The organism is Salegentibacter sp. UBA1130 (assembly GCF_002311535.1).
Taxonomy (GTDB): Bacteria; Bacteroidota; Bacteroidia; order Flavobacteriales; family Flavobacteriaceae; genus Salegentibacter; species Salegentibacter agarivorans.
Map to the genome: position 1 here is coordinate 1 of NZ_DCAP01000025.1, position 48,001 is coordinate 48,001.

General features: G+C 36.7%; 47 protein-coding genes. 19 read left to right on the forward strand and 28 right to left on the reverse strand.

The window, feature by feature from the left end; translation table 11 throughout:
* The 17 genes from B4F31_RS09695 to B4F31_RS09775 form a co-directional block, all read right to left on the reverse strand.
* The coding region (locus B4F31_RS09695) for an Ig-like domain-containing protein (RefSeq protein WP_286761221.1) at window positions 1-2,099 on the reverse strand (2,099 nt) is incomplete at its 3' end.
* Between the two features lie 381 nt (window positions 2,100-2,480).
* Entirely contained in the window at window positions 2,481-3,203 is a 723-nt protein-coding gene (locus tag B4F31_RS09700) for a response regulator transcription factor (protein ID WP_075327539.1), read from the reverse strand.
* Between the two features lie 4 nt (window positions 3,204-3,207).
* Window positions 3,208-4,779, reverse strand: coding sequence for a sensor histidine kinase (locus B4F31_RS09705; RefSeq protein WP_286761222.1), 1,572 nt, complete (start codon window positions 4,777-4,779; stop codon window positions 3,208-3,210).
* Between the two features lie 67 nt (window positions 4,780-4,846).
* Window positions 4,847-5,437, reverse strand: a complete 591-nt coding sequence (gene coaE, locus B4F31_RS09710) for a dephospho-CoA kinase (protein ID WP_286761223.1) — start codon at window positions 5,435-5,437, stop codon at window positions 4,847-4,849.
* On the reverse strand, window positions 5,434-6,390 hold the full coding sequence (locus tag B4F31_RS09715) for a CdaR family protein (protein WP_093303687.1): 957 nt from the start codon (window positions 6,388-6,390) through the stop codon (window positions 5,434-5,436). Before B4F31_RS09715 ends, coaE begins: the two co-directional genes overlap by 4 nt.
* Window positions 6,383-7,390: a glycosyltransferase gene (locus tag B4F31_RS09720; protein WP_286761224.1), complete on the reverse strand. Its 1,008-nt coding sequence runs from the start codon at window positions 7,388-7,390 to the stop codon at window positions 6,383-6,385. The genes B4F31_RS09715 and B4F31_RS09720 overlap by 8 nt, the downstream gene beginning before the upstream one ends.
* Before the next feature lie 344 nt (window positions 7,391-7,734).
* A complete protein-coding gene (locus tag B4F31_RS09725; protein WP_286761225.1) occupies window positions 7,735-7,956 on the reverse strand; it encodes a hypothetical protein in 222 nt (73 codons plus the stop codon).
* A 110-nt stretch (window positions 7,957-8,066) separates the two neighbouring features.
* The gene (locus B4F31_RS09730) at window positions 8,067-8,198 is read right to left on the reverse strand and encodes a hypothetical protein (protein ID WP_286761226.1); all 132 of its coding nucleotides are present in this window, start codon (window positions 8,196-8,198) and stop codon (window positions 8,067-8,069) included.
* Between the two features lie 20 nt (window positions 8,199-8,218).
* Entirely contained in the window at window positions 8,219-8,488 is a 270-nt protein-coding gene (locus B4F31_RS09735; protein ID WP_286761227.1) for a nucleotidyltransferase domain-containing protein, read from the reverse strand.
* Between the two features lie 166 nt (window positions 8,489-8,654).
* Window positions 8,655-9,482 (reverse strand): enoyl-ACP reductase FabI, encoded by an 828-nt coding sequence (locus B4F31_RS09740; protein ID WP_286761228.1) that lies wholly within the window; start codon window positions 9,480-9,482, stop codon window positions 8,655-8,657.
* A gap of 153 nt (window positions 9,483-9,635) precedes the next feature.
* Window positions 9,636-11,288 (reverse strand): DNA repair protein RecN, encoded by a 1,653-nt coding sequence (recN, locus tag B4F31_RS09745; protein ID WP_286761229.1) that lies wholly within the window; start codon window positions 11,286-11,288, stop codon window positions 9,636-9,638.
* 350 nt (window positions 11,289-11,638) lie between these two features.
* A complete protein-coding gene (locus B4F31_RS09750; protein WP_286761230.1) occupies window positions 11,639-12,526 on the reverse strand; it encodes a DUF4835 family protein in 888 nt (295 codons plus the stop codon).
* On the reverse strand, window positions 12,519-13,724 hold the full coding sequence (gene coaBC / locus B4F31_RS09755; protein WP_093303704.1) for a bifunctional phosphopantothenoylcysteine decarboxylase/phosphopantothenate--cysteine ligase CoaBC: 1,206 nt from the start codon (window positions 13,722-13,724) through the stop codon (window positions 12,519-12,521). The genes B4F31_RS09750 and coaBC overlap by 8 nt, the downstream gene beginning before the upstream one ends.
* Before the next feature lie 5 nt (window positions 13,725-13,729).
* Window positions 13,730-14,065, reverse strand: a complete 336-nt coding sequence (locus tag B4F31_RS09760) for a DNA-directed RNA polymerase subunit omega (RefSeq protein ID WP_075327552.1) — start codon at window positions 14,063-14,065, stop codon at window positions 13,730-13,732.
* Window positions 14,066-14,078: 13 nt separating this feature from the next.
* A complete protein-coding gene (locus B4F31_RS09765; protein ID WP_286761231.1) occupies window positions 14,079-14,906 on the reverse strand; it encodes an outer membrane protein assembly factor BamD in 828 nt (275 codons plus the stop codon).
* A 285-nt stretch (window positions 14,907-15,191) separates the two neighbouring features.
* Window positions 15,192-16,070, reverse strand: coding sequence for a 4-hydroxy-tetrahydrodipicolinate synthase (gene dapA / locus B4F31_RS09770; protein WP_286761232.1), 879 nt, complete (start codon window positions 16,068-16,070; stop codon window positions 15,192-15,194).
* A 201-nt stretch (window positions 16,071-16,271) separates the two neighbouring features.
* Entirely contained in the window at window positions 16,272-16,970 is a 699-nt protein-coding gene (locus B4F31_RS09775; RefSeq protein ID WP_143083626.1) for a hypothetical protein, read from the reverse strand.
* 341 nt (window positions 16,971-17,311) lie between these two features.
* On the opposite strand from B4F31_RS09775, the gene B4F31_RS09780 reads away from it, so the two are divergent.
* Both B4F31_RS09780 and B4F31_RS09785 read left to right on the forward strand, forming a co-directional pair.
* Window positions 17,312-18,070: a 5'-nucleotidase C-terminal domain-containing protein gene (locus tag B4F31_RS09780; protein ID WP_286761233.1), complete on the forward strand. Its 759-nt coding sequence runs from the start codon at window positions 17,312-17,314 to the stop codon at window positions 18,068-18,070.
* Between the two features lie 3 nt (window positions 18,071-18,073).
* A complete protein-coding gene (locus B4F31_RS09785; RefSeq protein ID WP_286761234.1) occupies window positions 18,074-18,982 on the forward strand; it encodes a bifunctional metallophosphatase/5'-nucleotidase in 909 nt (302 codons plus the stop codon).
* Between the two features lie 71 nt (window positions 18,983-19,053).
* On the opposite strand, the gene B4F31_RS09790 is transcribed toward B4F31_RS09785, so the two are convergent.
* The 6 genes from B4F31_RS09790 to B4F31_RS09815 all read right to left on the reverse strand — a co-directional run bounded on the left by B4F31_RS09790 (window position 19,054) and on the right by B4F31_RS09815 (window position 24,663).
* Window positions 19,054-19,338: an addiction module antidote protein gene (locus tag B4F31_RS09790; RefSeq protein ID WP_093303711.1), complete on the reverse strand. Its 285-nt coding sequence runs from the start codon at window positions 19,336-19,338 to the stop codon at window positions 19,054-19,056.
* Window positions 19,339-19,730: 392 nt separating this feature from the next.
* Window positions 19,731-21,725, reverse strand: a complete 1,995-nt coding sequence (gene ligA / locus B4F31_RS09795; protein ID WP_286761235.1) for an NAD-dependent DNA ligase LigA — start codon at window positions 21,723-21,725, stop codon at window positions 19,731-19,733.
* Between the two features lie 14 nt (window positions 21,726-21,739).
* Window positions 21,740-22,408, reverse strand: a complete 669-nt coding sequence (locus tag B4F31_RS09800) for a VOC family protein (RefSeq protein ID WP_093303714.1) — start codon at window positions 22,406-22,408, stop codon at window positions 21,740-21,742.
* An 11-nt stretch (window positions 22,409-22,419) separates the two neighbouring features.
* The gene (locus tag B4F31_RS09805) at window positions 22,420-23,025 is read right to left on the reverse strand and encodes a TIGR00730 family Rossman fold protein (protein ID WP_083634205.1); all 606 of its coding nucleotides are present in this window, start codon (window positions 23,023-23,025) and stop codon (window positions 22,420-22,422) included.
* A 50-nt stretch (window positions 23,026-23,075) separates the two neighbouring features.
* Window positions 23,076-23,921, reverse strand: a complete 846-nt coding sequence (gene prmC, locus B4F31_RS09810; protein ID WP_286761236.1) for a peptide chain release factor N(5)-glutamine methyltransferase — start codon at window positions 23,919-23,921, stop codon at window positions 23,076-23,078.
* Window positions 23,922-24,177: 256 nt separating this feature from the next.
* Complete coding sequence (locus B4F31_RS09815; protein ID WP_286761237.1) at window positions 24,178-24,663, reverse strand: GNAT family N-acetyltransferase; 486 nt, start codon at window positions 24,661-24,663, stop codon at window positions 24,178-24,180.
* Window positions 24,664-24,691: 28 nt separating this feature from the next.
* Between B4F31_RS09815 and ribD the strand changes: the two genes are divergently transcribed.
* The 4 genes from ribD (at window position 24,692) to B4F31_RS09835 (ending at window position 27,870) form a co-directional block, all read left to right on the forward strand.
* Window positions 24,692-25,729, forward strand: coding sequence for a bifunctional diaminohydroxyphosphoribosylaminopyrimidine deaminase/5-amino-6-(5-phosphoribosylamino)uracil reductase RibD (gene ribD / locus B4F31_RS09820; RefSeq protein ID WP_075327564.1), 1,038 nt, complete (start codon window positions 24,692-24,694; stop codon window positions 25,727-25,729).
* A complete protein-coding gene (locus tag B4F31_RS09825; protein WP_093303724.1) occupies window positions 25,722-26,330 on the forward strand; it encodes an HAD family hydrolase in 609 nt (202 codons plus the stop codon). The genes ribD and B4F31_RS09825 overlap by 8 nt, the downstream gene beginning before the upstream one ends.
* Window positions 26,327-27,199, forward strand: a complete 873-nt coding sequence (locus B4F31_RS09830) for a hypothetical protein (RefSeq protein WP_075327566.1) — start codon at window positions 26,327-26,329, stop codon at window positions 27,197-27,199. Before B4F31_RS09825 ends, B4F31_RS09830 begins: the two co-directional genes overlap by 4 nt.
* A 62-nt stretch (window positions 27,200-27,261) precedes the next feature.
* A complete protein-coding gene (locus B4F31_RS09835) occupies window positions 27,262-27,870 on the forward strand; it encodes an IMPACT family protein (RefSeq protein ID WP_075327567.1) in 609 nt (202 codons plus the stop codon).
* Between the two features lie 110 nt (window positions 27,871-27,980).
* Here the strand turns inward: B4F31_RS09835 and B4F31_RS09840 are convergent, their stop codons facing one another.
* Window positions 27,981-28,376 carry an acyl-CoA thioesterase gene (locus tag B4F31_RS09840; RefSeq protein WP_286761238.1) on the reverse strand — a complete coding sequence of 132 codons (396 nt, stop codon included), beginning with the start codon at window positions 28,374-28,376 and terminating at the stop codon, window positions 27,981-27,983.
* 205 nt (window positions 28,377-28,581) lie between these two features.
* Between B4F31_RS09840 and dnaA the strand changes: the two genes are divergently transcribed.
* The 3 genes from dnaA to B4F31_RS09855 are packed head-to-tail and all read left to right on the forward strand — an operon-like array spanning window position 28,582 to window position 31,215.
* The gene (dnaA, locus tag B4F31_RS09845) at window positions 28,582-30,009 is read left to right on the forward strand and encodes a chromosomal replication initiator protein DnaA (RefSeq protein ID WP_079714042.1); all 1,428 of its coding nucleotides are present in this window, start codon (window positions 28,582-28,584) and stop codon (window positions 30,007-30,009) included.
* A gap of 10 nt (window positions 30,010-30,019) precedes the next feature.
* On the forward strand, window positions 30,020-30,490 hold the full coding sequence (locus B4F31_RS09850) for a low molecular weight protein-tyrosine-phosphatase (RefSeq protein WP_075327570.1): 471 nt from the start codon (window positions 30,020-30,022) through the stop codon (window positions 30,488-30,490).
* Window positions 30,490-31,215, forward strand: a complete 726-nt coding sequence (locus tag B4F31_RS09855) for an SAM-dependent methyltransferase (RefSeq protein ID WP_286761239.1) — start codon at window positions 30,490-30,492, stop codon at window positions 31,213-31,215. The genes B4F31_RS09850 and B4F31_RS09855 overlap by 1 nt, the downstream gene beginning before the upstream one ends.
* Here B4F31_RS09855 and B4F31_RS09860 read toward each other — a convergent pair.
* The 4 genes from B4F31_RS09860 to dapF all read right to left on the reverse strand — a co-directional run bounded on the left by B4F31_RS09860 (window position 31,212) and on the right by dapF (window position 34,446).
* Window positions 31,212-31,883, reverse strand: coding sequence for a peptidoglycan-binding protein LysM (locus tag B4F31_RS09860; RefSeq protein ID WP_075327572.1), 672 nt, complete (start codon window positions 31,881-31,883; stop codon window positions 31,212-31,214). The genes B4F31_RS09855 and B4F31_RS09860 overlap by 4 nt on opposite strands.
* 213 nt (window positions 31,884-32,096) lie before the next feature.
* Window positions 32,097-33,140 carry an endolytic transglycosylase MltG gene (mltG, locus tag B4F31_RS09865; protein ID WP_075327573.1) on the reverse strand — a complete coding sequence of 348 codons (1,044 nt, stop codon included), beginning with the start codon at window positions 33,138-33,140 and terminating at the stop codon, window positions 32,097-32,099.
* Window positions 33,140-33,664: a GNAT family N-acetyltransferase gene (locus B4F31_RS09870; RefSeq protein WP_286761240.1), complete on the reverse strand. Its 525-nt coding sequence runs from the start codon at window positions 33,662-33,664 to the stop codon at window positions 33,140-33,142. Before B4F31_RS09870 ends, mltG begins: the two co-directional genes overlap by 1 nt.
* Window positions 33,652-34,446 carry a diaminopimelate epimerase gene (gene dapF / locus B4F31_RS09875; protein ID WP_286761241.1) on the reverse strand — a complete coding sequence of 265 codons (795 nt, stop codon included), beginning with the start codon at window positions 34,444-34,446 and terminating at the stop codon, window positions 33,652-33,654. The genes B4F31_RS09870 and dapF overlap by 13 nt, the downstream gene beginning before the upstream one ends.
* A 135-nt stretch (window positions 34,447-34,581) precedes the next feature.
* Here dapF and B4F31_RS09880 point away from each other — a divergent pair, with 135 nt between their 5' ends.
* The 10 genes from B4F31_RS09880 (at window position 34,582) to B4F31_RS09925 (ending at window position 47,694) form a co-directional block, all read left to right on the forward strand.
* Window positions 34,582-35,979: a trypsin-like peptidase domain-containing protein gene (locus B4F31_RS09880; protein WP_286761242.1), complete on the forward strand. Its 1,398-nt coding sequence runs from the start codon at window positions 34,582-34,584 to the stop codon at window positions 35,977-35,979.
* Window positions 35,980-36,193: 214 nt separating this feature from the next.
* Window positions 36,194-37,642 carry a glyceraldehyde-3-phosphate dehydrogenase gene (locus tag B4F31_RS09885; RefSeq protein ID WP_286761243.1) on the forward strand — a complete coding sequence of 483 codons (1,449 nt, stop codon included), beginning with the start codon at window positions 36,194-36,196 and terminating at the stop codon, window positions 37,640-37,642.
* Between the two features lie 197 nt (window positions 37,643-37,839).
* Complete coding sequence (locus B4F31_RS09890; protein ID WP_232228859.1) at window positions 37,840-38,424, forward strand: hypothetical protein; 585 nt, start codon at window positions 37,840-37,842, stop codon at window positions 38,422-38,424.
* A gap of 50 nt (window positions 38,425-38,474) precedes the next feature.
* The gene (gene trmD / locus B4F31_RS09895) at window positions 38,475-39,161 is read left to right on the forward strand and encodes a tRNA (guanosine(37)-N1)-methyltransferase TrmD (protein WP_075327577.1); all 687 of its coding nucleotides are present in this window, start codon (window positions 38,475-38,477) and stop codon (window positions 39,159-39,161) included.
* Window positions 39,162-39,275: 114 nt separating this feature from the next.
* Window positions 39,276-39,626, forward strand: coding sequence for a 50S ribosomal protein L19 (gene rplS, locus B4F31_RS09900; protein ID WP_037319936.1), 351 nt, complete (start codon window positions 39,276-39,278; stop codon window positions 39,624-39,626).
* A gap of 262 nt (window positions 39,627-39,888) precedes the next feature.
* Window positions 39,889-41,277 (forward strand): S8 family peptidase, encoded by a 1,389-nt coding sequence (locus B4F31_RS09905; RefSeq protein WP_286761244.1) that lies wholly within the window; start codon window positions 39,889-39,891, stop codon window positions 41,275-41,277.
* Between the two features lie 619 nt (window positions 41,278-41,896).
* Entirely contained in the window at window positions 41,897-44,116 is a 2,220-nt protein-coding gene (locus B4F31_RS09910) for an NADP-dependent isocitrate dehydrogenase (RefSeq protein ID WP_286761245.1), read from the forward strand.
* Window positions 44,117-44,315: 199 nt separating this feature from the next.
* The gene (locus tag B4F31_RS09915) at window positions 44,316-46,643 is read left to right on the forward strand and encodes a TonB-dependent receptor (protein WP_093303739.1); all 2,328 of its coding nucleotides are present in this window, start codon (window positions 44,316-44,318) and stop codon (window positions 46,641-46,643) included.
* 1 nt (window position 46,644) lies between these two features.
* Window positions 46,645-47,463 (forward strand): DUF4249 domain-containing protein, encoded by an 819-nt coding sequence (locus tag B4F31_RS09920; protein WP_286761246.1) that lies wholly within the window; start codon window positions 46,645-46,647, stop codon window positions 47,461-47,463.
* Window positions 47,464-47,472: 9 nt separating this feature from the next.
* The gene (locus B4F31_RS09925) at window positions 47,473-47,694 is read left to right on the forward strand and encodes a DUF6095 family protein (protein WP_075327581.1); all 222 of its coding nucleotides are present in this window, start codon (window positions 47,473-47,475) and stop codon (window positions 47,692-47,694) included.
* Window positions 47,695-48,001 lie beyond the last annotated feature (307 nt).

The window sequence follows — 48,001 nt, forward strand, 5'->3', positions numbered from 1 at the left end:
ACCACCAAAGTTTCGTTTTCCTGGGTGGAATAATTATCAGCAACTGCTACGGGAGCTTGGTTTGGTGCAGATGTAACCGTAATTACTACAGTTACTTCATTGGAATTATCCTCACCATCTGTAGCGTAATAGGTAAAAGTATCTTCATCTGAAAAATCGGTGTTTGGTGTATAAGTGAAAGAACCATCTTTTTCAAAATCTAAAGTGCCATTCTGAACATCATCAACTAAAACTGCGGTTAATGCATCATCTTCAGGATCGGAATCATTTTCGAGAACTCCATTTGTTGCATTAACTACCAAAATTTCGTTTTCCTGGATGGAATAGTTATCAGGAACTGCCACAGGAGCTTCGTTTGGCGCAGAAGTAACTCTAATTACAACAGTTACCTCATTGGAGTTATCCTCACCATCTGTAGCATAATATGTAAAAGTATCATCGTCATCTGTAAAACCAGGATTTGGGGTATAAGTGAACGAACCATCGCTTTCAAAATCTAAAGTACCATTCTGAACATCATCAACTAAAACTGCGGTTAATGCATCATCTTCAGGATCGGAATCATTTTCGAGAACTCCATCTGCTGCATTAACCACCAAAGTTTCGTTTTCCTGGATGGAATAATTATCAGCTACTGCTACGGGAGATTCGTTTGGTGCTGCCTCAGTTTCATAATCAATAGAAAAAGTACATTCAGGTTGGGGATCACACGGAAAAAAATCATTGTCAGAATTTAAAGTTACCACGACTTCCCCTTCCTCTTCCGGTGTTACTTCGGCTGTAAAATTATCGTGGCGAGTAAAGGTTTTAAGTTGGAAATCGAAGTCAACATCAATTCCAGAAAAACCGGGTTGATCTCCGGTCATTTTCAAATTATTTACCAGAATATTACCACAATAATCAACTTCTAAATCTATAGGCAAATTTAATCCCTGGTTAAATTCCGTAACATATGCAAAATTAGCATTGGAATCATAAACATTTATAGAATAACTTGTGGAGGTTATTTTATCATATTCTGCAATTAAATCTTCGGGATTTTGAAAAATTCCATTGAATGTAATGTCGTTTTGATAATCAATAATATAGATATAACCATAATCATCTGCTACAATACTACCAGGAGCCCCTATATTGTCTAGGGATCCTTCTATGGTGTGAATATGATTATAGTTTTCATCAAAAACCAAAACTCTGCCATTAGGAGTTGAACCTCCACTGTCAGCGACATAAACTCTCCCTATTTTATCTACTGCTATTCTGTATGGTCTGTCTAATTCTATTCCCGAATTATCTGGCGGGAAAACAATGGGATTATTATAATTACCTGCTTCATATACGGCAACTTTATCATACTCAACATCATAATTTCCATCTGGAGTAAATGCAACAGCGACATAAATATTCCCGGCAGCGTCGGTTACAATTCCAGTTGGTCCGACATCATTGCTAGAATCATAATTAGGTACCTTAAAGTCATCCAGTTTAGCAGTAGCACTATTATTATATATATTTACCTGCTGTTCATTTTTATCTGCTAAATACAATCTTTGAATACTCCCAGGTAAACTTGCTTCAATATCTAAAGGTGAACCTAAATCGTCTCCATTTATCGATGTTTCCTGAGAATTTTCGGATATTAAATTTAAAGATTTTACACCGTTGCCATAAGTAAGATAGAAAATATCATCTTCAGTATATTGAGTGATTGAAATAACTGCATCTTCAAACTCTCTCCTTAAAAAATTTTCTAAATCGAAGTAATCTAATAATCCTCCTTCAACATTAAATCTTTCAATTACAATATCATTGGCTCCTTTTATGAACTCAGGAATTAGTCTCTCAAAATTTCCAATTTCTCCATTTGGCACTATAAAATCATCTTCAACTAAATCACGATTTATAGGACCTTCAAAGTTTAGATCTAAAGGAATGGGACTTTCATCTGTAGGATCAGGTGCTGAGCTGTTAATTGTACAGTCCTGCCCAAACCCAGAAGAAAAATTCAGTAAAAAAAAGAGTAAAAAAAGCGCAGTAGTTGTACCAAACGGCTGTAGCCGAAAAGTAAAACCGGGTGATGTAAAGTAACTTTGCTTCATGGCCGGATTTTAGCGCTTCCGGCAGTAAAGATAAAACTTGTGGCGTGAAAGATTTAAAAATTACGTTAATTATACGGTTTTCCGTAATTTAAACCCGGGTATAAAAATGCCTGGCCAGGTAGCGGCCGGGGAAGTGTTGTTAAAATTTTCCGGGTAAGAAAACAATGAGAGTGGCTTTTTGCTAAAGCCGCTTCGCCACATTATCCTGAACCTGGTTCAGCATCTAACTTCTTAACAACCTAGATCCTGAAATAAATTCAGGATGACGTTCTCTTTATTGAAACGAGTCCGCCTGAACGGTCAGGTTCAACATAAGCTAAATGGACTAAAATAGAATATTAGCCACTCTCATTATTCCCGGAAACTGAAAATTACCTCGCGTTATGCTTCGGCATTTTCGTTGTTTTTTACCACCAATCTAAATCCTTCGCCGTGAATGTTTAAAATCTCTACATTCTCGTCTTTCTTAAGGTATTTACGCAGTTTGGCGATATATACATCCATACTTCTGGAGGTAAAATAGTTATCGTCTCTCCAAATTTTGGTAAGTGCCAGTTCTCTTGGCATTAAATCGTTCTCGTGCAAGGCAAGTAAACGCAATAACTCGTTCTCTTTTGGAGAAAGTTTTTGAGCTTCTTCGTCTTTATAGGTTAAAAACCTTAGTTTAGAGTTAAGGTGAAAACCACCAATCTCGAACTCAAATTGCTTAGAGTCTGCCACGCTATCTGTAGCTTTACGCTGCATAATGGCTTTTATCTTCATAAGCAATACTTCGCTATCAAAAGGTTTGTTTAGGTAATCGTCTGCTCCTACTTTATAACCTTTAAGCACGTCTTCTTTCATCGCTTTGGCGGTAAGGAAGATAATTGGGATTTCTTCGTTCTTTTCCCTTATCTCTTTAGCTAGCGTAAAGCCGTCTTTGTAAGGCATCATGACATCAAGAATACAAAGATCAAAATCGTCTTTTTTAAACTTTTCAAAACCTTCCATTCCGTTTTTGGCGTGCGTTACTTCGTAATCGTTCATCGCCAAATAATCTTTTAAGACGGTTCCAAAGTTTGGATCGTCTTCTACTAACAAAATTTTCTTGTCTTCAGTTTCCATATATTTAAGATATTAGAGGTAATTTAATTATAAATATGCTTCCTTTTCCTTTTTCGCTTTCTACCGATACCTGCCCGTGGTGATCTTCTATAATTCTTTTGGCATAGGCTAAACCTAAACCGTGACCTTTCACGTTATGGATATCCCCGGTATGTTCACGATAAAACTTTTCAAATATTTTCTTTTGCACCAACTTAGACATTCCCGCTCCCTGGTCGCGAATTTTAAGGATGATGTAGTTCTTTACATTTTCAGTATAAATATCAATCTTAGGCGTCTCTGGTGAGTATTTTACGGCATTGTCCAGTATGTTTATTATCACATTGGTAAAATGATCCTGATTGGCCAAAATTGAAGAGCGCAGTGCCCCAAAATGCGTTTGTATATAACCGCCACGATCTTCTACAATTAATTCTATATGGGTAATGGCATCTTCTACAATCTCATTAAGCTGAAGCCTTTCTTTTTTAAGGTCCAATTCATTTTTATCCAGTTTAGAAATTCGTAAAACGTTTTCTACCTGGGCGTGCATTCTCCTGTTTTCGTCACGAATCATCTTAAGATAGCGCTTTTTCTTTTCTTCGTCGCTGCTAATCTTAGGATTCTTAATGGCGTCTAAAGCCAGGTTAATAGTGGCAATAGGCGTTTTAAATTCGTGCGTCATATTATTTATAAAGTCGGTTTTTATCTGTGAAATTTGCCGTTGCTTTATCAATTGCGATAATGCGCTGGAATAAGCAATCACGATAATAAGCGTAAAAATTATAGAAAGTGCGGCCATTAATGTTATAGATGAAAGCACTACTTTTTTCTTTTCGGTAAAATTTACCAGCAGCTGGTAATTGCTATTTCCCATATCGTCTGCAAAAAGCGGAACCCCGTAGGTAGCGGGATGGCTTAGCGAAAAATTCTCGCTGTGCAGATTGGTAGAAATACTATTGCTGTAAACGCCATATTCAAACTCTGAATTGATATCGCGGTTACTCAATTCCTGGGCTAAAAGCCTTTCTATTGTAGCCTCGTTCACTCTTTGGTGCAGTGGAAGCCTGCTGGTATGCTCGGCAATATATTCTTTAAGCAAATTCTTCTCATATTCGTCCATACGAATAATACGCTCAATTTGCTGTTGAGTGCTTAGACCGCTACCGTCTATATTATTACGGTTATTCACAATACTGGTCACCTTTTTATTGATGAGCTTGGTAAAGGGAATACTATCGCGGGCCGATTCTATAAAGCCTGAAGAAACCTTATAATCTTCTTCCAGAATAGCATCTGAATGAAAGAGGGTTTGGTTTCTTAATTTGTTTTCGTTTATATAAGAATACTCGGTAATCGTGGCGGCCTGCAGCCGACTATTTGTGCTGTCGGCATCTTTAAATTTCATCCAGTAATCTTCAATTTCCTGGTTTTCAATTTCATTAACCACTCTTAAGAGTACCTGTTTCACATCGTAGGTAAACTGCGCTTCTTTGTCGTCTACGGTACTCTTAATCCAGTATCCCTGCACAAAAATAATACCGATAAGGGAAAGGCTCATTAAGATAACGAGAAGTAAAAAAAGCTTTTTATTCATGCTGCCAAAAGTAAGATTTTAACATTTAGTGCTTCAAGCGTTTAACCAAATGTTAACAAAACTTCTGCTAATTTTTACCTCGTTTTAAGATAATCTGATGTAATTCGTCAACCCGCGATTTGGTAAGGGATAAATCGTGATTCTCTATTTCAAAATCGGCCAATTTTTTCTTTTGGTCGTCACTCCATTGTTTGGCCATCCTGGCTTCAATTTCTTCCAGGGAACTATTATCGCGTTGTTGTAATCTTTTTATTTTTTCTGCTTTATCAGCAGTAACTAAAATATTTATATCGCATTTTTTATAACCGCCGGCTTCAAACAAAATTGCTGCTTCATAAATTACATAAACCGAATTCTGCTCGTTTTTCCAGCTTTCAAAATCTTTGGCTACGGCTGGGTGAATTATTGCGTTAAGTGCCTCCAGTTTATCAGATTCATTAAATACTACGGAAGCGATATGTTTACGATTGGGCGTTTGGCCAGAATAAGCTTCTTTACCAATAAGCGCGGTAACTTTTTCCCTTATCTCTGCTGAAGTTTCCAGGAGGCGTTTCCCGGCATCATCGGCAATATAAACCGGGACGCCTTTTTCTTTAAAAAAGCCGGCCACGGTAGTTTTCCCGCTGCCAATACCGCCGGTGAGTCCCACTACCATCATCGTTTTATAACAAATTGAATTTTACGCTCGTTAAGCCGAAGATTTCTCACCATTAAAGGCGCTTCTGTAATCCTGGCGATAATAAAATCGTCGCCATCATCTATATCATTAAAATCGCAAACCACCCTAAAGTTTTCGGCTTTCACCATTTCGTATTGCTTTAAATTCACCTGATAATACACCAAAACTTCTTTCGGAAAAATAGCAATATTGGTATCTTCGGGCTTATTTAGAATTTCTACCGGCACTTTTACACTGCCTTCGGTAAACTTCTCTACTTCCTGGCTATAGGTAACCTCGGTATTATAAAAACTCAACATTCCCAGGTTGGTAGTATCAATTTTAACCCTGCCGGAAACATTAGTATTAATGTTGTTGATCTTTAAATAAACCGTATTTAAATTTTGAAGGGTATCAATAATATTTTCGGGGCCGCTTACCTGTACCGAATCGGGTTGCAGGCTTACCGGCTCCCCTGCCGAATAACCTACCGCGTAATTAAGATCTATACGTGGCCTAACATTTACCCATTTATTCTTTTTAGGCTGAAATTCTACCGAAAGGCTTTCCTGGATAAAACGGGCTTTTTCAAAATTGATATTCACCTGCTCTTCCAAAACTTCGCGGTTGGCTTCAAAATTATAAACCAGCTCGCCATCTTCTTCTGTGGCTTTGCCAAGATCTAATTCCACCCTGGGTTTAAAGATCTGGTAGTACCAAATGGCAAAACCTTTATCCTGAATTCTTAATTGTAAATTATCTGGCCGTTCTTTAGATAGGGTTTTATCTAAAGGTACATTTTCATAAGAAACCGGAATATCTATTACTTGCGTATATTCTTTAGAAATTTGAACAAAAAACCAAATAAGTGAAGAAAACAGCAAGAAAAACCCGAAGCTTTTTAAGCTGGATTTTTTTATAGAAATTCTTTTAAATCTTATGTTTTTAAACATTTTTAAAGAATAAATTCGGGAATTCGTGTTCCGGGTCCTGTTTTAAAATATGAATATGCCAGAGGGATTTTATAAAGCCATAACCATATCCAAAAAATTGTACCAAAGTGGCATAAACCGCCAGGAAACCAATTCCTAAACTTTTATTTTTAATAGCGGCATCTATGGCAATAATCACAAAATATAGTACATATAAAAGAAATAACCACCAAATTCCCAGTTTTAAAAGCAAAATAGCGAATAAAAAGCCTAAACTAAAAACCGCGGGAAACCAATAAGTGATTTTCCCCGAGCCTGGATGCCATTTATTGAGAATTGGCCGTACCATCCCAAATTTTTGAACCTGGGTATAGAATTTAGACCAGTCTATGCGGCGTTTATGAAAAACCACCGCACCTGGAATTAAACATAATTTATATCCCATTTTTTTAAGCCGAAGCGAAAGATCGGGATCTTCGCCGGGATGAATTTTCCCGAATCCGCCGGAAGCTTCAAAGGCGTTCTTTGAAATCCCCATATTAAAACTCCTGGGCTGAAAATCATTTACCGCCGACTTTTTACCCCGAATCCCACCAGTGGTAAGAAAAGAGGTCATGGAATAATCTATGGCTTTCTGAATCTTGCTGAAAGAAGGATGAGAAGCATCTGGCCCGCCAAAACAATCGCAATAATCCTGCTGAAGGAATTTATCTACTTCCTGCAGGTAATTTTCAGGCAATAAAACGTCAGAATCCAAAATAAGAAAGTAGTTGCCTTTGGCTTTTCGCATCCCAAAATTTCTGGAATCTCCGGGGCCTGTATTCTTTTTGTAATGGTAACTAATGTTGAGTTGCTGCTGGAACTCAGTTGCAATACTTCCGGAAGAAATACTGGAACCATCTTCTACCAGCACAATTTCAAAATCCCGATCAAACTGAAGTTTGAGCATACTCTCTAACAACTCCCTCACCTCCCCGGGGCGGTTATATACAGGAATTATAAAGGAATAGTTTAATTTCATTTAAGGAATTGATTTGAGGATTGAATGCCTTGTAAAATCATTTTTTTAAATCATCGGCTAATTTCCCGGGTTCCTGACGGGCATCAAAAAAGGTAAGAATTCTAATTTCCTCATCATTAAATTCGTAATAAATGGAGATTTGTTTAGTGAGCACACACCTTCTCAAACCTTTCACTTTTTCAGATTCCGGAAAACTTTCCGGTTCTTTTTTATGATTTGAAGGTATTCATCTAAACGCATGATGAAATTTGTCTTCACTTTAAGAGACCATTCCTCTACAAGGTATTCAAGAAGAGCTTCTAATTTTCTTTCTGCAATAGGAGAAATTATAAGCCTTCTATTCATTACTTATGTTTACTTATAAACACCTCATAATCGGTGTAATTTCCATTTTCAATTTCCTTCCTTGCGTCTTTGATCTCTTGTTTCTGTTCAGCATTTAATTCCTCCCAAAAATCAGGTGAAGTCTCTTTTTTAAGGATTTTCTTTATAGACTGAATAATCTCGGGATCGTTAGTATTTAACAGCAGTTTTGCTAACTCTATTTTCTCAGTTTGAATATCCATAATTTAATAAATGTGTAATAAAAGTACGAAACCCTGTTTAATTAGCTTCATATTTCGATGTTTAAAAAGAGTTCTAATCCAGCTACTTTTATCTTAAATTTCCGAAACCGTCACCCTGAACTCTGTTTACCTTTTAAGTCGTTGAGAAATTCATTAAAATCTCTGTTTTCCGGTAAAAAGGAATATATTTCAGAAATCGCCTGCCTAATATCTTCCAACCAGGTTTTAACTTCATTCTCCATAAATGTGGAGTTTGGTTTGATCAATCTCCTGCTTTAAAAACTTTTTTAATAGCTTTTAATTCCAGTAAATCAATTCTTCTTTTAAAGATTTTCTCCAGGTTAAATTTTAAATCGAAATATTTATCGGAATAAGAAAGTGGATCTTGATCATCTATATCAACCACAAAATCAATATCACTTTCGGGTCTAAGTTTATCTTTAACTATAGACCCGAAAACAAATAATGACTTAACTTTATTGGTATTACAAAGCTTTTTTATTTGATCGATATGTTGATTGATTTCTTTCATCTTAACCTATCAAATATACTAAAAACCTGTTTGATCACTTCACTAAGAAGGGTGACATATTAAAGCAGGATTTCCCAATCAAGTTTGGGAAGATTTCCTATTATCCTAGATGCTGAAATAAATTAAGCATGACGTGAAACCAAAACGTCATGCTAAACTCATTTTTTTATTTCTCCTCCTGTCCTTTAATAAAAGACTCCATAACTTCCTGGCTTACACCCATATTAGCAAAACCACCATCGTGGAAAAGGTTTTGAAGCGTAACTTTCTTAGTTAGATCAGAGAATAAGCTTACCGTGTAATCGGCGCATTCTAATGCGGTTGCATTACCAAGCGGCGACATTTTATCAGCGTAAGCAATAAAGCCGTCAAATCCTTTTACACCCTGTCCTGCAGTAGTTGGGGTTGGCGATTGTGAAATAGTATTTACTCTAACTTTATGATCTTTTCCAAAGAAATAACCAAAGCTACGTGCTATAGATTCTAAAAACGCTTTATTATCGGCCATATCATTATAATCTGGAAATACACGTTGTGCGGCCATATAGCTAAGCGCAACAATACTTCCCCACTCGTTCATCGCTTCTTTTTTGTAAAGAACCTGCATAGTTTTATGAAAAGAAACCGCAGAAATATCCCATCCTTTTTGGGTGAAATCGTAATTCTGCTCAGTATAATGATTCCCCTTTCTAACATTTACCGACATCCCGATAGCGTGAAGCACGAAATCTATTTTTCCGCCAAGGATCTCCATAGATTTTTCAACCAGGTTTTCCAGGTCTTCAATTTTAGTAGCATCAGCAGGAATAATTTCTGAACCGGTTTTCTCGGCCAGCTCTTTAAGAGTTCCCATTCTTAACGCAATTGGAGCATTGGTAAGCACAAACTCTCCGCCTTCTTCCTTAACACGCTCAGCGGTTTTCCAGGCGATAGAATTCTCGTCTAATGCGCCAAAAATAATTCCTTTTTTTCCTTTTAACAGGTTGTATGACATAGTGATAAATTTTTTCGTTTTGTTAGTATAAATCAGCCCGGAGCAAGCTCACAAAGCGATTTGGATATAAAATTTATATTCCGGGGCCCGCCCGAAATTTTTTAAATCCCGATTATGGGGTAAAGATAGCAAAATTACTTTCAGGCCATAGTTTTAATCCAGGAGTGCACGTGCGTGAGCCCGCGCCGAATCTCCAATATTTTTACCGCCAAGCATCATTGCCAGTTCTTCTACACGCTCGCTACCTTTTAATTCTTCTATCTTGGTAGTAGTAGCGTTAGCAGAATCTTCTTTAAAAATCTTAAAATGGCTGTTTCCTTTCCCGGCAATTTGCGGTAGGTGGGTAATAGCAATTACCTGCATGGCATTCCCCATTCGTTGTAAAATACCGGCCATTTTTTGAGCAATATCTCCTGAAACTCCCGTATCAATTTCATCAAAAATAATGGTTGGAAGTTTACTTTGTGCCGCGAGAATACTTTTAACCGCCAGCATAATCCTGGAAAGTTCCCCGCCAGAAGCTGCTTTTTTGATCTCTTTAAAATCGCCACCTTTATTCGCTGCCAAATACCAGAATAATTCATCCTGCCCGTTGGCTAGAAAATGCGCGGCTTTTTTCAGCTCTATTTTTAATCGGGCGTTTGGCATTCCAAGATCGGCCAGTAAACTTTCGGCTTCTTTGATAAAAGCCGGTACTATTGCTTTTCGTTTTTCGTGGAGTTTTGCAGCCACAGCTCCCAATTTGGTTTCTTGTTTTACAATGGCATTCTCCAATTCTGAAAGTGCATTTTCTGCATTTTCACTTACCGAAACTTTTTCCTGAAGTTCATCTTTAATCTTCAGTAATTCGGCAATATTTTCTGCGGAATGTTTTTTCTGTAAATTATAAATTAGCTGAAGCTTTTGATTGGTGGCTTCCAGCTCTTCAGGGTTGGCCTCTACCCTATCTAACGCATCACTTACTTCTGAAGAAAGATCGTCTAATTCAATAATTACACTTTCAATACGCTGATGCAAAGCTTCATAATTAGCCGATAAATTGGCAATCCTGGCCAGCGAGGCACGAGCTTGTTTTAAGCTGTCTAAACTTCCTATTTCTTCCTGTTCCAGTAAATTTAAAGCTGAACTTAGGTTTTCGGTAAGTTCTTCAACATTACTCAATTCTTCGTAACGGGTTTCCAGTTCTTCCTGCATCCCGTTTACTAAACGCGCTTCTTCAAGCTCATTCAGTAAAAATAAATTATAATCGTATTCTTTTGTGGCCTGGGCCTGTTCTTCTTTTAATTCAACAAGCCGTTTTTGTAACTTTTTATAAGTTTTTAGTTCGGTTTTATATTCCAGAAGTAAGGTTTCACTGTTCGCAATAGTATCAATTACCTGGAATTGGTAATCATTATTCCCCAAACTCAAAGTTTCGTGCTGACTGTGAATATCAATAAGGTATTCTCCCAGTTTATTTAAGGAGGTGAGTTTTACCGGCGTATCGTTTACAAAAGCACGCGATTTCCCTGAAGCCAAAATTTCTCTTCTAATTATGGTGTTTTCTTCATAATCCAGGTCTTCAGTGATAAAAAAATCTTTTAGCTTATAATTAGCGATATTAAAACTGCCTTCTATTACGCATTTCTTATCGGTATCACGAATACTTCCGTAATCGGCGCGGTTACCTAAAAGAAGCCCAAGTGCGCCCAGCATAATAGATTTACCGGCACCGGTTTCACCTGTAATAATGGTAAAACCTTCCTGAAGTTTGATGTTTATATCTTCAATTAAGGCGTAATTTTTTATAGATAGAGCTGTGAGCAAAGTGTACTAAATTTGGGCTAAATATACGAGAGAAATTTTTCCCAATCAACAATAAACTTTGGGTAAACCCGGAAGTTATATCAAAAGGGAAAAATTCGATTATACAGATGTTTGCTAAAGAAATAATACTTTTCAAATGTATATCCGGTTTTCCTCATAGAAGTGAATTTATGAAAAAATCGTCATGCTGATTGTTTCAGCATCTAACACGATAGTACCTACCATTCAATTTAGACCTCCGATAGAAATCGGAGCAGGCTCTGAAACCAGTTCAGGGTGACGTCTAAATTTTAAAGTATGACTGTTTACGGATATTCAACTTAAAACCGCGATTATCAAGTAAAAATTCTTTACTGCAGGTTTCTCCAGTTACGGGAATAACGGGGCGCCAGGCCACTTAGTGTTTGACTTAAACCTGGGCGGTTAATTTCGGGGCCGTCGCTAAAAATTTGGGTTACCTCATCGGCCTTGGCATCAAAAAAACTTCTAAGCAATAAAGAATTTGCCCTCCTGGAATTCATTGTAGTTAAACTTTCCAGCGCATCGGCAATGGCAATTTTTCCAGCTTCAGGATCTTTATGCATTACATCCAACCCACGGCGATGATATTGATATAAAGCGGTACGGTATTCTGTAAACATATTAGAAAGCAAATCTGCATTTAAGCGAAACCTTGACGTTTGTCCATCGGCTCCACTCCAACCGGTTCTACCACTTTGTTGCGCGGTATTTACAATTCGATTAGCTTCCTGATAATAATCGGTTCCACCTTCAGGGGAAAAAGTATCGGCATCCATGCCTAAAATGGTGTAGACATAAAAGGAAACTACAGAAACCAGGTTATTGGAAAATGAGTTCTGACTATAATTTAATGGCTGATATTCCCTATAATTAAAGCTGAATTGAGAATCGTTAAAATTTAAAATTGGGCTCACCATATTAGAGCCGTAAACCGGTCTTGATGACTGCACCTGGATAGTGCCGCTGAAAGATTCGCCTTCAAACTCATTTATGGTGATAAACATACTGCAGTTAATGCGCTCGCCGGGTTCAAATTCTTTATTGGTCCAAGAGGTTTGATTTACAAACTCTCGCAACGAACTCTCTAAAGTTCTAAAAACCGAAAGATTGCTTTGCCCGGTTTGCTCGGTATTAATCACTATTTCACAGTTGAGTTCCTGGGCGGCCGCAAAAGGCATCCCGGCAACTAAAAGAATAAGAAATAGCAATTTACGCATCTAACAAATGTACAATTTCGTTTAAAATATCGGTTGCAACCTCGGCCTTGGATTTTAGATCGAAAGCCTTTTCTGAATCTTTATAGACCAAAGTAATTTTATTGGTATCCTTCTTAAAACCAGCACCGACATCGTTTAAAGAATTGAGCACGATAAAATCCAGATTTTTCTTTGCCAGTTTTTCCCGGGCGTGCTCTAATTCGTTATTGGTTTCCAGGGCAAAACCAATTAATTTTTGATGGGTTTTCTTTTTCCCCATCGATAAGAGAATATCCTGGGTTTTGGTAAGTTCCAGGCTTAGGTTTTCTTCGGCCTTTTTAATTTTTTGGGCCGCTACTATCTTTGGCTTATAATCTGAAACCGCAGCAGCAGCAATAGCAACATCTACATTTTCAAAATGATCATGTACAGCGGTGTACATTTCTCTTGTACTTACTACTCTAATTAGGTTGATCTTTGGATCATCGATTTCCAAATGTGTAGGACCGGAAATAAGGATCACCTCAGCTCCAAGTTCAGCGGCTTTTTTAGCAAGTTCAAAGCCCATTTTTCCACTGGAATGGTTTCCAATAAAACGAACCGGGTCTATGGCTTCGTAAGTTGGCCCAGCGGTAATTAAAATTTTCTTTCCCTGCAGAGGTAAGTTTTCAGAAAAATATGTTTCTAAAAATTCGATAATCTCTTCGGGCTCTGCCATTCTCCCTTCGCCTTTTAAACCACTGGCAAGTTCACCCGTTCCTGCGGGAATCATAATATTTCCGTAGGACTTAAGGCTCTCAAAACTCTTTTTTGTGGAAGGGTGTTTATACATATCCAAATCCATTGCAGGTGCAAAGAATACCGGACATTTAGCTGAAAGATAGGTTGCGAGCAAAAAGTTGTCGCTATTCCCCGTAGCCATTTTAGATAAGGTATTGGCAGTGGCAGGGGCCAAAACCATAAAATCGGCCCAAAGGCCGAGTTCTACGTGATTGTTCCATTGCTCATCTTCATCGTCTTCGGTAAAAGAAGAAAACACTTCGTTCTTGGAAAGTGTTGAAAGCGTAAGCGGTGTAACAAATTCTTTTGCAGCCGGCGTCATCACGACTTTTACCTGTGCACCGGCTTTAATAAATAATCGTACTAAAAATGCAGATTTGTAAGCGGCAATACCACCACTTATGCCCAAAAGCACTTTTTTGCCTTTTAGTACAGACATCTTAATTAAGCTTCTGCTTCTTCAGAATCTTTAGTATTCCGGTAATAGATCTTACCGTCTAACCATTCCTGGATAGCAAGCGCGTGTGGCTTTGGAAGTTTTTCGTAAAACTTAGAAACCTCAATTTGCTCTTTATTTTCAAAAATCTCGTCAAGACTGTCGTTATAAGTCGCAAATTCGTCAAGCTTCTCCAACAATTCTTTTTTGATCTCAGAATTTATTTGGTTTGCTCTTTTTGCAACCACAGAAATAGCCTCGTATATATTGTTAGTTGGCTCGTCTACCTTGTTCTTATCGAAGGTAATTGTGTTAATTGGTGCGTCTGTCTTTTTAATATCCATCTTTCTTCTACTATTAAAAATTTTGTAAGCGTGATTTTATGTCTTCGGTTGAAGCTTCTATGGCTTCAGAATATTCACCTTCAGGGTAATATTTTTTATACTCCTGGGAATATTCCAGGGCTTGTTGCAGTCTTTCCTGCATTAAATCTCTAAAACTATTTACTGCCAGTTGGTAAGCAGAATCAAACCTGTAATAATGGGCGTCTTCTCTAAAAGGAGACCCGGGATTATTAGAAAGAAAATTAGTAAAGGAAGTAATTGCTGCCTGGTAATTACCGGCTCTAGCCTCTCCTGTTAGATGATATTGTTTGGCAATTTCGTATTCCTTTTTTTCCAGTTTTATACGTAATTCGGCTGCCATATCGTTGGCTTCTTCGGCGTGCTCGCCTTCAGGATAAGTGTTTAAATAAGCCTGAAGTTCTGCAATTGCTTTATGCGTATCGGTTTGATCAAGATCGTATCTTGGAGAAAGCTCGTAGAAACTTCTCGCCTTTTTAAAAGCGGCTTCTTCTACCTTATCACTGTTAGGATAAGATTGCTGAAAACGCTCAAACTCGTATGAAGAAAGGTAAAAATCCCCTAACTGGTAGTAGGTGTTGGCAAATAAATAACTGAGTTTCTCACCTTGAGGCTTCCCGCGATATTGCGGAACAATTTGCTCAAATAACCTAAGGGCCTTACGATATTTTTTATTGCTATTTTCTTCCTGGGCTTCATTGTACAGCTCTTCAGCATAGGTATACTTTGCGCCGGCATCATCACTTTTTAGTAAGGTTTGATACTCCCCACAGGATACAGTTAAAACTAAAACTGTTACTAATAAAATTGCTTTCTTCATCATTTGTAAAAACATCTGGCAAAAGTACATTTTTCTTCAGTATAAAAAAAACTTTGTGTTGCAGGCTTAGATAACTCAAAATGTGCCTTCTTATTATCCTGAAAGAAAGATAATCTAAGGCTTTTGCTGAAAAAATAAAAGGTCTAAGAAATTATTCTATCGTCAAGCTGAACTGGTTTCAGCTTCTAACATTGATCGACTGGCAATTTATTAGATCCTGAAATAATCCCAACGCTTCGGGAAAGAATGACGATATTTAAAACTTTTTAGACCTTGTAATTAATAATTTTAGCTAAAATTCTTCAAAAAATCTTCAATCTGCTGCTGAAGTGCTGGTGTGGCTTTCACCAGCGGTAATCTCAGGTTGTTCTGAATACTTTGTTTTAGAGCAAGTAAAGCTTTAATTCCTGCAGGATTTCCTTCAGCAAAAATCAAGTCTATAGAGCGCTGTAATTTATAATGAAGTTCGTAAGCTTCAGCAGGTTTCCCTTCTAAACCTAGCGAAACCATTTTAGAGAATTCAACCGGGAATCCCTGTGCTATTACCGAAATCACTCCTTTTCCGCCGGCTAAAACCATAGGCAGGGTAAGCATATCGTCTCCAGAAATTACCAGGAAATCTTTGGGTACCAAGCTTATTAATTTCATTGCCTGCACCATATCGCCGGCAGCCTCTTTTACGCCGATTACATTGCTAAAATCGCGGGCAATACGGTTTATAGTTTCCGGCAGGATATTAGACGCAGTTCTTCCCGGTACATTATAAAGAATTATTGGCAACGGGGAAGCGGCAGCCACAGCCTTAAAATGCTGGTAAATACCTTCCTGGGTTGGCTTATTGTAAAAAGGAGAAACCGAAAGGATAGCTTCAAAGCCAGAAAGATTTGCAGCTTTGAGTTCTTCGCAAAGGGCGTATGTATTATTGCCTCCCATTCCCAATACCAGAGGCAAACGTTTATTATTCTTTTTTACAACCGTATTTATTACAAGCTGTTTTTCTTCTTTACTAAGACTGGCGCTTTCGGCGGTAGTTCCTAAAACCACCAGGTAATCTATTCCATTTTCAATCTGGTTTTCTACCAGGTTTTCCAGTGCTTGCACATCTACAGATAAATCTTCCTTAAAAGGAGTTATCAAAGCCACACCGGTACCAATAAATGAGTTCATTGCTGTTTAAATTTTTTATGATAATCGAAAAGATTTGCGGAATTTCACCTTAAAACTGAAAAATGCAAAATTTTCGGGCGACAAATGTATAGATTTCGACAATTTAAAGGACCAAAATCTGCTTTTGTATTTAAACAAAAGCACATATTTAACAGCTTTGTTTTTTCTGTTAAAAAATAAACAGGAATTAGCTTTCGCTTTTTAGAGAAGGTTCAATAAACGCAGCTTTCTCTCTGGAGTTAGAAAAAACAGCAAACTAAAGATTAAGCCGTTATACCACAACAAATTACCGGTAATTAAAATAGCAGAATCTTTCATATAAAAATAAGCGGAATCCCTAAACACATTTGAAAAAATAAAAGTAAGAACCAGCGTGATAAAATAAATTGATTTTTTTGAGTAAGAATTCAAATAATAAATAAGGGAAATAATGCCCATTACCAGTAAGACGCCGTAATAAGCTATATAAATGCCAAATTCAAGTTCATCACTCATATATTGTTTAAGTTCCAGCACGTGGGTAAATAGCAAATAAGCATTTATGGCTATTAATAGAAAAAAATAAACCAGTATGGTTTTACTGGCAGTTTCCAGTTGGGTATTCTGCAAAGCTTCCCTGCTTAAACCAAAATAGGCGATAATATAAAAGAAGAAGGAAATAAGAGTTAAGTTATTAGTATTAAATATGAAGCCATTAATTTGAGCCAGAAAGAAAAAGATAAAAAAGAGTATAGCATTCAAGCTCATATTTTTTTTAAGCTTGATATAAATACCGGCAAGGCCGGGCACAAAAATAAGCTGTGTGGCCTGCATTAACCAATCGGCTTCAGCTATGGCAGCATATAAATTTATAGCTAGAAGCGGAACGAGTAAAATTAAAATGTATTGAAAAAGACTCATTTTCATTCAATTGCGGACCGAAAATATAAAATTCATGTTATCAATAATATCCATTTGAGTAAAGCATTGCTATTTTTAGAAATTTTAACCCATTTTTCGACAAAATGATTAATTATTCCGTTGAAATACCTTTAATTTTTTAACAGAAAAATCGCTGATTCAATTTCAAGAGTCGTTTTATAAAAATATTCCGGGCTTTAGAGTTGAACAGTTAAGTTTGACCCGGATAATCTATTTATCTTTGAGTTTTTAAAAATGAATATAACCGGCCTAATTCCCAATCCTAGAAATTGATAAATAATTATCTTCAAATTCATAAAAAGGGTGAAAATTATATACGAATGAAAAAAACCAGATTAAGTTTATTCCTGCTTCTTTCAGTAATTCTATTAAGTTGTAAAGGAAACGAGGTTAAACCTTCAGAAATTAAAGGGCAACGAATAGCTATAGATGAAAAGATTGAACCCGATGCCGAAATTGAGGAATTTGTAGCACCGTTTAAAGAGCATCTCAATAAAACGCTAGATAGCACTTTAGCTTACAATCCAAATGATATGGTGAAAAGTGACGGCGACCTCAACACCGCAATTGGAAACTTAATGGCCGATTTGGTAATAGAACAGGCCAACCCTATTTTTAAAAGCAGAACCGGAAATGAAATAGATATGGTTTTGCTAAATCACGGCGGAATTAGAGCTGGTCTCAACAAAGGAAATATTTCTACCCGAAGTGCATACGCCCTAATGCCTTTTGAAAATGAAATTGTAGTAGCAGAACTTTCCGGAGAAAAAATTAAGGAAATGCTTACTTACCTGGAACGTGCAAAAACCGCACATCCTGTTAGCGGAATCCAGATTGAAATGGATCAGGATTATAAGGTTAGCAGCGCAAAAATAAACGGTGAAGATTTTGATGAAGATAAAACCTATTTTGTAGCTACTTCAGATTATTTGCAACAAGGCGGCGATAATATGAACTTTTTTAAAGATCCAATCCAATTATATAAAGTAGACTATAAACTGCGCAATGCCATTATAGATTATTTTAAAAAGGTAGATACTTTAACGGTTGAGAAAGACAATAGATTTATAAGAAAGTAAGAAATGAAAAGAAGAAATTTTATACAACAAACCTCGGCAGCAACGGCTTTTATAGGGATTGGTGGCTTAAGTTCACTTTCATTTAAACCTAACTATAAAAAGCACATTACCATTTTACACACCAATGATGTGCATAGTCATATTGAGCCTTTTGGCCCTGATGATTCCAGGAATCCTAATATGGGCGGTGTTGCCAGGCGAGCGACTTTAATTCAGCAGATTAGAAATGAAAATCCCAATACTTTACTTTTAGACGCTGGGGATATTTTTCAGGGGACGCCTTACTTTAATTTCTATGGAGGCGAACTGGAGTTTAAGCTGATGAGTAAAATGAAATATGACGCGGCTACCATAGGAAACCACGATTTTGATAATGGGATAGATGGATTATATGCACAACTTCCATACGCCGAATTCGATTTTATTTCATCTAATTATGATTTCAGCAATACGGTGATGGATGGGAATACCCACGAGCATAAAATTTTCACTAAGGATGGAGTGAGAATTGGAATTTTTGGTTTGGGAATTGAACTTCAGGGTCTGGTGAACGATAGTCTTTATAAGGAAACGAAATATCTGGATCCCATAGAAATTGCGCAGGATCAAAGCCGAATTCTAAAAGAAGAAAAGAATTGTGACCTGGTTATTTGCCTTTCGCATTTAGGCTATAAATACAGCAGTGATAAGATTTCTGATATTAAACTAGCACAAACCACCGAAAACATAGATCTCATTATTGGCGGCCACACTCATACTTTTTTGGATAAACCAACGGTTGAAACCAATAAGGCCGGTAAAAAGGTTTTAGTAAATCAGGTGGGTTGTTACGGACTTTACCTGGGAAGAATTGATTTTTATTTAGATGATAAAAATAATATTGAAACAAATGGAGTCAAGATTGAGGTTTAGCGATTTTTAAAAGTCAAAAAAGATCTGATTTAACTTTTGAATGTGAGAATTGAAGCGATAATGGGTTGCCTTTAATTTGAAATCGGGTTTATTTTAATTTGGCCACCAACAGCTTTTAAAACTTTCATTATTGTTGAAAATTGTGGTTTTGCACCATCAGATAAAGCTTTGTATATACTAGGCCGACTTAACCCGGTTTCATCTGCAATTTTTGTCATTCCAATGGCCTTTGAAATATGCCTTAATGCTATAATTAAATCTGAAGTATCCCCTTCTTCTAAAACAGAATTAAGATATTCAGCAATCATGTCGTTGCTGTCCAAATAATCTGCAATATCAAATTTTGATGTTTCCATTCTTAATTTTTTAATTTGCTCCAAATTTCTTTTGCCTTTTCGATGTCCTTTTGCTGGGTTGATTTATCACCGCCAATAAGCAGTATAATAATTTTCCCATCTCTTTCCTTGAAATATATTCTATAAGCTTTTAGCGTAATTTATTCTTAGTTCACTTATTCCATCTCCAACAGGTTTACAGTCTCTAAAGTGCTCGTCGTTTTCCAGTTTCTGGATTCTGAACAAAATCTTAGATTATGCCCTCAAATCTTTTAATTTCCTTAGCCACTTGTCAAATTCTACTGTTTTCTCTATAAAATACATCCTTCTAAGTGTATTCACTTAGATACAAAAGTATATAATTTTTTTGAATTCAGATTTCTAATAATGAAGTTTTTAAAGTGTATCCAGACTCAAGATAACATCTCCAGGAATTCTTCTTCCGTAATAATTTTAGTCCCCAGTTTTTCTGCCTTTGCCAGTTTGCTGGGCCCCATATTTTCGCCTGCAACCAAATAGTCCGTTTTTCCTGAAATTGAACCGGAAACTTTTCCGCCGTTATCTTCTATCATTTTCTTGAGTTCATTTCTGGCAACTTTTTCAAAAACCCCGGAAATCACAAAAGTATTGCCCTCAAGTAAATCGCTCTGGTTTTCCAGTTCTTCTACAGCAATTTCCAATTGAAGTCCGTAGTCCTTTAAACGCTGCACGATCTCCCTGTTTTCTTCGGAAGCAAAAAAATCGGTTACACTTTCGGCTATGCGCTCTCCAATTTCATCAACCGCTGTAAGATCTTCGGTTGAAGCCGAAGCCAAAGCATCTATATTTTTGTAATGCTTTGCTAGTTTTTTAGCTACAGTTTCGCCCACATATCTTATTCCAAGGGCAAATAAAACCCGTTCAAAAGGAATTTCTTTAGATTTTTCAATTCCATTAATAAGGTTTTCCGCCGATTTCTCTGCCATTCGTTCCAATGGAAGAATATCTTCTTTTTTCAGGGTATATAGGTCGGCATAATTGGTAATTAAATTAGCATTCACCAACAAAGCAACGGTTTCTCCACCCAGGCCTTCTATATCCATTGCTTTTCGGGAAATAAAATGTTGAATTCTCCCTATAATTTGCGGCGGACATCCATTATAATTAGGGCAGTAATGTTGCGCTTCGCCTTCTTTTCTAATTAACTCGCTATCGCATTCGGGACAGGTTTCGGCATATTTAGTTTCGGGAGTTTCGGGATCTCTTTTAGTGAAATCAACCCCAACAATCTTCGGAATAATTTCACCTCCTTTTTCAACAAAAACAGTATCTCCTTCCCGTACATCCAGTTTTTCAATTTGATCGGCATTGTGTAAAGACGCACGTTTCACAGTAGTTCCGGCTAATTGCACCGGTTCAAGATTTGCTACGGGCGTGATTGCTCCTGTTCTCCCAACCTGGTAGGTGATCTTATTTAATTTAGTACTCTCCTGTTCAGCCTTAAATTTATAAGCCATTGCCCAGCGTGGGGATTTGGCGGTATAACCTAATTCATCCTGCTGATCAAAACTATTTACCTTCACCACTACCCCATCGGTTTCATAAGGTAAATCGTGGCGGTGTTGGTCCCAATAATTCACGTAATCGAGAACTTCAGCTATACTATTTTTTAACTCGGCTTCAGGTGGCACTTTAAAGCCCCAATCCCTGGCTTTTTCCAAACCTTCAAATTGTGATTTTACCGGTAAACTATCGGCTACCAAACTATAAAGCAGGCAATCTAAAGGTCTTTTGGCAACCTCAGCACTATCCTGGAGTTTTAAGCTTCCGGAAGCGGTATTTCTAGGATTTGCATAAGGTTCTTCGCCTGCTTCTACCCTTTCGGCATTCATTTTTGCAAAACCTTCATAAGGCAACACTATTTCACCCCGAATATCAAATTTCTGCGGAAATTCTCCCTTCAGTTTTAAAGGTACAGATCTAATGGTCTTTATATTATTGGTAACATCATCTCCCTGGAACCCATCCCCACGGGTAACTGCACGTTTTAATTTTCCATCCTCATAAGTCAGGCTAATAGAAGCTCCATCGTATTTTAATTCGCAAACATACTGTACTTTACCCCCAATAGATTTCTCGATTCGCTTTTCCCAGTCTTCCAGCTCTTCTTTAGAGTAAGAATTGGAAAGCGAGTACATTCTATAATCGTGAACTACGGTCTCAAAATTTTTAGTTATCGCACCACCTACACGGCGCGTGGGAGAATTAGGGTCATCAAATTCAGGATTTTTTTCTTCCAGCTCCTGTAATTCTTTCAGCTTCATATCAAAATCGTAATCGCTGATCTCGGGCTTATCCTCTATATAATATAAATAATTATGGCGGTGTAATTCTTCGCGTAACTGTTTGATCTTTTCTTCGGTACTCATAAAAGGCTGGTAAGTTATTGCTGGGCTTTTAGTTGATCGTTTTCAAAAACAAGGGAATGCTTTTTTCCCTGGTGCGTAAATTCTATTTTAAATTCAGATTTATAGGCTTTATCATCTGTAGGAAACCAATCTTTAAGTTTTTGGTTTATGGTGATGAGCAAACCTTCGTCATCACCTATCGCACAAAAATGCTCAAAATCGCCATCATATTTATCTAACTGAAAATTTGAATTTAGAAAGTCGAATTTCTCCTGAATGTTCTCTGTTACCAGGCCTACCTCACTAATTCCCAAAATACTTTTTTCTGAAAATAATGCTGATTCCGGTTTACTGAAACTCTCACGAGAAATGAATTCTATAATATTTTTATCTTCGTCATAGAAGTACAAAGATTTAGCATTCCAGGCCATAAAATCTACAATTTCCTGCCCATTACCTTTCAAAACCGGAACCCATTCTTTTACCCATTCCAGGGCTTCTTTATGCTGCCCATCGGGAATATGAAATGCGATATGGTAAGCTGTTGCGTTTTCTTTTTGCTGAAATTTTATGGTAGAATACCCGGTTTCAACTTCAAAATAGTCTTCGGAATAACCCGTGATATTTAAATTTAACTGCTCCCGGTAAAACCGAAGTTGTTCCTTAATATTATCGGAATAAATTTGAAGTTTATGGATTTTCATAATGTCTTAATTTAGGTCTGGTCTTTATTCATCCATTTGGGAACAGGCATAGGCTTAAAATTATACATTTTTTCCAGTAATTCCTCAATATCTTCCCCAATAAGCAAAAGATTAAAATTCTCTTTTCTAAGCAAACCTTTTCTCACCATGGTTTTAAGCATCGCGATAAGATCGTCGTAAAACCCGTTAATATTTAATAATCCAATAGGATTTTGATGCAGCCCTAATTGGCCCCAGGTTACAATTTCAAAAAGCTCTTCAAAAGTTCCAAACCCGCCAGGCAGGGCAATAAAACCATCGCTTAATTCGTGCATTTTAAGCTTGCGCTCGTGCATATCTTTGGTAGTGATCAATTCGGTTAAACCGGTATGGACTACTTCTTTGGTCTTTAAAAAATCTGGAATCACCCCAATAACTTCTCCTCCGTTTTGAAGGGTACCGGCAGCAACCTGCCCCATTAAGCCAAGTTTACTTCCGCCAAATACCAATTTAATATTCTTTTGAGCTAAAACTTTTCCCAGACGATAAGATTCTGAGAAAATTTTCTCATCGTTGCCTTCGCTGCTTGCACAAAAAACGGCAATGCTTTTAAGTTGGTTTTTACTGTTGTTTTCCAAAATTATTGGTTTATGAAATTTAGAACTATTGGGTTTTAAAAACCTTAATATTAACGCAATTCTCCTTTTAGCATTCTGAAATTTCCAAAAAGATCTTTTCGCAATTCGGTGCTAAAACCATATTTCTGCATCATCTTTTCGGTTTCTTCGGCCAGGTATTGGTTGATCTCAAAATAGAGCTTCCCGCTAGGATTTAGGCTACTTTTAGCCAATTTCGTGATTTTCTCATAGAAAATTAAAGGATTTTCGTCTTTTACATATAATGCAGTAGGTGGATCGTATTCTAAAACATTTCGGTGCATTTCCTTTTTCTCCAGTTCCCTAACGTAGGGCGGATTAGAGACAATAACATCCCAGTTTCCCTTAAGAGCTTCGGTTTTTAAAATATCTTCCTGGATAAAATTAATGTCAACATTATTAATTTCTGCATTGGTTTTCGCCATTTCCAGAGCTACTTCAGAAATATCTATAGCCGAAATTTGAGCTTCCGGAAGATTTTTTGCCAGGCTAATAGCGATGCAACCACTCCCCGTCCCAATATCCAGGATTCGCCCAGATTCCTCTTCGAAAAATTCTTCTAAAATCCATTCAACCAATTCCTCGGTTTCTGGTCTTGGTACTAATACATTTTTATCAACCTTAAAAGTCAATCCGAAAAACTCTGTTTCCCCAATAATATGCTGAATGGGTTCGTGGTTTTTTAAACGCGCTAAGGCTGACTCTAGTTTCTCAATCTGACTTTTATCAATTTCAAGCTCAGGATTTAAAGCAAGATTTAACCGATTGATCTTGAAAAAAGCTTCTGTTAGCATAAAGAAAAAAGAATGCACTTCTGCCACAGGATATTCATTTTCCAGCGATTTAGTAAAAATTTCTTTTTGGGCTTTTAGTTTCATCTTTCCAGTTGTGGGTTGTGAGTTCTCGGTTCTCGGTTTTGGGTTATCTGTTATCAGGTGTGAGTTGGGCGTTGTCAGTTTGAGGAAAATCCAAATTCCTGATTCTTATCTCCTGGATCTTGTTTCTTGTTTCTTAAATCTTTTTTCTCTACTCTTTTCTCTTGATTAAAACATAAAATCGTGGCGTTCCTCCCTGTCTCGCGATAACGTAAAAAAGACTCCTCCCTCTTCATTCTTCACTCTTTACTCCTACTTCTCAAACATCCCTAATCATCCACATCGTACAATTATAATGGCCGGTGTCTCCAAGGGGTTTTTCTAAAGATTTGAAGCCACTGCGTGCGTAGAGTTTCCGTGCGCTTTTCATATAAGGAAGGGTTTCAATATAGCATTGTCCAAAATTCTGAGATTTGGCGAACTTAAGACAGGTCTCCATCATTTGGGCGCCAAGACCTTTGCCACGAGCTTCAGGCAAGAAATACATTTTTTGCAATTCGCATATTTTTTCTTCCAGCCCAATTAACGGTGCAATTCCTGCTCCTCCAATAATTTTCCCTTCATCTTCCACCACAAAATAATTCATTCGCGGAGGCTGATAAGTTGCATACATATCGTCTAGCGCCTTGTCTTCATAGGCGGTTCCTACTTTTGGAACGCCCATTTCTACCAAAACCTTTCTTACTACTTCGGCAACTTGTTGATTGTCTTCGGGTTGAATTTCCCGTATTTTTAACGTGCTCATTCTTGGTAAATAATCCTATTTTAGAGGCGTGAATATACACGAAAAATATATAAAACGCTGTATTGAACTGGCCAAAAACGGACTGGGAGCCACCTATCCCAATCCGCTGGTAGGCAGCGTAATTGTTTATAAAAACAAGATAATCGGTGAAGGCTGGCATCAAAAAGCAGGAGCCCCACACGCCGAGGTAAACGCTGTAAATTCTGTGAGAGATGAATCGCTTTTAAAAAAGTCTACCATCTATGTGAGTCTGGAACCCTGCAGTCATTTTGGAAAAACGCCGCCTTGCAGCGATCTAATTATCGCTAAGGGTATTAAAAAAGTGATTATTGGTACAGTAGATCCTTTTGCTGAAGTTGCCGGTCGCGGCATCAAGAAACTGATGGAAGCCGGTTGCGAAGTTCAGGTAGGAATTCTGGAAAAAGAATGCCAGGATCTCAACAAACGTTTTTTCACTTTCCATCAAAAGAAACAGCCTTATATTATTTTGAAATGGGCGCAAACCGCTGATGGATTTATCGCTCCAAAAGTCCAGGAAAAACGCGAGCCGGTTTGGATCACGAATCAATATTCAAAACAATTGGTGCATAAATGGAGAAGTGAAGAACAGGCTATTCTAGTAGGCACCAATACGGCCATTGCTGATAACCCCAAACTAAATACAAGGCTTTGGAATGGCAAAAACCCGGTGCGGGTAGTGATAGACAAAGAATTAAAAATTCCGCAGGAATCTGCATTGTTTAATGGCAGTATCAAGACCATTGTTTTAACCGAATATGTAAAAAATTCAGGAGATAATTTGATATTTGAAAAGCTTGATTTTCAACAGGATATAGTGAAACAAATTTGCGAGGTGCTTTATCGGCACAACTTACAATCGGTTATTATAGAAGGTGGCGCAAAAACACTTCAGACTTTTATTGACGCCAATCTTTGGGATGAAGCCAGAGTTTTTACCGGAATTTCAGAATTTCACGAGGGAATAAATGCTCCGCAATTTTCAGGAATTAAGCTTTCAGAAACTAATTTGGAGCGTGATACTTTAAAGAATTATAAGAATGATTAAAACCATAATTTTCGATTTTGGAGACGTATTCATCAACCTGGACAAACCGGCCACGATGCGCGAAATGAATAAACATGAAATCGAAGAACTTTCAGAAAGTTTGCTCAATATCAATCAGAAATATGAAAAAGGGCTTATTTCTTCTGAAGAATTTGTAAAATCTTATCAGAGCGAATATACTCAGCTTCAGGAAGAACATTTCAAAAATTCCTGGAACGCTATTTTGGTTGATTTCCCTGAATATCGTTACCAGTTTTTAAAGAAAATTTCCGAAGAAAAAAATTACCAATTAATTCTTTTGAGTAACACTAACGAAATTCATATAGATTGGGTTAAAGAAAATGTACCGTTTTTTGAAGATTTTAAAGCTTGTTTCGATGCTTTTTATCTTTCACACGAGATCAATTTTAGAAAACCAGATGCTGAAATTTATGAGTTTGTGCTAAAACAACACGGCTTAAAACCTCAAGAATGTCTTTTTATTGACGACACCAAAGAAAACACTGATGCTGCAGAAGATTTAGGAATCCACACCTGGAATATTGAACCTACCCGAGAAGATGTCATCGATTTATTTACCGCTAAAAAGGAATTATTTTGATCTACCTGCTGCTTAGCATCCTTTCTTCTACGGTTATTTTTATCGTATTTAGGCTCTATAAAAAATACGGGGTAAATACACTGCAAGCTATCATTGTTAACTATTTTATCGCCTGTATTGTGGGCTTTTTTGGCTATATAGAAAGTGTTGATGACATTGTGAGAATTCCTTCAGAAAAATGGTTTTTTGGAACGCTCATTTTAGGTGCGCTTTTTATTACGGTTTTTAATCTTGCCGCGATTACCACCCAACGCAGCGGACTTTCAGTCGTTTCAGTAGCCACCAAAATGTCGGTTGCGATTCCTGTTTTCTTCGGAATATTTATTTATGATGAAAGCCTGGGCTTTTTAAAAATTTCGGGGATTCTGCTTGCACTAGCAGCGGTTTATTTGAGTTCCATTAAAACCGCAAAAGGCATTAAAATAAAGAAAAGGAATTTAGTATTTCCGCTCTTGGTTTTTATTGGAAGTGGGATTATTGACACCACCATAAACTACCTTGAAAATTTTTATGTTTCTGAAACCGATGTCGGCCTTTTTTCTTCCAGTATTTTTGGAATCGCCGGGATTATTGGAATAACAATCTTAATTGGACAGGCAGTTTTAGGAAAATTAAGAATTACCTGGAAAAATATAGCCGGCGGGATCGCGCTGGGAATTCCGAACTATTTTTCCATTTATTTCCTGGTTATGGCATTGCGTGCTCCCGGAATTGAAAACTCGGTTATTTTTACTTTAAACCATGTAGGGATTGTGCTAGCATCTACAATTCTTGGAATTATACTTTTTAAAGAAGTTCTTTTGAAGAAAAACTGGATTGGAATTGCGTTAGCCGTGATAAGTATTATCCTTGTGGCGAGTAGCCAGTAGTTTTACTGAAAAGACCTCACAGGTTTTGGAAACCTGTGAGGTCTAAAAAATAGCGATACATAATGAAAGACACCTATAAAACCATAACCAAAGCCTCTCCCGAAGTCTTGTTTAAAGACCGGAACTCCAAGTTTTTTGGTTATGCTTTTCCGGTAAAGACAGAAGAGGAAGCCAATATTCATTTAGAAGAACTAAAAACCAAACATCATAAAGCGCGGCACTGGTGTTACGCCTGGCAATTAGGAAAACAAGATTTTCAATATCGTGCCAATGATGACGGAGAACCCTCAAATTCTGCCGGAATGCCTATTTACGGACAAATACAATCTTTTGAGGTTACTAATATATTAATAGTCGTTGTAAGATATTTTGGTGGTGTAAAACTCGGTGTAGGCGGCTTGATTAACGCTTATAAAACGGCCTCACAAATGGCGCTGGAAGAATCGAATATAGTAACCCGAACCATAGACGAAGCTTTTGAGATCAGTTTTGATTATCCTGAAATGAATATTGTTATGCGTTTAATTAAAGAAAACAATCTCAATATCATCGAACAAAAACTGGAGCTGGATTGCAAGATCTATATTTCGGTTAGAAAAAAAGACGCTGAAGCAATTTTTGAAAAGTTTGATTCAACATATAAGGTTGAGATTAAAAGGTTGGAAGATTGAAGGTGATTTTAAAAAATATTAGGTTTTAAATTAGTTCCGAAACTTCGGGACAGGATCACAGTAAAAATTAAACATACGAGGTTTTGAAAACTGTGAGGTTTGTTTAATATCTACTTCAGCTTATCCAAAATATACTCCGGGCAGCGAATTGGTTTTTTGGTTTTGGAATCCATAAAAACCAATGTTGTATAAGCTTTTGTAATTAAGTCTTCACATTGGTTAAAAACTAAATATTCAAAAGTAATTTTTACCGAGGGAAGTTCTTTCAATCGCACTTCAATTTTAAGTTCATCGTCAAAAACCGCAGGTTTTAAAAACTTTGTATTCAACTCATAAACAGGCAGCATCACCCCGTTTTCCTCCATAGACTTATAAGAAATCCCAAGCGCCGAAAGCCAGTCTAAACGGGCAATTTCAAAGTATTGAGCATAATTACCGTGGTGCACAACACCCATTTGATCGGTTTCCGCATAACGGACTTTAACATAAGAAACGTGACTTTTCATATTGAATTTAACAGCTAAATTGAATGAGGTTTTGTACTTTCATAAGCGGAATTAAGTATGCACATAATTTTCTTAAAATTCAACCCTAAACCGGTTTTTTTATTACATAATTTGTTCACATATTTGTTCTACCAAAGTTGAGAGACTCCTAAATCTTTTAACTGCTAATAAACCACTACTAATCTAAAATAATACAACACAAAGCATGTCAAAAACTGCGCAATCAGTTTGGAATAGCTGTCTGGCTTTTATCAAAGATAACATCACTCCACAGGCTTATAAAACGTGGTTTGAACCTATACAAGCAGTAAAACTTACAGATTGTGCACTAAGCATACAGGTGCCCTCAAAGTTTTTTTACGAATGGTTAGAAGAACACTATGTTAAGCTCTTAAAAGTTTCTCTTACCAAAGAATTAGGGGAAAAAGCCAAATTGGTCTATGTGATCAAAATGGAAAATACCTACGGCAATAAAATGCCATTTACCGAGAAAATCCCGAGTACGCAGCGCAGTCATATGGCTTCCCAGGAAGTAGACGTGCCACTAAAAAATAAAAACCCCGAATTAAAAAACCCTTTTATAATTCCCGGGATTAGAAATGTAAAAATCGAGTCTCAACTTAACCCGAGTTATAATTTTGAAAATTTTCTGGAAGGAGATTCCAACAGGTTGGCAAGATCGGCGGGGTTAGCTGTAGCCAATAAACCAGGTGGAACTTCTTTTAATCCGTTACTAATTTTTGGTGGTGTAGGATTGGGAAAAACACATTTGGCGCACGCTATTGGGGTTGAAATAAAAGATAAATATCCAGAAAAGACGGTTTTATATATTTCTGCTGAAAAATTTACCCAACAGTATATAGAATCTGTAAAGAAAAATAACCGAAACGATTTTATTCATTTTTACCAGATTATTGATGTTTTGATCGTGGATGATATCCAATTGCTTTCAGGAAAAGCAGGAACTCAAGATGTATTTTTCCACATTTTCAATCATTTACACCAAAACGGAAAACAGGTAATTCTTACCAGTGATAAAGCGCCGGTAGATATGCAGGATATTGAACAACGCCTGCTTTCTAGATTTAAATGGGGACTTTCAGCAGAATTACAACACCCCGATTTTGAAACCCGTATTTCTATTATTAAAAGCAAACTTTATCGCGACGGAGTAGAAATGCCGGAAGAAATTGTTGAGTTTTTGGCTAATAATATTAAAACCAATATTAGGGAACTGGAAGGTGCTATTATTTCTCTTATTGCCCACTCTTCTTTCAACAAAAAAGATATCACTTTAGAACTCGCTAAAAAGATCGTAGACAACTACGTGAAAAATACCAAGCGCGAAGTTTCTATAGATTATATTCAGAAAGTGGTGAGTGATTATTTCCAGATGGATGTGCAAACTTTGCAGTCTAAAACCCGAAAAAGGCATATTGTACAGGCGAGACAATTGGCCATGTTCTTTGCTAAAAAGTTTACAAAAGCTTCTTTGGCAAGTATTGGCTCTCAAATTGGAAAACGCGATCACGCTACGGTTTTACACGCTTGCAAAACGGTAGATAACCTGGCGACGACTGATAAGCAATTCAAAAAGTTTGTTGAAGACCTCAACAAAAAACTTACCATATAAAAGCATTTTTATGAAGACTAAGGTATTGATGGTGTGCCTCGGCAATATTTGCAGATCACCGCTTGCCGAGGAAATTTTAAAATCTAAGGTAGACCAATCTAAGGTATTTGTAGATTCGGCCGGGACCGGAGATTACCACATAGACGATGCGCCAGATCCTCGCTCTGTTGCAATAGCGAAAAAGAATAACCTTGATATTACATACCAGCGCGGAAGACAATTTCAGGTGGAAGATTTTGATAAATTCGATCGCATTTATGTGATGGATAATTCCAATTTTAAGGATGTAATGGCCCTGACCAGAAACGATGACGACCGGACGAAAGTTCATTTAATTCTTAATGAAATATTCCCTTCTGAAAATGTAGATGTTCCAGATCCTTATTTTGGTGGCGACCACGGGTTTGAAAATGTATACCAGATGCTGGATGAAGCTTGCGAAAAAATAGCAGACCAGCTGAAGGAAGAAAACAAAGCATAATGACAGACTTTAGATATTCAGGAAAACTTTACCTGATTCCCACAACTATGGGAGCGGCAAACCCAATGCAGGTTTTACCAATTCAGGTTAAAGAAATTATGGAAAACCTGGATATTTTTATTGCCGAAAATGAAAAAACTGCCAGGAGACATATAAAACAGCTGGTTCCTGAAAAGCAACAATCTACTTTAAAATTTTTTCATCTAAATAAATTCACTGAAGCTTCAGAAATTCCTTCATTTTTAAACGATTGTAAAGAAGGAAAAAATATAGGCTTATTGAGCGAAGCGGGTTGTCCCGGTGTTGCAGATCCAGGTGCTGAAATTGTGAAAATTGCGCATAATGAAGGCATCCAGGTAATTCCATTAGTGGGACCCTCTTCAATTCTATTAGCAATGATGGGCAGCGGAATGAACGGACAACGTTTTACATTTAACGGCTATTTGCCGATAGACAAAAGAGAACGGAAAAAGGAAATTAAAGATTTAGAACGATTTTCTATTGAAAAGCAGGAAGCGCAAATTTTTATTGAAACCCCTTACCGAAACAATAAATTGCTTGAAGATCTGCTTCAGCTCTTAAATCCCACGACCAGGCTTTGCGTGGCTTGTGATCTTACCTTACCTACAGAGTACATCGTAACCAAACCGGTTTCAGAATGGAGTAAAACAAAAACAGACCTCCATAAGAGGCCTGCTATTTTTATATTTCAGAAAGAAATTTAAGCTCTAAAAGCTTGAATATCTACTCTCGGGTTTTTTTCCGGTTTTACAAACGAAGTATCATAACCGCCAAATTTCTTCAAATAATTTCTAATTGAAGTTCCAAAAGCATCACTAAAAGACTGGGCTCCCCAGCTTCTAAGGTATTTTTTCACACTTCCCGGTCCAGCAAGATGGGCAGCGGCAAGAATACCAGACTCGGTTACTTTCACCCCATTAATTACTTTGCCTTCAAAACGTGCAATATCACGAATTAATATCCATTTGTTTCTGGAAGCATTGGTATAAAATGCGGCTTCCTGGAGTTGTGGTGAGTTAAGGAATTCTGCACTATTGTAAATGCCAAGTAATTCCAGGGTTCCAATACCAAACTGGTATTTCCCCATATAACCAAACTCATTAATTGTTTGATAATTTCCGCGAGATTCTTTAAAACCTAGCGCTTCTTTAAAACCAACATAGGACTTTCCCAGTTCAGGTAACGCCCTTTCAAGGCTTTGATCTTTTGCTAACTCGCTTTCCTCTACAAGGGCTACGGTATAGTTTAGATCTAAATTGGAAGTTGAATAACCTTCAATTTCCAAATTCGCTGCTTCTCTAGTTGAAAAACTGAAAAACATGCAGCCTGCAAAAACAGGCAAGATTGAAAATTTTGCAATTTTCCTTCTCATTACATTTTGTTTCTGAAAGGTTAACGGTTTGGGCTAAAAAAATTAAGCTTACGCCCCTTTCAATTTTGCCGTGCAAATGTACAACAAATTTTAAAAATCTGAAGCACAACCTGTTAAGTAAATTATAAAGTTATGGAATGACTTAACATCGCTCTAAGAGTACGTATGCTAAGGCGTTAGAACTTTCTTAATAATTTTGAGTAAAAATTATTTTTATCTTTTTACACCTTGTTTGTTAATCCAACGCACATATTCCTGCTTATTTCGATTGTGCTGAGCTAAATTTTTGGCGAATTTATGATAGCCAAAATTTTTAACATCGGCTACAAAATAGAAGTAATCGTGATCTTCATAATTAAGCACGGCGTTTATAGCAGAAATATCTGGCATAAAAATAGGTCCCGGTGGTAACTCTTTGTATATATAGGTATTATAAGGAGAATCTAATTCCAGATCTTTATAAAGCACTCTTTTAATAATGGTATCCCATTTTTGCGTTTTATTTTTCAATGCGTAGATCACTGTAGGATCGGCATCTAATTTCCAACCGTTTTTATACCGGTTCATATAAACTCCCGCTACTTTTGGGCGTTCGTCTACTTTGGCAGTTTCTTTGTGAACTATTGAAGCCAGTGTGGAAACCTCTTTAGGGTTCAAGCCTATTTCTTCGGCTTTTTGCTTCTTTTCATCGGTCCAGAAGCGATCGTATTCCCGCTTCATTCGCTCTCTAAATTCTTCAGCTGAAGTATTCCAGTAAAATTCATATTGGTTAGGAATATACATTGCTAAGGCATTAGCTTCAGTAAAATCATTTTCAGCTAAGAATTCTTTATCCTTAAAAGCTTTAATTAAAGCTGCACTATCGGCTTCAATTTGCTGGGCAACCCTTCCGGCAAGATTTTCCAGTCTCTCCTGGTTATTAAAGGTAATTTTTACCGGTAAATTTCCGCTTCGCAAAGCATTTACCAATTCATTATTATTCATCCCGGGTTTAATAGCGTATCTCCCGGCCCTGATATTTGATGCATAACCCTTTTTTCGGGCAACAAGGTCAAATGATTCCATATCTTCCACGTAAGGCTGAAGGCTATCTATCACGGTTTGATAGTCTGCACCCGTAGGCACATAAACTATCTTTTTCTCTCCCGTAAAACTGGTGTTTCCAGAAAAAATACTGGTATAAATATAATAGCTAAAAACAGAAAGGCCTATAAGCCCAAGAATGGCAATAGCCAGTAGAATTTTTTTGATGTACATTATTTATTGATCAATTGATAGAGAATTTCATCTTTAAAACCGCCTTCAGAATAAGTCCAGTCTTTTTTTATACCAACTCTTTGGAAACCCAGGTTTTCAAAAAGTTTTACGCTGGTTTCGTTTCCTTCGGTGATATTTGCATAAACCTGGTGCATGGCGAGATGGGTAAAACAGTAATTGCAAAGTAATTTTAGAGCTTCACCACCATATCCTTTTCCGCGTTCAGAGGGATCGGCAATTAAGATTCCCAAAGCTGCCCTTCGGTCTTTTGGCTCGAAGTCAAAAATATCTATTAGACCAACTTCATTATCCTGAAGATCACAAATCACCAAGCGCAATTGTTTAATATCGTAAATGTCGCGATGCGCGTTTTCCAGGTATTGCTTAATAAGAAACCGTGAATAAGGGGTTTGGGTGGCACTTACTTCCCAAAACTCTTCTATATTCTCCACAGTATGAACAAAATCGAGATCCTCGGGTTCCAAAGCACGTAAATAAACCTTATTTCCTCTTAAGCCTGGCATACTATTTCTCCTTTAAAAACCTGCTCTGCCGGGCCGGTTAACCACACATTTGTATAAGTTTCGTTTTCTTTACTGAAGGAAACCGATAATTCGCCCCCGGGAACAATTAGCTTTACCGTATTCTTATTTGCCTTTCCAGAAGCGTGCGCCGCCAGCGCAACTGCAGTAACCCCTGTACCGCAAGAAAGCGTTTCGTCTTCCACTCCCCTTTCGTATGTTCTAACTAAAAAGGTATTATCTTCCTGCATATCTACAAAATTCACATTGGTACCGCCATTGGCTACATATTCATCTGAATATCTAATTACAGCACCTTCTTTTTTCACATCAAGATCGGCTACATTTTTAGTGAAAATTACGTGATGTGGAGAACCAGTATCAAGAAAAGCGCTATTTCCCAGTTGTTTTATCTCTGCAACATTCTGCATTTGTAAACTAACCTGGTGGTCGCTAATCGTCGCTTTATGCGGACCATCTATTGCCGTAAAAGTAGCTGCATTTTCTATTATTCCAAGAAATTTCGCAAAGGCTACCAGACAACGTCCCCCATTACCGCACATACTGCTTTCATTACCATCGGCATTAAAATATACCATTTTAAAATCGTCACCATCTATGTCAGGATTTTCCAAAAGTATAAGTCCGTCACCCCCAATGCCAAATTTACGGTCGCACAGCATTTTTATTATTTTGGTATTGTTTTTGGATAACAGTTGTTTACGGTTATCAATCATCACAAAATCGTTCCCGGTGCCCTGATATTTATAAAATGGAATTTTCATTACGTGAATTTTAAGGGCAACAAAGATACTATAAATAACACGATTTTAGGCCGTGTTAAATGGCCGTTAAAGTTAAAAACTGAAAATACTAATATTATAATTTTAAAGTTGAATTATATAAAAACAAGATTGAAAATGAAAAATTTATCTAAACTACTTCTCGTTTCTATTTTAGGAGGCACGTTGACTTTAGGGAGCTATAAAATGTTTTTTGAAGAAGAAACGCCCACAGGTTTACCCCCGGTTTCTAATACTACAGCCGAATTAATTCCTGCAAATTACTCAGGAAATATCTACGGCACCAATGCCGATTTTACTGAAGCAGCAGAAAATACCGTTAACGGAGTGGTACACGTTAAAAACGTAGCTGTTTTTAAAGGTCCGCGTACTATGAGAGATCTAATTCAGGGGAATTATAGTGGCGGAAAAGCACTGCAGGGAGCCGGCTCTGGAGTTATTATTTCTCCAGATGGTTATATTGTAACCAACAACCACGTAATTAGAGAAGCCAATGAGGTTGAAGTTACCTTGAACAATAACAAAACCTATACTGCAGAAATTGTTGGAGCCGATGAAAGTTCAGATATCGCTCTATTAAAAATTGATGCTGAAGGCCTGGATTATATTCCGTTTGGCGATTCTAACAATGTAAAATTGGGAGAATGGGTGCTTGCAGTTGGAAATCCTTTTAACCTTAAATCTACCGTAACCGCTGGAATTATTAGTGCTACCGCAAGAGATTTAAATACACGCGATCTTACTTCGCAATCTTTTATACAAACGGATGCCGCGATTAATCCAGGTAACAGTGGAGGCGCTTTAGTGAATATTAATGGCGAACTGGTTGGAATTAATACTGCCATTACTTCCCAAACCGGAAGTTATATAGGTTATGCATTTGCCGTACCCTCTAATAATACCCGTAAAATCGTAGAAGATATTATGGAGTATGGTGATGTGCAAAAAGGAATTTTAGGAATTAGAGGTGGAAATATTAACCCACGGGCGGTAGAAGAATTAGGACTTGAAACTACCCAGGGAGTTATGGTGGCTGAAGTAACCGAGGGAAGCGGTGCAGAAAAAGCCGGACTTAAACAAGGGGATATAATTAGAAAATTAGATAATATAGACATTAATAAATTTTCTGATCTAACTGGATATATTAATTCAAAGCGTCCTAACGATGAAATTGATGTACTATTTATTAGAGATGGCAAGAAAAGAGAAGCTAAGGTAACCCTTACAAAATTTGAAACCTACACTATAGAACCTATAAAAATAGAAGTTTCTAATGCCAGTAAGGAAGAATTACAGGAATTGAATGTTGAAAATGGCGTAAGAATTCACCGTACCCTTTCCCCTAGATTACCTGCGGAAGAATTGGTAGGAACCATTATTACCGCAATAGATAATAAAGAGGTAACTAGCGTAAGCGATGTTGAACGAATCTTTAGAAATAAAAATCTTGCTGAAGATATTGTGATTACCATAGTTGATAGAAATGGCGAAAAACAGCGAATGGTTTGGCGATAGAAAGCAAAGAATAAATCTTCTAAAACTCCCTTAATTAAAGGGAGTTTTTTATGCAAAATTTTCTTTACGAAAACGTTTGAAATATATACTTTTGCGCCAATAATTAAGAACCTTGGGGAAGTCCACGAGGTTTGAGATAGAAACTATTTTATAATTTCGAGCTAAGGCTCGGCAAAATTAACCCCTCAAAGAGGGAAAACAACACAAACCACACATGAGCTTCAACAAAGTTTACGAAAAGGAACTTTCTTTTCAGGCAAACCGGCGCAAAGCGACCGTACAATTTATTAATATTATAAGTGATCTTTGGTACGATAAATCTATTGAGCTGGTCTTATTCAGAAATCAATTACTTAACCGAAATGTAAGCGATATTCTAAATCTACACGAATATGCCGGGGAATTTGTAGAAAAACCAATCTCAATATTTGATACGGTAGAAATAGCAAAAGCAATCCAGGATATGGATCTGCCACCTGCAAAACTGGACATTGGGAAATTAACCTATGAGTATCATTTAGAAGACCAGGGACATCTTAATGCTATGGCTTTTGTTTCAGATAAACTGAAAGATGCAAAAAAATATGATAAAGTTGTTCCTAAGGATGTTGTGCTTTACGGTTTTGGGCGTATTGGTCGCTTAGTAGCCAGAGAATTAATGGCCAGAACCGGTAAGGGCAGTCAGTTGCGTTTGCGAGCTATCGTTACTCGAGGTGCTGTAGATAGGAATGTTTTAGAAAAACGTGCTTCTTTATTAAAAAATGATTCAGTTCACGGTGATTTTTCTGGAACTGTTGGTATAGACGAAGAAAATAGCACACTTATTATAAACGGCACTACCGTTAAGATAATTTCCGCAGATAAACCTGAGGATATTGACTATACAAAATTTGGAATAAATAAAGCTTTAATTATAGATAACACCGGTGCGTTTAGAGACAAAGAAGCACTAAGCAGACACCTTAAAGCGAAAGGAGCGGCAAAGGTTTTACTTTCTGCTCCCGGGAAAGGCATTCCCAATATTGTTCATGGTGTAAATCATAAAGAATATAATCCTGATAAAATTTCGATATTTTCTGCAGCTTCATGTACTACGAATGCAATCACCCCTGTGTTAAAAGCCGTTCAGGAGACACTTGGTGTGGTGCACGGACATTTAGAAACTATTCACGCCTACACTAACGACCAGAACCTGGTAGATAATATGCACAGCAAATACCGAAGAGGTCGTGCTGCTGCCCTTAATATGGTGATTACCGAAACCGGTGCCGGAAAAGCCGTAGCCAAAGCTTTACCTGTGTTTGAAGGTAAACTTACTTCTAACGCAATTAGGGTTCCTGTTCCCAATGGGTCACTTGCGATTCTAAATCTGGAAATTGATGGTCAAACCACTGTTGAAGGCGTAAATAATATTTTAAAGAAATACGCCCTTGAAGGTGAACTTGTAGAACAAATTAAATATTCCCTGGATAATGAATTAGTATCATCAGACATTGTTGGCTCTAACGCCCCGGCTATTTATGATAGTAAGGCGACAATAGTCTCTGAAGATGGTAAAAACGTAATTCTTTATATCTGGTATGATAACGAATATGGGTACAGCCACCAATTAATAAGGCTGGCAAAGTATATCGCGAAAGTGAGAAGGTTTACTAATTATTAATATTTTATAATAAGCTAAAATACCTGAAAACCCACCTAAATTTGGTGGGTTTTTTATTGGGAATACTTTACATTTGCGCGCTCAAATAATTAATTTAAAGGAATTTATAAAAATTAGATTCAAATTAACCAATTCTTTTACAATAAGTAAAAAAAGAAGGCGTTCAAGCATATAAATTCCAACCAGAAAAATCCCAAATGATGCGTAATATTATTTTTTCAAGTTTACTTTTAATATTTTCAATCAGTTTTTTATCGGCTCAGGATTCCCTGGCTACTTCTAATTTTATTGAAGACGAATTTGACAACCTTATTGAATCTTCAAACAACTACCAGGGCTACAAAGTGGTAGATTATGATGCTTTAATTGAATTACGAGACAATACAAAACGCCACGTTCAGGATTTAAAAAATGAGCTTCAGGAAGAGCAAAGCACAATTTCCAATCAAAATGAAGAAATTGAAAATCTTGAAAATCAATTAGCCCAAACCCAGGAAGATCTTCAGCGTGTAAACGAAGAAAAAGATGCTATTAAATTTCTTGGGATGCCCTTTAGCAAAGGAAGTTATATGGCCTTGATGTGGGGAATTGTAGGAGTCTTAATTCTCGCACTACTTTTCTTTATCTATAAGTTTAAAAATTCTAATGCTACTACTAAAGAAGCAAAGCATAGGTTAGATGAAACCGAAAAAGAATTTGACCTATACCGCGCGAAAGCTTTAGAAAAAGAACAGCGCTTAGGCCGCATGCTTCAGGATGAAAAGAATAAAGCCAAAGATTAATTTTCTTCAGCTAAAATTTTAATTAGCATCTTTGCATTTTATTAGAAAATATGCGCATAGATATAATTACCGTTGTTCCAGATTTACTTAAAAGCCCTTTTGAGGCTTCTATTTTAAAAAGAGCTATAGAAAGCGGTCATGTAGAAATTCATCTTCATAATTTACGAGATTATGTAACCGATAATTACAAACAGATTGATGATTATCAATTTGGCGGAGGTGCCGGGATGGTAATGATGGTAGAGCCTATAGATAAGTGTATTTCTAATCTTAAAAGTCAGCGGGATTATGATGAAGTAATCTATATGAGCCCGGATGGCGATCGTTTTAATCAAAAAACGGCGAATGCACTTTCCCTTAAGGAAAACATCATTATTCTCTGCGGACATTATAAAGGAGTAGATCAAAGAGTACGCGACCATTTTATTACCAAAGAAATTTCTATAGGCGATTATGTACTTTCTGGCGGGGAACTTGGTGCTGCCGTGGTTTGTGATGCTATTATAAGATTAATTCCCGGAGTTTTGGGTAATGAAACTTCAGCGTTAACTGACTCTTTTCAGGATAATTTACTGGCACCACCGGTTTATACAAGACCTGCTGAATATAAAGGATGGAAAGTTCCGGAGATATTAACCTCGGGGAATTTTCCTAAGATAGAAGCCTGGCGGGAAGAAAAAGCCTGGGAGCGTACCAAACGCTTAAGGCCTGATCTTTTGGATGAAACAGAAAAATAATTACAATTTCTAAGTTGCATTATAAATTAAAATTAATACTTTTGCACTCGTTCTAAAATAACCTCTGGCGAGGTCCGTGAATGTTGTTTTAGATTTTACATTAAATAAGAAATTATGGAATCGTTAATTAAGTACGTACAAGACGAATTCGTTGAAAGAAAAGATTTACCTGAATTTTCTGCAGGTGATACTATTACTGTGTATTACGAAATTAAAGAGGGTCAAAAAACCCGTACCCAGTTTTTTAAAGGGGTAGTAATTCAGAAAAGAGGTAGCGGTGCTTCACAAACTTTCACCATTAGAAAAATGAGTGGAACCGTTGGAGTAGAAAGAATTTTTCCTTTAAACCTTCCTGCAATTCAAAAAATTGAATTGAACAAACGAGGAAAAGTAAGAAGAGCTCGTATTTATTACTTTAGAGAACTTACCGGGAAAAAAGCCCGTATTAAGGAAGCTAAAAGATAGAATACATCTTATTCAAATTATAGAAAGCCCCGTAAATCGGGGCTTTTTTTATAGATTATTTTTAAGTAAACCAGCATACTACAATTTTATCATTAATATTTCAGTAATCTTTTTAGTATTTATCGTTATTTCTTTAACCTAAATGCTAAATATTATAATTTAATGATATTAAATTCTTGTTAATAGTTGTTATTCTTGTAATTTATGGCCTTGAAAAAACTAAAACATATTTTATAAAAAAACAACAATTAAATTATGGAAAATGCTTGTATGCGTTTTCTTATTTGGGGCTGTATTTAGCTCATGTGAGAAAGAAGAGAATTTAAGTGAAAGTGAGGAAAACCTTGCTACTGATTTACAGGAGCCACCATTTAAAAATTATATGGTAATTTCTGAATCTTCTGACTTAACTAAAAGTGTAGAAAATTCTCTAAAAACAAGCGGTAGTGAGATCGTAAGTTCTATTCCTGAAATTGGAATTTCTATTGTAAGTTCAAAAGATGTAAACTTCATAGAGAACACCATGAAAAAGAAGAACATAAACGCTGTGGTGCCAGATTATGAAATAGCATGGATACCTACCTCTAAAGGTATAGAAGCAAATCTTCCAGAAGCCACACCTAGTATTGGAAGCACAGAACCTTATTATTTCTACGATTATCTTTGGGGATTAGAGGCTATTGACGCTCCAGATGCATGGAATGCTGGTTTTACTGGTAGCGGGGCAAATGTATTTGTTCTTGACTCTGGTATAGATGCCGAACACGTAGAACTGGCACCCAATTTAAATACTTCACTTTCAGCTTCATTTGTACCCGGAGAAGATTGGAATGTTTTAGAGAGCACTCCTTTTGATAATCATGGAACTCACGTAGCAGGAACCATTGCTGCTGCTCAAAATGGATTAGGCCTTATTGGTGTTGCACCACACGCTGAACTTGTAGCTGTTAAAGTTCTTTCTGAATTTACAGGAAGTGGCGCCTTTAGTTCAATTAATGCCGGTATTGTTTATGCAGGCGAAAACTCGGCTGACGTTATTAATATGAGTTTAGGTGTTACTTTGAATAAGAACGGAAAATTAATTGATGCAAACGGAGATCCTTATAAAATACCTGCTAAGTATGTTATGGAAATTGTAAATGCTCAGCAAAAAGCTATAGATTATGCCTATAAAAAAGGAAGTACAATTATAGCTTCAGCAGGTAATGATGGGGTAAATTACGATGGAAATTCAGCATATATTAAACTACCTGGTGGATTAAATAATGTGGTAACTGTCTCTGCAACTGCACCCGAAGGTTACGACTGGACTGCAGATTACACAAACTTTGATATTCCTTCAAGTTACACTACTCACGGGAAATCTTTAGTAGACATTGCTGCCCCTGGAGGAGATGGAGACGTTGCTCTTGATGATATGATTCTTAGCACCGGTAATAATAATTCATTATTCTGGAGCGTAGGTACAAGTATGGCTGCTCCACACGTTTCTGGTGTTGCTGCATTAATCATCGCTAAAAATGGTGGTGACATGAATCCTCAAGAAGTTACAAAACAAATTGAAAAAACTGCAGATAAAGTTGATGGCAACGGTCAAAGCACATTCTTTGGAAAAGGAAGAATAAATGCTTACCGCGCAGTAACCGAGTAAACTGCTTCAAATTTAATAATATAGAAAGCCCCGAAATTCGGGGCTTTTTTATGCGTAAATATCAGCATTCTATAGGCTTCCAACTCACTGTATAACAAAAAGTTAAAAATTTTATTTTACTGTCGTTTTGTTGTATATTTAATATGGAATTTAGTTGAAGGGTTAGTTGAAGGGAATGACAAAAGGATTTCTTATTAAATTGAAATTCCGCGTAAAGCTTAAAATCCTTTACATACGGTTTTTATCTTCTATATAACGCTCATGTTTTGCCAGGTCAAAAATAGTTTGAAAGATAAAAACCCTTTAGATTCAAAAATCTAACTTTACTAAGTTTTTATTTTTGAATCATTGAAATAATGCACACCGGGATTTTTCCCTTAAAGAATTTCGAAAATTCAGTGAGAACGTATTATTTCAGTTGAAGCCATTTCATTTTAGTTATTAAGATGAAATGGCTTTTTTTATGCCCTTTTTGTAATAATTAACAGGCTTTAACCTTGCTTCAGCTATGATAAAAGCTTGAAAAATATTATATTGCGCAGAGCTCGAACGCCCAGTGAAAATTGGGCGTTCATTGAGTTTAGACATTTCAAAATTAATCAGCTATAAAAATTACAAAATGACACAGATTGGAAAGATCATTTATACCAAAACAGATGAAGCCCCGGCTTTAGCTACCTATTCTTTTTATCCTATTGTAAAGTCGTATACCAAAGCGGCAAATGTTGGGATGGAAACTAAAGATATCTCCCTGGCAGGTAGAATTTTATCTCAGTTTCCACAATACCTTTCAGACGATCAAAAAGTAAGCGATGATTTAGCCGAACTTGGTGATTTGGCTAAAAAACCCGAAGCTAATATTATTAAGTTACCTAATATCAGTGCTTCTATTCCGCAGTTAAAAGCTGCCATTAAAGAGCTACAGGAAAAAGGTTATAAATTACCAGACTATCCAGACGAACCTTCAAATGATGAAGAAAAGAAAATCCAGGCTACTTACGATAAAGTAAAAGGTAGTGCGGTAAATCCAGTGCTACGTGAAGGAAATTCAGATAGACGAGCTCCAAAAGCGGTAAAGAATTTCGCTAAAAAACATCCGCATTCTATGGGAGAATGGAGTTCAGATTCCAAATCTCATGTGGCTACAATGAATGGTGGAGATTTTAAAGCCAATGAAAAATCTCTAACCCTTAACGAGGAAACCGATGTAAAAATTGAATTTACTTCTAAAGATGGCGATAAAAAAGTTCTAAAAGATAATTTGCACTTGCTTAAAGGAGAGGTTATTGACGCCACTTTAATGAGTAAAAAAGCACTTTTACAGTTTCTTAGAGAACAGGTTAAAGATGCAAAAGAAAAAGGAGTGCTTTTTTCTTTACATATGAAAGCCACGATGATGAAGGTTTCAGACCCCATTATTTTTGGTCACGCAGTACGCGTATTTTTTGAAGATGTTTTCAACGAATATGGCGAAGAGCTTAAAAACGCAGGAGGAGATCCAAACAGCGGACTGGGAGATATATTAAATGCCATTGAAAAACTTCCTGCCGATAAAAAAGCAGAAATTGAATCTAAAATAAAAGCCGATCTTGAAGAAGGACCAGATTTAGCAATGGTAAATTCTGATAAAGGAATTACCAACCTTCACGTACCAAGTGATGTGATTATAGATGCATCTATGCCCGCTATGATTAGAACATCGGGCCAAATGTGGAATAAAAAGAACGAAACTCAAGATACCAAAGCGGTAATTCCAGATAGTAGTTATGCTCCCCTTTACCAGGAAACTATTGAATTCTGCCAAAAGCACGGCGCCTTTGATCCTACTACCATGGGAACTGTTCCTAACGTGGGCTTAATGGCTCAAAAAGCCGAAGAATATGGTTCTCACGATAAAACTTTTGAGATTCCCGCTGCCGGTACTGTTCGTGTAATTGATAAAAGTGGAAAAACTTTGACAGAGCACGAAGTTGAAGAAGGCGACATCTGGAGAATGTGCCAAGTTAAGGATGCTCCAATCCAGGATTGGATTAAATTGGCGGTAAACAGAGCAAAAGCTACCGGTTGGCCGGCAATTTTCTGGTTAGATGAAAATCGTGCTCACGATGCTGAGCTTATTAAAAAAGTGAATCAATATCTTCCAGACTATGATACTCAAGGTGTAGATATTAAAATAATGTCGGTTGCTGAAGCTACCAAATATACGCTGGAACGAGTAAAAGCTGGAAAAGACACCATCTCTGTTACAGGTAATGTGTTAAGAGATTATTTAACCGACCTTTTTCCAATTTTAGAAGTAGGAACCAGTGCAAAAATGCTGTCTATTGTACCTTTAATGAATGGTGGTGGATTATTTGAAACCGGTGCCGGTGGATCTGCACCAAAACACGTACAACAGTTTCTTGAAGAAGGCCACTTGCGTTGGGATTCTCTTGGAGAATTCCTTGCTCTTGCAGCTTCCTTAGAGCATTTAGGCGAAAAATATGAGAATAAAAAAGCGCTTGTGCTTTCTGAAGCATTAGACGACGCTACCAATAAATTCTTGGAAAATAGTAAATCGCCATCCAGAAAAGTAAACGAATTGGATAACCGCGGTAGTCATTTTTACCTGGCTTTATATTGGGCACAGGCTTTGGCCGCACAAGATAAGGATGCCGAGTTAAAAGAACATTTTGCTAATGTTGCTTCAAAATTAGAAGGAAACGAAGAGCAAATTAATAAGGAATTAATAGATGCTCAGGGATCTTCTGTAAATATTGGAGGTTATTATAAACCAGACGAAGATCTTACTTCTAAGGCTATGAGACCAAGCAAATTATTGAATGATATTCTAGGATAAATTTATAATTTTAATAGTTTTTAAAAGCCGAAATTAATTTTTCGGCTTTTTTATTTTATTTTTTTGTTTAATCTTTTTAAACAAATCTTAATAATTTCTGTATATTTTCAATTTTACAGAGTTTCTACACTATCTTTACCTAAAAAATTTGAAAATATTATTTCACTTTCCGCTTTTATTATTTTTCCTGTGTATTTCAATGGGAATCAATGCTCAGGAAACCTATACGCTCAAAGGAACTATTACCAATGCGTCCAGTAATGAAACATTAATAGGTGTAAATGTTATTATTCCGGAAGAACAAAAAGGCGTGGTTACCAATGAATATGGATTCTATTCCATAAAACTGCAGGAAGGTACTTATACACTTGAAATTTCTTACCTGGGTTTTCAAACCATAAGAGAAACAATAACTATCGCAGAAGATACCACCTTTAATACCGAAATGACTGAAGGTTCTGAAAATTTAGACGAAGTAGTTATAAAGTCTAATAGTGAAGGTTTTAATATTAAGAGTCCGGAAATGAGCGTTAATAAACTTTCTATTAATACCATTCAAAAATTACCGGTGGTTTTTGGAGAAGTAGATATCGTAAAATCATTATTGCTCCTACCGGGAGTTTCTAATGCAGGAGAAGGCGCATCTGGCTTTAATGTACGCGGTGGCGCGGTAGATCAAAACTTAATTCTATTAGATGAAGCTACTATTTTTAATTCTTCTCACCTTTTTGGTTTCTTTTCGGTGTTTAATCCCGATGCTGTAAAAGATTTAAAATTATATAAAGGTGGAATTCCGGCTAAATATGGCGGAAGGGTATCCTCTGTTCTTGATATTTATCAACGTGACGGTAATAGTAAAGAATTTAAAGCACAGGGCGGAATTGGGGTAATTTCAAGTAGGTTACTGGCTGAGGGACCCATTGTAAAAGATAAAGGTTCTTTTTTGGTTGCCGGTAGAAGTTCTTATGCGCATTTGTTCCTGAAATTAGCCGATAATCCAAACTCTGCTTACTTCTATGATCTCAATACAAAACTAACCTACAAGTTAAATGATGAAAATAAGCTATTGTTTTCCGGATATTTTGGCCGCGATGTTTTTGATATCAATCAAAACTTTTTAAATACCTACGGAAATTCAGTCTTTAACCTTAGATGGAATCACGTGGTTTCAGATGATATTTTTACCAATTTATCACTTATTTATAGTGATTATTACTATGGTTTAACCCTTAATTTTGTTGGCTTCAATTGGGACAGTGGTATAAAGAACCTCAATATAAAATATGATTTTAACCACTATTTAAACAATACATTTCAATTAGAGTACGGTCTCCACAGTACATACCATGAATTTAATCCGGGAGAGATTGCTCCAATAGATGAAAACTCTGGGATAAATTTCTTTAAACTAACCGATAAATATGCACTTGAAAATGCGGCTTACTTTTCCGTAGAACATAATATTTCAGATAAACTTACGGCAGAATACGGACTTAGATTTAGTAATTTTTTACGATTGGGCCAGGAAAGTTTAAATGAATATGAAAATGACAACCCAATTATTTATAATGAAGCATTAGATATTTATGAAGAAGCGCAACCTGTAGACCAGAATTCCTATTCCAGATCTGAGGTTATAAAAACCTATTCCAACTTTGAACCGAGGCTGGCGTTAGCTTATAATTTCAGCGAAAATCAGTCGGTTAAAGCGAGTTATAACAGGATGGCTCAATATTTACATTTAATCTCCAACACTAACTCTCCCACTCCTCTTGATGTATGGGCCCCCAGCGGACCCTTTATTAAACCTCAAATTTTAGATCAATACGCCCTGGGGTATTTTCGAAATATTGATGACGGAAAATATAGCCTGGAGACTGAAATCTTTTATAAGGATATTCAAAACAGGATAGATTATGTTAATGGAGCAAATCTTATCGCTAATAATAATATTGAAACTATAATTTTAAATGGTAGATCCCGGGCTTATGGTCTGGAAATTTTAGCAAAGAAAAACGAAGGTAGATTTACTGGTTGGCTCGCCTATACCCTGTCAAGATCTGAGCAACAAACTCCCGGAAGAACTACGGCGGAAAGCGGAATTAATAATGGAAAGTGGTATGCAACTAACTACGATAAAACGCACGATATAAGTCTTACCGCCACTTACGATTATAATAAGAAATGGGATTTTAGTGCCAATTTTGCATTTCAAACAGGTTTACCGGTCACTTACCCAACAGGGCAATATGATTTTAACGGAATAAATGTTCCGGTTTATGGAGATAGAAATAGTAATAGATTACCGGCCTACCACAGGCTCGATCTTTCTGCTACGTATATTCCGAAACCTAATAAAAAACAAGGCTTTCAATCTTCCTGGAATTTTGGCATTTACAATGTTTATAACCGGAAAAATGCTAATTCTATAAGTTTTAGGGAGAATGAAGATACCGGAAGAAACGAATCGGCTAAATTAAGTCTGTTCGGAATAATACCTTCTATAACCTATAATTTCAGTTTTTAAGATGAAAAATTTATATATTTTATCACTTATAATCCTTCTTTTTACATTCACTTCTTGCGAAGAAGTAATAGACTTAGATTTGGATCAAAGTGAACCAAGATTAGTGATAGATGCTTCTATGCTATGGTATATAGGCACACCGGGTAACAATCAGCAAATAAAACTATCAGAAACCATTGGCTTTTACGAAGAAGGAATTGAGCCGGTAACAGAAGCTAAAGTAATTATTGAAACTGGTAGTGGTGAAGAATTTATTTTTACTCATCAGGAAAATGGTATATACCAAAATTCTAATTTTATTCCGGAATTTGACGAAAATTATACGCTGGAAATAAACTATAATGATGAGATTTACACGGCTACTTCCAGTTTTGTTCCTGTTGCAGGTATAGACTATATTGAACAGAATGATGAAGGCGGATTCACACGTGAAGACCTTGAGGTTGAAGTATTTTTCACAGATCCGGCCGGTGAGGACAATTTCTACCTTTTTAGCTTTAGTAATATCACTACTTCTAAATTCTCCCTGGAAATTTATGAAGATGAATTCACAGATGGCAACCAGGTTTCCTCATCATATTCTAACGAAGATTTGGCGGCAGAAAATGAAATTCACATTACTATGGAAGGAATATCAGAACCTTTTTATAATTATTTATTTATACTTCGTTCCCAGGGAGGCAATAACGGAGGCGGCCCGTTCCAGTCACAACCCGCCACAGTTAAAGGAAATATAGTGAATCAAACCAATCCAGAAAATTATCCTTTTGGATACTTTAGACTTTCAGAAGTCGATTCTACTACATATATTGTACTCTAAGAAAGTAAGATGAAACATACTAATAAAAAAATATTAGGAAAAGGAGTTAAGTATCTGGCGTTTGCCTTGCCCCTAAGCTTAATAGGCCCTTCAGTACTGTTTACCGCATTTAATAATCAGGATCATCCATATTATATACCTGTATTAATCGTAGGGATTATTGCTCTTATAGCAGCAATATTTTTAATGTTTCGAGGAATTATGACCATTGTTAAATCGATTTTTGACTAAAACATTCTTATAAAATCGAATTGTATTCCTTCTAAAAAAGAACCAGTTCTTAATAAATTTGAACTTATAATGCTAAAACTTATTTAAACTGATATGAGCTGAAGTTTATCAACCTTCAATAAGCAAATTATAGTTAATTCGATATAATTTTGGCTCTTTAGGACTTTCCTATAGACTTTAGTCTATCTACTCTATACCTATATTTATAAAGTTAGTTTGAAGAAACCGAGAATATTTTTTTTCACTTCATCCCATAAAAAAACCCTTCACCAAATGAATGATGAAGGGTCTTCTAAAAAAAGGCGGT

Excerpts from the sequence above, each read along its gene's own strand:
- B4F31_RS09780 (WP_286761233.1), top strand. The coding sequence starts at position 17,312 with ATGAAAAAAACCAGATTAAGTTTATTCCTGCTTCTTTCAGTAATTCTA.
- B4F31_RS09855 (WP_286761239.1), top strand. The coding sequence starts at position 30,490 with ATGACAGACTTTAGATATTCAGGAAAACTTTACCTGATTCCCACAACT.
- dnaA (WP_079714042.1), top strand. The coding sequence starts at position 28,582 with ATGTCAAAAACTGCGCAATCAGTTTGGAATAGCTGTCTGGCTTTTATC.
- B4F31_RS09715 (WP_093303687.1), bottom strand. The coding sequence starts at position 6,390 with ATGTTTAAAAACATAAGATTTAAAAGAATTTCTATAAAAAAATCCAGC.
- B4F31_RS09915 (WP_093303739.1), top strand. The coding sequence starts at position 44,316 with ATGGGAATCAATGCTCAGGAAACCTATACGCTCAAAGGAACTATTACC.
- prmC (WP_286761236.1), bottom strand. The coding sequence starts at position 23,921 with ATGAAACTAAAAGCCCAAAAAGAAATTTTTACTAAATCGCTGGAAAAT.
- B4F31_RS09870 (WP_286761240.1), bottom strand. The coding sequence starts at position 33,664 with ATGCCAGGCTTAAGAGGAAATAAGGTTTATTTACGTGCTTTGGAACCC.
- B4F31_RS09905 (WP_286761244.1), top strand. The coding sequence starts at position 39,889 with ATGCTTGTATGCGTTTTCTTATTTGGGGCTGTATTTAGCTCATGTGAG.
- coaE (WP_286761223.1), bottom strand. The coding sequence starts at position 5,437 with ATGATGGTAGTGGGACTCACCGGCGGTATTGGCAGCGGGAAAACTACC.
- B4F31_RS09735 (WP_286761227.1), bottom strand. The coding sequence starts at position 8,488 with ATGAAAGAAATCAATCAACATATCGATCAAATAAAAAAGCTTTGTAAT.
- B4F31_RS09705 (WP_286761222.1), bottom strand. The coding sequence starts at position 4,779 with ATGAATAAAAAGCTTTTTTTACTTCTCGTTATCTTAATGAGCCTTTCC.
- B4F31_RS09700 (WP_075327539.1), bottom strand. The coding sequence starts at position 3,203 with ATGGAAACTGAAGACAAGAAAATTTTGTTAGTAGAAGACGATCCAAAC.
- B4F31_RS09910 (WP_286761245.1), top strand. The coding sequence starts at position 41,897 with ATGACACAGATTGGAAAGATCATTTATACCAAAACAGATGAAGCCCCG.
- B4F31_RS09890 (WP_232228859.1), top strand. The coding sequence starts at position 37,840 with ATGATGCGTAATATTATTTTTTCAAGTTTACTTTTAATATTTTCAATC.
- B4F31_RS09750 (WP_286761230.1), bottom strand. The coding sequence starts at position 12,526 with ATGCGTAAATTGCTATTTCTTATTCTTTTAGTTGCCGGGATGCCTTTT.
- B4F31_RS09740 (WP_286761228.1), bottom strand. The coding sequence starts at position 9,482 with ATGTCATACAACCTGTTAAAAGGAAAAAAAGGAATTATTTTTGGCGCA.
- mltG (WP_075327573.1), bottom strand. The coding sequence starts at position 33,140 with ATGTACATCAAAAAAATTCTACTGGCTATTGCCATTCTTGGGCTTATA.
- B4F31_RS09815 (WP_286761237.1), bottom strand. The coding sequence starts at position 24,663 with ATGAGCACGTTAAAAATACGGGAAATTCAACCCGAAGACAATCAACAA.
- B4F31_RS09825 (WP_093303724.1), top strand. The coding sequence starts at position 25,722 with ATGATTAAAACCATAATTTTCGATTTTGGAGACGTATTCATCAACCTG.
- B4F31_RS09765 (WP_286761231.1), bottom strand. The coding sequence starts at position 14,906 with ATGATGAAGAAAGCAATTTTATTAGTAACAGTTTTAGTTTTAACTGTA.
- coaBC (WP_093303704.1), bottom strand. The coding sequence starts at position 13,724 with ATGTCTGTACTAAAAGGCAAAAAAGTGCTTTTGGGCATAAGTGGTGGT.
- dapA (WP_286761232.1), bottom strand. The coding sequence starts at position 16,070 with ATGAACTCATTTATTGGTACCGGTGTGGCTTTGATAACTCCTTTTAAG.
- B4F31_RS09775 (WP_143083626.1), bottom strand. The coding sequence starts at position 16,970 with ATGAGTCTTTTTCAATACATTTTAATTTTACTCGTTCCGCTTCTAGCT.
- B4F31_RS09840 (WP_286761238.1), bottom strand. The coding sequence starts at position 28,376 with ATGAAAAGTCACGTTTCTTATGTTAAAGTCCGTTATGCGGAAACCGAT.
- B4F31_RS09800 (WP_093303714.1), bottom strand. The coding sequence starts at position 22,408 with ATGAAAATCCATAAACTTCAAATTTATTCCGATAATATTAAGGAACAA.
- rplS (WP_037319936.1), top strand. The coding sequence starts at position 39,276 with ATGGAATCGTTAATTAAGTACGTACAAGACGAATTCGTTGAAAGAAAA.
- dapF (WP_286761241.1), bottom strand. The coding sequence starts at position 34,446 with ATGAAAATTCCATTTTATAAATATCAGGGCACCGGGAACGATTTTGTG.
- B4F31_RS09720 (WP_286761224.1), bottom strand. The coding sequence starts at position 7,390 with ATGAAATTAAACTATTCCTTTATAATTCCTGTATATAACCGCCCCGGG.
- trmD (WP_075327577.1), top strand. The coding sequence starts at position 38,475 with ATGCGCATAGATATAATTACCGTTGTTCCAGATTTACTTAAAAGCCCT.
- ligA (WP_286761235.1), bottom strand. The coding sequence starts at position 21,725 with ATGAGTACCGAAGAAAAGATCAAACAGTTACGCGAAGAATTACACCGC.
- B4F31_RS09925 (WP_075327581.1), top strand. The coding sequence starts at position 47,473 with ATGAAACATACTAATAAAAAAATATTAGGAAAAGGAGTTAAGTATCTG.
- B4F31_RS09725 (WP_286761225.1), bottom strand. The coding sequence starts at position 7,956 with ATGGATATTCAAACTGAGAAAATAGAGTTAGCAAAACTGCTGTTAAAT.
- B4F31_RS09880 (WP_286761242.1), top strand. The coding sequence starts at position 34,582 with ATGAAAAATTTATCTAAACTACTTCTCGTTTCTATTTTAGGAGGCACG.
- B4F31_RS09835 (WP_075327567.1), top strand. The coding sequence starts at position 27,262 with ATGAAAGACACCTATAAAACCATAACCAAAGCCTCTCCCGAAGTCTTG.
- B4F31_RS09850 (WP_075327570.1), top strand. The coding sequence starts at position 30,020 with ATGAAGACTAAGGTATTGATGGTGTGCCTCGGCAATATTTGCAGATCA.
- B4F31_RS09860 (WP_075327572.1), bottom strand. The coding sequence starts at position 31,883 with ATGAGAAGGAAAATTGCAAAATTTTCAATCTTGCCTGTTTTTGCAGGC.
- B4F31_RS09920 (WP_286761246.1), top strand. The coding sequence starts at position 46,645 with ATGAAAAATTTATATATTTTATCACTTATAATCCTTCTTTTTACATTC.
- B4F31_RS09790 (WP_093303711.1), bottom strand. The coding sequence starts at position 19,338 with ATGGAAACATCAAAATTTGATATTGCAGATTATTTGGACAGCAACGAC.
- B4F31_RS09785 (WP_286761234.1), top strand. The coding sequence starts at position 18,074 with ATGAAAAGAAGAAATTTTATACAACAAACCTCGGCAGCAACGGCTTTT.
- B4F31_RS09885 (WP_286761243.1), top strand. The coding sequence starts at position 36,194 with ATGAGCTTCAACAAAGTTTACGAAAAGGAACTTTCTTTTCAGGCAAAC.
- B4F31_RS09730 (WP_286761226.1), bottom strand. The coding sequence starts at position 8,198 with ATGGAGAATGAAGTTAAAACCTGGTTGGAAGATATTAGGCAGGCGATT.
- B4F31_RS09760 (WP_075327552.1), bottom strand. The coding sequence starts at position 14,065 with ATGGATATTAAAAAGACAGACGCACCAATTAACACAATTACCTTCGAT.